Below are 55512 nucleotides of genomic sequence, written 5' to 3'. Positions count from 1 at the left end.
AGGACGGGGACGCGGTGGTCGACGTTTTCCTTCATGGCTCTTCCATGCCCTGTGCGCGGGTCGTTCCCTCGCCCGTTCACCCGCTTGGTACTCCCCTCTCGCGCCGATGGCACTACCGGACCACGATCGGTTCGGGTGGTGCCGCCCCGTGGCGACCGCGATTTGCCGAAGGAGTGTGAACGATGACGACCTTGTCGGAACGGATATCCCAGTCCGCCTTCGACGGCGCGAGGCTTCGGGTCGTACTGCTGCTGGACCTGTACGACGGGGCTCAGAACCAGTTCCTCGAGGTCTACGAGCACATGCGCCGGCGGGTGTCGTCCGTTCCCGGACACATCAGCGACGAGCTGTGCCAGTCGATCGAGAACCCCTCGCAGTGGCTCATCACCAGCGAATGGGAGAGCGCACCGCCCTTCCTGGCCTGGCTGAACAGCGAGGAGCACGTCGCCACGGTCCAGCCGCTGCACGGCTGTGTGCGCGACACCCGCTCGCTGCGGTTCAACGTCCTGCGGGAGACCGGCAAGGCCCCCGCACCGGGCACGGATCCGGCGCCCGCCGCGATGGCCTCCGCCCCCCGCCACGGCGACGGCGTCGTACGCCACGCCCTCACCTTCACGGTCAAGCCGGGCAGGGAGCACACCGTCGCGCAACTGCTGTCCGGGTACGCCTCCCCGCAGGCCCGGGTCGACGACAAGACCCGGCTGCGGCGCACTTCCCTCTTCATGCACGGCAACCGCGTGGTGCGGTCCGTCGAGGTGGAGGGCGATCTCCTGGCGGCGCTGCGCCACGTGGCCCGGCAGCCGGGTGTCAGGGCGCTGGAGGAAGCGCTCAACCCGCACCTGGAGCAGGACCGGGACCTCGACGACCCCGGCTCCGCCCGCATGTTCTTCACCCGGGCCGCGCTCCCCGCCGTCCACCACGTGGCGTCGGGCGGACCCGAACCCGCGGACGTCGGGCGGCACGCGCTCTTCTATCCCGCCAAGAACGGGTGCGGCACGGCGCTGGCGCGGCTGCTGGCCCGGCAGGACGAGGCCGCCGTGGACGACCCCACGAGCCCCGTGCGGAGCAGCACGGTCTTCCAGCGCGACGACATCGTCGTCCGGCTCCTGGACGTGCGCGGCCCGCTCGACGCCCGGCCCGCGCTGGCGCTGGGCGTGGAGGGCAGCCACAAGGCGGCCGTACTGGCCCGGCTGCTCGACAGCGCCAAGGACGGCGTCCCCACGACCGACGACGAGCTGACGCGCTTCCTGTGGCGTTCCGAAATGCGTCTGATCACCGACCGGCGTCTGCCGGCGCAAGCCTGAGGAGAGGTCGTCATGACCGCTGGACCGACTCGACTGACCATGGACGAACTGGCCGCTCTCATGCAGAAGGGCGCGGGGGTGAGCGTCGACCCCGCGGCCATGGCCGCCCGCCCCGACGCGGACTTCGAGGAGTGGGGGCTCGATTCGCTCGGGCTGCTGGGGATCGTGGGGGAGCTGGAGAACCGCAGCGGCCGGCCCCTGCCCCCCGACGCGGACAAGTGCAAGTCACCGCGCCAGTTCCTGGACCTCGTCAACAGTGCGCTCATGACCGAGGTATGACGCGCTCAGGCGGCACGGCGCCCCCGGGCCGGCTCCCTGCCGGTCCCGGGGGCGCCGTTCGCGCGCCCGCGGCCGTCACCCGCGGAGCGGGACGGTGCACTCGAACGCGTGCAGGTACGCGTTGACCGGACGGACCTCGCCGACCACCAGACCGGCGTCCGCCATACGGGTCAGCAGGCTGCCCTTGGTGTGCTTCGCGCCGCCCACGTTGAGCAGCAGCATCAGGTCCATGGCGGTGGTGAACCGCATCGACGGGGTGTCGTCCACCAGGTTCTCGATGACGACGACCCTGGCACCGGGGCGGGCCGCCTCGATCACGTTCCGCAGGGTCCTGCGGGTGCTGTCGTCGTCCCACTCCAGGATGTTCTTGATGATGTAGAGGTCGGCCCTGACCGGGATGGAGTGGCGGCAGTCGCCGGGAACGATGTCGGTCCGCGCGGCGAGCGGTCCGCCGTCGCGCAGCCGCCGGTCGGCCTTGGCCACCACTCCCGGCAGGTCGAGCAGGACGCCCCGTACGGCCGGGTGCTTCTCCAGCAGGCTCGCCAGGACGTGTCCCTGGCCGCCGCCGATGTCCGCGACCACCGAGACCCCGGTGAGGTCGAGGAGTTCCGCCACGTCGAGTGCCGACTGGGTGCTGGAGGTGGTCATGGCCTGGTTGAAGACGTGGGCGGACTCGTGCGCGTCCTGGTGCAGGTAGTCGAAGAACCCCTTGCCGTACAGGTCGTGGAACACGCTGCCGCCGGAGCGCACCGCCTCGTCGAGCCGGGGCCAGGCCTGCCAGGTCCAGGGCTCGGTGCACCACAGGGAGATGTAGCGCAGGCTGTGCGGATCGTCCTCGCGCAGCAGCCGTGACATCTCGGTGTGCACGAACGCCCCGTCCGGTGTCTCCGCGAAGATGCCGTAGCAGGAGAGGGCGCGGAGCAGCCGGTGCAGCGGCTGCGGAGCGGCGTTCACCGCCGCCGCGAGGTCGTCCGCGGTGGCGGGCGACTCGCCGAGGGCGTCGGCGACGCCGAGGCGGGCGGCCGCCCGTACGGCGGCGGCGATCGCCGCGCCGAAGACGAGCTCGCGCAGGCGCATCGCCGGCTGGGGGGCGGACGCGTCGGCGGACACGCCGGCGGGGGCGGGGGCGGGCACGCCGGCGGGGGCCGGGGCGGGAGGGGGACTTGCCGTGGTCATGCGGCCTCGATTCTCCTGATGCGGGGGAACACCGGTCAGCACATCCCCGCGGGCTGGGAGGTCTCGCACCGGTTGCCGACGAAACGGTTGCCGGTACCCGTCCCCTGGTTGGCCAGGTCCGCCGGCTCGTTGCCCCGCACCTCGTTGTCCTGGATGACGTTGTCGGTGTTCGTTGCGCCCACGAAGCTCTTGAAGAGCAGGATTCCGCCCGACAGCGGCGAGGCGCCCACATTGCCGCGGATCGAGTTCGCGCGGATGCGCGTGTCCTCGGCGCCGGTGAGGACGATGCCGACGCCCTGGATGTCGGGCAGGCGGGTGTTGCCGCGGCAGAACTTGTTGTTCTCGTGGATCCGGTTGCCGCGGATGGTCATGTCACCGGCACCCGGATCGCCCTCGTCGCCCACGACGAAGATCCCGCCGCAGTTGCGTGTGAGGACGTTGTCGTTGACGGACAGGTTCCGTACCCGCCTGACCGTGACCCCGATGCGGTTCCCGGTCAGCGTGTTGTCGCGGACGACGGCGCCGAGGGTGTCCGTGGCCCCGCCCTCGCGGTCGATGGTGTTGGCGACGAAGATGCCGGACTCCGCATTGTCGCGGGCGGTGTTGTGGCGGAACGCACCCCGCGTGGACCTCTCCTGGGCGATGCCCCAGGTGCCGTTCTTCTCGGCGGTCACCTGCTCGACGGTCATCCGGTCGGTGCGCGAGGCCCAGATGCCGCTCTTCCTGAAGCCCGTCAGCGTCAGCGAGCGGATGCTCACCCGGCCCACGGTCTTCTCCACCGCTCCTATGACGCAGATGCCGTTGCCGGTCTGTGCGCAGGGGTTCTCGGCGCGGGCGGGCCGGGGCGCGGCCGGCGGGGTGAGCACGGTGGTCGGCCCGGAACCCCGCAGGGTCAGGGACTTCGTGATGTGCACGCTCTCGTGGTAGGTGCCGGGGAGCACGACGATGGTGTCTCCCGGCCGTGCGGCGTCCACCGCTTCCTGGATCGATTCTCCCGGATGCACCGTGTGTCGGGCCGCGCCGGCCGAGGGCGCTGCCGCGCCGAGGCCCGTGGCCATGACGACGGAGATGCATGCGAGGACCGTGAGCTGTCGGTTCGTCACGATGCCGAAGTTATGGGTGATCAGGGCCGCCCGCCACACCGGGTGAGCGGATGGATACATGCCGCTGGCAAACGGGCTCATTTGGAGGTCCGGACGGGTGGCCGCCCGCGCGCCGCCCCGGCGGCCGCCCGCCGGACCCGGGCGCGCCTCCCGGCGGCGGCCCGGCCGGCGCCCCCGCCCCCTGCGCGCGGCCCGGCCGGTCGCCGCGGCACTGCGGCGGTGCGACCGCAAATCCGCGCCCCGGTGCCCGCCCCGGCTCCGCACGTTCCTGTTCTCTTCATACGAAGCCGAAGGCCCGCCCGGCCGTCCGACCCCCGCTGTAGCCTGGGAACCACCGTCTCGGTGCCTGGGCGCGCATTGCCATGGGGGATGTCTTGGGGGATCCGGACGGCCGGCGGAACACCGGCCACCAGCACGAGTCCGACGACACCGGCATCCTGCCGTTTCCCGCGCAGCTGAGACGTCTGCGGTTGCAACGGGGCATGTCGCTGGCCGACCTGGCCCGGCGCACGCACTACAGCAAGGGCTACCTGAGCAAGATCGAGACCGGCTCGAAGCGCGTGACCGTGGACGTCGCCCGGCGCTGCGACGACGTCCTGCGGGCGGGCGGCGAACTGCTGCGGATGGTCCCTCAGGCGGCCCCTCCCGACCCGGGGCCCGGCCCGGCGGGACCAGAGGCCGGCGAGTGCCCGTACCGGGGTCTGCCGGCCTTCACCGCGCAGGACGCGGGATGGTACTTCGGGCGGGAGCGGGCCACGGCCGAGCTGGTCGAGCGGGTCTTCGAACGGATCGGGAACGGGCCGCTCGTGCTGGTAGCCCCCTCCGGTGCGGGCAAGTCCTCCCTGCTGAACGCCGGTCTCGTCCCCGCCCTGCGGCGCGGCGGCTTCCCGATGCCCGGCGCCGAGGCGTGGCCGGTGGTGCGCTTCACCCCCACGGCCCATCCGCTCCAGGAACTGCTCGACTGCACGGCGAAGGTGCTGGGCAGCGATCCGGGCTTCGGTGCCCAGGAGTTACGGGAGCGGCCCCTGAGGCTGCTGGAAGCCTTCCGGCGGCTGTCGGACACCGCCCCGCTCCTGTCCCCCGGCCCGGACCCGGACGAGGACCCGGGCCGGGACCGCCGGCCCCCGCCGGTACGGCCCGTGCTGATCGTCGACCAGTTCGAGGAGCTGTTCACGCTCTGCTCCGAGGAGGACGAGCGACACGCCTTCGCCCGGGTCCTCTCGGCCGTGTCCACGTCCCGGCCGGACGGTGACGGACCCGACCCCGCCGTCGTGGTCCTGGGCGTACGGGCGGACTTCACCGGCAGCGCTCTGGAGCTGCCGGACCTGGCACCGGCCTTCGCCCCGGGGCTCTTCGTCCTGCCCCCGATGACCCTGGCGGAGCTGCGCGCCTCGATCACGCGCCCGGCGGAACTCGCCGGAGTCACCCTCGAGCCGGGCCTGGTCCCCCTGCTGCTGCGCGACGCCGGGCTGCGCGAGGACAGCCCCGGACACACGCCCTCCGGTGTGCTGCCGCTGGTCTCGCACGCCCTCATGGCCACCTGGCAGCAGCGCACCGGATCCACCCTGACGGTCGCCGGGTACGAGCGGACCGGCGGCATTCAGGGTGCGATCGCGCGGACCGCCGAGACCGTGTTCGCCCGTCTCTACCCGGCCGAACAGCGGACGGTCCGCCGCGTCCTGGTCCGGCTGGTCCACGTCGCCGACGGCGCGGGGGCGACCCGCCGCCGGATGGACCGGACCGCCCTGATGGAACAACTGCCCGGCCCGGACCGGGCCGCGGCGGCGCTCGACACCTTCGTCCGGGCCCGGCTGGTGACCGTGGACAGCGACACCGTCGAGATCACCCACGAGGCGCTGCTGCACGCCTGGCCGCGGCTGCGCGGCTGGATCCACGCCGACCGGGCCGGCCTGCTGGTCCACCAGCAGCTGGCGCACGCCGCCGCCGAATGGGAGCGCGAGGACCGCGATCCCTCGGCCCTCTACCGGGGGAACCGGCTGGAGACCGCCCGGGCGTGGGCCGCCGAGCTGGACGACAGGAGCCGGCTCGGCCCGCGCGAGGAGGCCTTCCTGCGGGCCGGCGAGGCCGCGCAGGAAGCCCGGCAGCGGCAGGCCCGGCGTCAGGTGCGCCTGCGGCAGCGGATGCTGGCCACGCTCGTGGTCCTGCTCGTGCTGGCCGTGGGCGCGGGCGGGCTGGCCTACGAGCAGCGCGCGGGCGCGCTCGGCCAGGAGCGTGTCGCCCGCTCGCGGGCGCTGGCCCTGCAGTCCGCCTCGCTGGCGGCCGGCCAGCCCGAGAGGTCCATGCGGCTCGCCGCCGAGGCCTACCGGACCTCGGCCACGACCGAGGCGCGCGGGGCGGTGCTGAGCACCCAGTCCCAGCCGTTCATCGCCCGGCTCGCCGGCCACGGCGGCGCCGTGAACGCGGTGGCCTTCGCCCCGGGGAACGGCGAGCTGGCGACGGCCGGTTCGGACGGCAGGGTGATCCTGCGGCGGATGTCCGACCGCCGCACGACGGCGTCCTTCACCCTGCCCGGGCGGGTACGTGCCCTCGCCTTCAGCCCCGACGGCCGCACGCTCGCGGCGACCTCCACGGACGGTCCCGCGCAGCTGTGGGACGTCGCGGCCCACCGCACGGCCGCGGTCCTGGCGCCGGACACCACCGGCGCCCGGGCCGTGGCCTTCGCACCCGACGGGCGGACCCTGGCCGTCGCGTCCCCCGACGGAACGGTCCGGCTGTGGGAGGCCGCCGGGGAGCACCGGGTGGTGGCCGCCCTCGAAGGCCACGTCGGGACGGTCAACGCCCTGGCGTACGCGGCGGACGGCCGCACGCTCGTGTCGGCCGGCGCCGACCGCACCGTACGGCTGTGGGATCCGGGGACCGCCCGTCGGCTGGCCGTCCTGGACGGGCACACGGACGAGGTGCTGGGGGCCGCGTTCGCGCCGGACGGGCAGAGCGTCGCCACCGGGGGCGTGGACCGGACCGTGCGGCTGTGGGACGTGGCCGGGCGCCGTCCCACCGCAACGCTGACGGGACACAGCGACGACGTCAACGGCGTGGCCTACACCCCGGACGGGACGACGGTCGTCAGCGCGGGCGGCGACGGCACGACCCGGCTGTGGGACGTGCGCGCCGGACGCCTGACGGCGACGCTGGCCGGACACACCGACTACGTGCTCGGGGTGGCGGTGGACCCGGCCGGGACGGTGCTGGCCACCGCCGGGTTCGACCAGTCGGTGGTGCTGTGGGACCTGCGCGGCCCGGTGCTGACCTCGCGTCCCTTCACCGAGGTCTGGCACGCCGCGTACAGCCCCGACGGAAGACTGCTGGCCACCGCGGAGGCGGACCACGCGGTGCGCCTGTGGGACGTGGCGGGGCGCCGGGTGGTGGCCACGTTCGCGGGGCACACCGAGACCGTGTTCTCGGTGGCCTTCTCCCCCGACGGGCGGACGCTGGCCTCGGCGGGCTCCGACGGCACGGTCCGGCTGTGGGACGTCGCGGCGCGCGGGCCGTCCGCCACCCTCCCCGGCCAGGGCGGCACCGTGTTCTCCGTGGCCTTCGCACCGGACGGCCGGACCCTGGCCGCGGCGGGCTCCGACGGCGCGGTGCGGCTGTGGGACGTGGCCGCGCGCCGCAGGCTCGCCGTGCTCGCCGGCCACACGGACTTCGCCAACGACGTGGTGTTCAGCCCCGACGGGCGCACCCTGGCGAGCGCCGGCGACGATCTGACCGTACGGCTCTGGGACGTGGCCGCGCACCGGCAGCTGGCCGCGCTGACCGGCCATACGGGGGCGGTACGGGGCGTGGCCTTCAGCCCCGACGGCCGGACCCTGGCCAGCAGCGGCAACGACGGGACCGTCCGGCTGTGGGACGCCCGCCGCCGGCGCTTCGAGGCGGCGCTTACCGGTCACACCGGCTCCGCGCGGGGCATCGCGTTCTCCCCCGACGGGCGGACCCTCGCCAGCAGCGGCAACGACCGTACGGTGCGGTTGTGGGAGGTGGCGGGCCGCCGCCCGGTGGCCGCGCTGTCCGGTCACACGAGCGCGGTGTGGGGGGTCTCCTTCTCCCCCGACGGGCGCACGGTGGCGAGCAGCAGCACCGACGGCACGGTACGGCTGTGGAGCGTGGACGTCGGGGCGCGACTGGCGGAGATCTGCCGGCTCTCCCCCGGGCCGGGGTGCCCGCGCCGCTGAGGTGGGGGCGGCGGGTGCCGCAGCCCGGCGGGGGTGCGCCGGGTGGCGGTGTGCCGCCTGCGCAGCCGGCGGACCCCGGTCTAGGAGCCGCCGTCGCGGACCGCGACGATGCCGTTGAAGACGCCGACGTACGCGGTCCCGTCGGGTCCGAGGGTGATCGGGGCCCAGTTGTTGTCGTACAGCGGGCCGGTGCCGGTCAGCCGGCGCCAGCGGCGCTCACCGGTGCGGAAGTCCACCGCGGTGAGGTACCAGGCGTCGATCCCCCAGGAGTTGGGTTCCTTCTCATAGAAGTAGAGCAGCCCGTTCGCGGTGGAGAGCTTGGGGACGACCGAGGGCGCCCGGACCGGGCTTCGCCACACCGTGTCGCAGCCGCTGCCGTCGGCGCGCACGTCGATGCGGGTCGCGCCGCCGACGACGGACTTGCCCAGCAGCAGCGAGGTGACGTTCTCGTAGCCGTAGTTGTTCTCGACGACGATGCTGTTGCCCCAGGTGATCAGGGAGTTGTCGGTGGTCGAGGCACCGGAGCCGAACACCGGCACCTTGCAGACCAGCCGACGGTCGGCCGGGACGTCCGCGCCCCGCCGGTAGACCAGGACGTTCATCCGGTCGTCGGCGTTGTCGGTGATGGCGACGTAGCCCTCGCCGAAGAGGTCCGGGGTGGTGCCCGAACCCTGGTTCACGGACCCGGGCTTGGCGCCGGTGCCGCGGTCGTAGGTCTGGCGCCACTGCACTTCGGGGGTGCCGTCGGCGGCGGCGCGGAAGCTGTAGAGGGCGTGGTCGGAGACGATGGAGACGCCGTCCTCGGCGACGGAGAAGGAGTTCTGGATCTCCTCGCCGTCCAGCCGCAGGGAACGGATCCGGGAGGTGTGCGGGTCCACGGTGCCGACGCGGCCCTGACGGGTGACCCACCAGATGAGGCCGTTCCAGTCGGGCATGACGGAGGTGACGGGGTCGCAGGTGCCGCTGGGCCGCAGGTTGGTCCAGGTGACGCAGTCGTGCGGCACGTGGCCGGTGAGGTCCCAGTCGCTCTCGACGGCGAACTGCCAGCTGCCGTCGGGCCGCTGGGAGTGCGCGAGGCGCAGGACGTGCTGACGGGAGTCGGCCAGCACGGCCCGGTCCTGGTGGTCCAGGTAGAAGTAGGCGCCGCCCGAGGTGTCCTTGAAGATCTTCGCGAAGTCGAGGGAGGTGATCGCCTCGACCGTCGAGGAACGCTGCGGGAGCTGGTACTCCGCGAGCGTGGCGAGCGTACGGGGCTCCAGCAGCTTGACCTTGAACCCCGTGAAGGTGCCGCACACCGTGACGAGCCGGCCGCCCGCGTCGAAGGTGGCGGTGGCGCATTCGCCGCCGAGGGCGGCGATCTTCTCGCTGGTCACCTCCGGGTCCTTGCCGAGCGGCCCGGACCAGGGGGAGGTGGCGCTTCCGGAGGCGTCGGAGTGCATGCCGCTGCGGCCGTTGGGCGCGAGGAAGGGGTGCTGCGGCGGCGCCTGGCCGGGCAGCGGTGCGGGGGCCGCGGCGGCGCCTTCGTAGTGGCTGACCAGGCGGTAGCCGGGGGCCTTGGGTATGTCGTCGGCCTGGGCCGGCGTGACGCCGTACACCACCGTGAATGCGGCGACGACCGGTGCCACGGCGCAGTTCAGCGCTCTTCGGAACATCCGGGCTTCCTCCGTGTCTCTTCCGTGCTGTTGACATTGCGTCTGACATCGCGCCGCCGCCAGACGCTAGATCGCGGCGCTCGAAAAGTCCATGGAGGATCCGGATGATTCACGTGCGCGCAACAGTCGGTCGCCGCTTGAGGGTTCAGGGCTTGAGGCTGGACACCACGTTCGCGGTGGCCGTCAGGCCGTCGTGGATCGTCGCCGCCATGCTGCTGCTCGCGAGGTAGAAGCCGAGCAGCACGCAGACGAGGGCGTGGGAGAACTTGAGACCGCCGCTGCGCAGGAAGATCCAGGCGAGGATGACGAGCAGGACGACCACGGAGAGGGAAATCACCATCGAGACCTCCTTGAGTCGCCGCCATGGTGGCGCAGCCGGCAGCGCCGTCGGGCAAAATATGTGTCCGCCGTACGGGTGTTGACCGTCCGTGATGGGCGGTCGGTCCTTGACGATCTCGCTCCCACCGGTCGCACGGCTGCTCCAGCGCTCCAGCGCTCCAGCGCTCCAGCAGCGCCTGATCGCAGCCGACGGCGAGGAGCCCCGCCAGGCGGCCCCCGCCGCACGGGTCTTGCCGCACCGGCGTCCCGCGTGCCATATATGTCTAGACCTTTACGCGGAAGCGGAGGAAGGCATCCCGTGCGACGCACCGCGCCCCTGCTCGTCCTGTGCCTGTCCCTCGGCGGCCCGGCGGCGTCCGCCGGGTGCACCGCGCCCGACACCGAGCCGCCGCCCGCCCCCGCGGGGGTCACCGCGCAGGCCTCCAGCTCCACCACCGTGCACGTCATGTGGGACGCGGCCGCACAGGGCGACGGGGTGAGCGGCTACCAGGTCCTCGAAGCCGGCCGCCCGGTCCGCGAACTCCCGGCCGGGAAGACGATGGTGGACATCACCGGCCTCACCCCGCAGACCGGCTACGCCTTCACGGTCCGCGCCAAGGACGCCGCCGGGAACCTCTCCGGGACCGGCCCGGCCGTCCGCGCGACCACTCCGGCGGCCCGGGCCGAGGACCTGCGGCCGCCGACCGCCCCCGCGTCCGCCACGGGCCGGGCGACGGGGCCCCGCACCGCCCGGGTGTCCTGGTCCGCCGCGACGGACGACACGGGCGTGACGGCGTACGACGTCTACCAGGGCGGCGTCCGGATCCACACCGCGGGCCCCGGCGAGAGCGGCACGGCGTTGAGCGGCCTCCAGCCGGACACCGTGTACACCTTCACCGTGCGGGCCCGGGACGGGGCGGACCGCTCCTCCCCCGACTCCCCCGCGGTGGACGTGACCACCCCGCCCGCCGCGGGCGGCGGACCGGGCACCGCGCCCGAGGGCCTCACCGCGACCGCCTCGCCGGGTACCGTCACCCTCTCCTGGACCGCGCCGGACACCGGCCGGCAGACGAGCGAGTACGAGCTGTACGTCAACGGACGGCCCACCACCGTCATCCAGTTCGGCACGGGTGCGGTGCCCAGCGGACGGGTGGAACACCGGATCGCGGTGACCGAGCCGGCCGGTACCGTGTGGGCCGTGAAGCTGCGCGCCCGGCTGCCCGACGGGAACTGGGGCGCCTTCTCCGCGGAGCGGACCGTCACCCTCGCGCCGTGAGATCGGGCAGCGATCCGCCTGAACGGCACTGCGGCGAAAGAAGATCACGCACAATACATCCGTGTTCGGTGAGTACTCGGTCAACAACAATCAGGCAGCATCCGCGGGCGGCGACGCCGAGCCAGACTCGGTCGCCGTGCCGGGAAACCTGCCGCCGGAATCGGCGAGCTTCGTCGGCCGGGAGCCCGAACTCGGTCTCCTCGACCGCCTGTTGAGCGAACGAAGACTGGTCACCCTCACCGGGGTGGGCGGCGTCGGCAAGTCCCGGCTCGCCCTGCGGGCCGCCAGCGCGACCCGCCCGGCGCGGCACGACGGCGTGTGGTGGGTGGACCTGTCACCGCTGCGCGACCCCGCGCTGCTCACCACGACCGTCGCCCACGTCGTCGGCCTCGCCGACCACACCGCCCGCCCCCTCGACGAGGAGTTGTGCGCGTGGATGGCCGACAAGGAACTCCTGCTCGTGCTCGACACCTGTGAGCACCTGGTGGCCCACTGCCGCCATCTGGTGGGCGAACTCCTGCAGTCCGCACCCGGGCTGACGGTCCTGACCACCTCGCGGGAGCCGCTCGGCTCCCCCGGCGAGGAGGTCGTCGAGGTCCGGCCGCTGCCCTGCGCGGGCCCCGACAGCGACGCCCTCGCCCTGTTCCGCGCCCGCGCCGTCGCCGCGACCCCTCGGGCGGCGGCCGCCTTCGAGGACGCGGGCCGGACCGCGGTCGCGGCCGACCTGTGCCGCCGCCTCGACGGGATCCCGCTCGCCCTGGAACTGGCCGGCGCCCGGATGCGGGCGTGGACCCTGGAGCAGATGGCCGAACGCATCGGCGAGCGCTTCGACGTGCTCGCCGACACCCGGGCCGCGCTGCCGCACCGGCACCGGACCCTGCGGACCGCGATCGGCTGGAGCCACGAGCTGTGCGAGCCGCTGGAACGGCTCCTGTGGGCCCGGCTCTCGGTCTTCACCGGGGACTTCGACGTCGCCGCGGCCCGCGCCGTGTGCGCGGGCGGCCCGCTGGCCGCCTCCCGGGTGGAGCGGGTACTGGCGGGCCTGGTCGCCAAATCGGTGGTCCGGTGCACTGCGGAGCGCGGCGCGGGCGCCCGCTACCGGATGCTGGACACGATCCGCGAGTACGGGCACGACTGGCTGGGCGAGCTCGGCGAGGCACGGATCGTCGCCGACCGGCACGCCCACTGGTACGCGGCGCTCTCCCGCGCCGCCGACCGGGGCTGGCTGGGCCCGGGCCAGGTGGACTGGTACCGCAGGATGACCGCCGAGCACGCACAGCTGCGGACGGCGCTGGAGCACCTGCTCGGCTCCGACCCCCTGACGGCGCTGGAGATGGCCGGCGCCCTGTGGTTCTACTGGTTCGCGTGCGGGCACGTGCACGAGGGCCGGGGCTTCCTGGAGCGGGCCCTGGCCGCCGCCCTGCCCACGGGAGCCGCGTACAACCAGGCCCTGTGGGCCCTCGGCCTCACCGCGCTGCTCCAAGGCGACCTGGAGACCGCCCGGCGGATCGGCGAGGAGTGCACGAAGGGCGCGGCCCGCCTCGCGGACCCCGAGCGGGAACTGCGCGCGGCCTATCTGCACGCCGTGTCCGTCATGATGCCGGGCGACCCCGTACGGGCCCTCGCGCTGGCCGGCCCGCGGGCGCGGGCGGGCCACGGCGGGCGGACCAGCGCCGCGGGCTGGCTGCTGTGCAAGCTGGCCACCAGCTACGCGCTCTGCGACCTGCGGCGCTTCGAGGAGGCGGCCCAGGAGGCCCTGGCCCTGCGGGAGACCTGCGCGGAGCTGGGCGAGCGCTGGCTGCGGGCGTACGCCGACTACGTCCTTGCGGTGGCCGCGCTGGGCGTGGGCGACCACGGGGAGGCGGCCCGGCACGTGCGGGCGATGCTGTCGGGCAAACGGCTGCTCGGCGACCGCTTCGGGATCGCGCTGGGCCTGGACCTGCTGGCCGCGGCGGTGGCGGGGCTCGGCGACGGCGAGCTGGCGGCGCGGCTGCTGGGCACCGGGCACGCCTGGTGGCGCACGGTCGGGCGGCCGCAGATGGGCTCGCCCTCGCTGACGGCCTTGCGCGACGAGGGCGAGCGGCAGGCCAGGGCGGCGATCGGCGACGCCGCGTACGAGACGGCGTTCCGGGGCGGGGCCACGGGGCCCACCGGCTGATCTACAGCCGGTGGACGGCCGGGCGGCGCGGTAACGCGGTCGGAGCTCCCGTCAGTACGGGAGGGGTCTGCCCGACGGTGTGCGCAGGTCCAGGTCTCGGGGGGCGGGCTTGGGGACGGGCTTGCGGATCAGCTGCTGGCGCATGCTGCCTCCTGGCTCAGACCAGGGCCGGGCGGCGGGGTTCCACCGTCTGGCCGTCGGGGAGCAGTTCACCGGTGTCGTCGAAGACCATGACGCCGTTGCAGAGCAGGCTCCAGCCCTGTTCGGGGTGGAAGGCCACGGTCCGGGCGGCGTCGCGGTCGGCGCTGTCGGCGGGCGGGCAGGGGGGCTGGTGGGAGCACATGGCGCACCTCCTCGCAGAGTGGGGCGGGAGGGCCGGTGGTCACCCGGTCGAATCCGCGATCCACGGTGGCGGTGAGTATTACCGATCGCCACCCCCGGACGGAACCCATATCGGCCGTCCAGTTCAGGGTGTGTATGCCCGATTACCATGCGCTCATGCCCGGTATCCGGATCGTTCACCGCACGCCGCTCGCGCCGACCGAGGCATGGTCGCGACTCACGGACTGGGAACGCCACGGGGAACGGGTCCCCCTCACCCGGACGATCATCGAAACGGAGCCGCCGACGGCGGTCGGAACGGTCTTCACGGCGCGCACCGGGGTGGGCAGGATCACATGCGACGACCCGATGGAAGTCGTCGTCTGGCGGCCTCCCGCGGAGGGTACGGGCGGGTTCGTCCGATTGGTGAAGCGCGGACGGACCGTGACGGGGTGGGCGGAGATCGAGATCCGCCCCCTGCCGGACGGGGGCAGCGAGATCCACTGGCGCGAGGACCTGCGTCTGCGCGGCCTGCCCCGCGCACTGGACCCGGCGGTCGCCCTGGCCGGCCGCTGGATCTTCTCCCGGGCCCTGCGGGGGCTGGTGCGCGGCGGGGGTTCCCCCCGCCGCGACCGGTGACCTCCGCCACCGCCCCGCGACCCCGCCCCTGCCCGTCCTCGTCCGGCGCCCTAGCGGATCGGCATGTCCGAGATCGTGCGGGCGATCACCAGCCGCTGGATCTCGCTGGTCCCCTCGAAGATGGTGTAGATGGCACTGTCGCGGTGCATGCGCTCCACCGGGTACTCGCGGGTGAAGCCGTTGCCGCCGAGGATCTGGACCGCCTGGGCCGTCACCTTCTTGGCGACCTCGCTCGCGAAGAGCTTCGACATCGAGCCTTCCGCCGAGGTGAACGGACGGCCCGCGACCGCCATCCAGGACGCCCGCCACACGAGCAGCCGGGCCGCGTCGATCTGGGTGCGCATGTCGGCGAGCTGGAAGGCGACGCCCTGGTTGTCGATGATCGGGCGGCCGAACTGCGTGCGGGTCCTGGCGTAGTCCAGGGCCACCTCGTACGCCGCACGCGCGGTGCCCACGGCCATCGCGCCGACCGCCGGGCGCGAGGCCTCGAAGGTGGCCATCGCGGCGTTCTTCACGCGCTCGCCCCCGCCGCTGCGCGCCCGCTCCCGGGCCCGCGCGAGCCGCTCGTCCAGCTTCTCCTTGCCGCCGAGGAGGCAGGAGCCGGGGATCCGTACGTCCTCGAGGACCACTTCGGCGGTGTGCGAGGCGCGGATGCCGTGCTTCTTGAACTTCTGGCCCTGGGACAGCCCCGGCGTGTTCGGCGGGACGATGAAGGAGGCGTGCCCCTTGGTGCCGAGCTCCGGGTCGACGACGGCCACGACGATGTGGACGTTGGCGATGCCGCCGTTGGTCGCCCAGGTCTTGGTGCCGTTGAGCACCCACTCGTCCTTGGCCTGGTCGTAGACCGCTCGGGTCCGCATGGAGCCGACGTCCGATCCGGCGTCCGGCTCGGAGGAGCAGAACGCGGCCACCTTCACGTCGTCCGGGGTCCCGTACATCTGGGGGATCCAGGTGCCGATCTGCTCCTCGGTGCCGTTCGCGACGACGCCGATGGCCGCGAGCCCGGTGCCGACGATGGACAGGGCGATGCCCGCGTCGCCCCAGAAGAGCTCCTCCATCGCCATCGGGATGCCGAGGCCCGTCGGGTCGAAGAACTGCTGGGCGTAGAAGTCCAGCGAGTAGATGCCGACCTTGGCGGCCTCCTGGATGACGGGCCAGGGAGTCTCTTCGCGCTCGTCCCATTCCGCGGCCGCGGGGCGGATCACGTCGGCGGCGAAGCCGTGGATCCAGTCCCGGACCTGCTTTTGGTCGTCGTTGAGCTCCATGGTGAACTCCGCCATGTCCCCTCCACCTGTCCGCGCTCGTCCATGTATGTGTTACTAGCGGTAACCCACACGTGGGCACAGTCTGTTACCGGTGAGTAAGCAGTGTCAAGCGCGGACGGTGCCCCACGGCCGCGACCACCACCGATTCGATCGCCAGGGTGTGCGGGGTGTTACGTTGCGTGGGCGTCACGCACATCGCAAGGGCGGGGAGAGAAACACATCATGGAGACCACGCAGCACGCAGGCGAGCCGGGATCGGGCGAACGCCGGCGCCGGGAGCTGCTCGAAGCCGCCGACCGGGTGGTGCTCAGGGACGGCCCCAAGGCCTCCATGAACGCCATCGCCGCCGAGGCCGGCATCACCAAGCCGATCCTCTATCGGCACTTCGGCGACAAGGCGGGCCTCTACCAGGCCCTCGCGGTCCGGCACACCGACGCGCTCCTCGACTCCCTGCGGGCCGCCCTCGACGCCCCGGCCGAGCGCCGCCGCCGGGTGGAGTCCACCCTCGACACCTACCTCGCCGCCATCGAGGCCCGCCCGCAGGTCTACCGCTTCCTGATGCATCCGGCCGAGGACTCCCAGAGCGCCGAACGCGGCTTCGACGTGGGCCTGCACTCGGCCCCGCTGCTGCGCCGCCTCGGCGAGGAGCTGGCCGAGGTGATCGGCGAACGCGTGGACCTCGGCCCGGGCGGCGAACGCCTCGCCCGGGTCTGGGGCCACGGCATCGTCGGCATGATGCACGCGGCGGGCGACTGGTGGCTGGGCGAACGCCCCTGCGACCGCGCGGACCTGGTCACCGGCCTCACGGACCTCCTCTGGGGCCGCCTGGCCACAGCCGGCAACCGCGAAGACGGCCCCGGCTTCTGACTGTCCCGGGCCGCCGCCTGCCGGGACCGCGGCCGAACCGGGCTCCGCCGGCGTCGCGAGCGCGGGGTCCGGGCGGCGCCTCCGGTCCCGGCGCAGCCGGGCTGCGTTCAGGCGCGCAGCGCCTGCGCGCCCCAGGTGGTCTTCCGGATCGCCCGCCTCAGCCTGCGCGCCCGCAGCCCGGTGACCCGGTCCGCGTACACCGTGCCCGCCAGGTGATCGCACTCGTGCTGCAGGCACCGGGCGAAGAACCCGGTCCCCTCGATCCGCACGGGCTCCCCGCCCGAGGTGACCCCCTCGACCACGGCGTGGTCGAACCGCGCCGTCCCCGCCTCCAGCCCCGGCAGCGACAGACAGCCCTCGGGACCGAGGAACTCGTCCCCGTCGGCGGCGAACAGCCGCGGGTTGACGACGTGTCCGACATGGCGGACGTCCTCGTCGTCGGGGCAGTCATAGACGAACACCCGCTGCCCGACCCCGATCTGGTTCGCGGCGAGGCCGACGCCCTGGGCGGCGTACATCGTCGCGAACATGTCCTCGACGAGCCGGTCGAGGACCGGTCCGAACTCGGTGACCTCCGCGCAAGCGGAATGGAGCACCGGATCGCCCAGCAGGCTCACGGTGCGGACGATGCCGGTGGTACCGGGGATGGGGCGCTGTCGCATGGCCGTAAGGGTACGACGGGCGAATATATGAGGAGATCTGCCGCGGTGCGGGGGCGCCGCGGTCAAGGCCCCGGCCGGTACTGGATAGGCTGGGCCCGACCGACGCAAGGAGGACAAGGGACGATGGCAGGCAACACGGAGCCGCTTTCGCCGCGGGCCAAGCTGGCCGTGACGGCGGGCAAGGCCGCGGCGGCGGTGTCGCGGGCCGCGGGACGCGGAAGCGGATCGGTGATCGGCGGCAAGGTCGCACTCAGGCTCGACCCCGATCTCCTCGGCGCGCTGGCGCAGCATCTCGACGTCGTCCTCGTCTCCGCGACGAACGGCAAGACCACGACGACCCGGCTGATCGCGGAGGCCCTGCGGGCCAGCGGTCCGGTCGTCTCCAACGCGCTGGGCGCCAACATGCCGGCCGGCATCACCTCGGCGCTGGCCGGCGGCTCGGACGCCAAGTACGGCGTCATCGAGGTCGACGAGAAGTACCTGGCCGGAGTGGCCCGGGACGTCACCCCCAAGGTGATCGCCCTGCTGAACCTCTCGCGCGACCAGCTGGACCGCGCCGCCGAGACCCGCATGCTCGCGGAGAAGTGGCGCGAGGGCCTGTCCGGCTCCAAGGCGGTCATCGTCGCCAACTGCGACGACCCGCTCATCGTCTGGTCCGCCTCCTCCTCGCAGAACGTGGTGTGGGTCGCGGCCGGCCAGGAGTGGAAGGACGACGCCTGGTCGTGCCCCTCCTGCGGCGGTGTCATGCAGCGCCCGGGCGACGACTGGTTCTGCGGCGAGTGCGGTTTCCGCCGCCCCACGCCGACCTGGGTGCTCTCCGGCGACCACGTCCTGGACCCGCACGGTTCGGCCTGGCCCATCCACCTCCAGCTGCCGGGCCGCGCGAACAAGGCCAACGCCGCCACCTCGGCCGCCGTCGCCGCCGTCTTCGGTGTGCCGCCCCAGGTCGCGCTGGAGCGCATGTACCAGGTGCAGGCCGTCGCCGGCCGCTACGACGTGGTGCAGTTCCAGGGCCGTGAGCTGCGGCTGCTGCTCGCGAAGAACCCGGCGGGCTGGCTCGAAACGTTTTCGCTGATCGATCCGCCGCCCACCCCGGTGATCCTCTCGGTGAACGCGCGCGGCGCCGACGGCACCGACACCTCCTGGCTGTGGGACGTGGACTACCCGCGCCTGGCCGGCCACCCGATCTTCGTGATCGGCGACCGCAAGCTGGACCTCGCGGTGCGTCTGGAGGTCGCGGGCCTGGACTTCCGCGTGTGCGAAACCCTCGACGAGGCCGTGCAGCTGGCGCCGCCCGGGCAGATCGAGCTGATCGCCAACTACACCGCCTTCCAGGACGTGCGCCGCCGCGTCGGCAACTAGCCCCCTCAGAACCGCAGAGGACAAGAGCATGAGCGACAACAGCCTGCGTCTGGTGTGGGTCTACCCCGACCTGCTCAGCACGTACGGAGACCAGGGCAACGCCCTCGTGGTGGAGCGCCGGGCGCGCCAGCGCGGCCTGGACGTGCAGCGCGTGGACGTGCGCAGCGACCAGCCGATCCCCACCTCGGGCGACATCTACCTGATCGGCGGCGGCGAGGACCGGCCGCAGCGCCTGGCCGCCGAGCGCCTGCTGCGCGACGGCGGTCTGGAGCGGGCCGTCTCGAACGGGGCCATCGTCTTCTCCGTCTGCGCCGGGTACCAGATCCTCGGCAAGGAGTTCGTCAACGACCAGGGACAGCGTCAGGAGGGCCTCGGCCTGCTGGACGTGGTCACCCTGCGCGGTGAGGGCGAGCGGTGCGTCGGCGACGTCCTGGCCGACATCGACCCGCGGCTCGGCCTGCCGCAGCTGACGGGCTTCGAGAACCACCAGGGGGTCACCCACCTCGGGCCGACGGCGCGGCCGTTCGCCCGCGTGACCATGGGCCGCGGCAACGGCACCGGCGACGGCACCGAAGGCGCGTACAACGACACGGTGTTCGGCACGTACATGCACGGCCCCGTGATGGCCCGCAACCCGCAGGTCGCGGACCTGCTGCTGAAGCTGGCCCTCGACGTCAACGCGCTGCCGGCCATAGACGACCGGTGGTACGAGGCGCTGCGCGCCGAGCGCATCGCGGCGGCGACGCAGCCCGCCTGAGGCGGCGCCGGGACCGCCCGGCACGCGCCGTCCGGCCCGGATCCCCTGGTGGGGACCGGGCCGGCGTGCGTTCACACCACGGGTACGACCAGGATGTGGAGGATGGTTCAGCCCACCGGCCATCCGCTTGTAGGGTGACATGTAGTTCCAACCGGACGACGTGGTCCGGTCGTCGGCCCACGTTGCAAAGGTCTCTTCCTGCCATGCGCATTGGTGTGCTCACTTCCGGTGGCGACTGCCCCGGCCTGAATGCCGTCATCCGCTCCGTCGTGCACCGCGCGGTCGTCGACCACGGCGACGAGGTGATCGGCTTCCACGACGGCTGGAAGGGCCTGCTGGAGGCGGACTACCGCAAGCTCGACCTCGACGCCGTCGCCGGCATCCTCGCCCGCGGCGGCACCATCCTCGGCTCCTCCCGGGTGCAGCCCGCACACCTGCGCGACGGTGTGGAGCGCGCCCGCGGCCACGTCGCGGACCTCGGCCTCGACGCGATCATCCCGATCGGCGGCGAGGGCACCCTGAAGGCCGCGAACCTGCTCTCCCAGGCGGGCCTGCCGATCGTCGGCGTCCCCAAGACCATCGACAACGACATCGCGTCCACCGACGTCACCTTCGGCTTCGACACCGCCGTCGGGGTCGCCACCGAGGCGCTGGACCGGCTGAAGACCACCGCCGAGTCCCACCAGCGCGTGATGGTCGTCGAGGTCATGGGCCGCCACACCGGCTGGATCGCCCTGCATTCGGGCATGGCGGCCGGCGCGCACGCGATCGTCGTACCGGAACGCCCCTTCGACATCGAGGAGCTGACGGCGATCGTCGGCGAGCGGTTCTCGGCGGGCAAGCGGTTCGCGATCGTGGTGGTCGCCGAGGGCGCCAAGCCCCGCCCCGGCTCGATGGAGCTCGAGGACGGCGGCACCGACATGTACGGCCACGAGCGGTTCGCCGGCATCGGCAACCGGCTCGCGGTGGAGCTGGAGCACCGCCTGGGCAAGGAGGCCCGTCCGGTGATCCTGGGCCACGTCCAGCGTGGCGGCACGCCCACCGCGTACGACCGCGTCCTGGCGACGCGTTTCGGCTGGCACGCCGTGGAGGCCGCGCACCGCGGCGAGTTCGGCATGCTGACGGCGCTGCGCGGCACGGACATCGAGATGGTCCCGCTCGCCGAGGCGACCTCGACCCTCAAGACGGTCCCGACCGAGCGCTACGACGAGGCCCAGACGGTTCTGTAACCGTATGCCCGTTACGGCCGCCCCCGCGCGCAGGAGCGTGCGGGGGCGGCATTACTGTGGTGGGGCGCCACAGTCAAGGGAGTGAAGAGATGGACCACAGCGGGCACGGCATGGGCATGAACATGGACCTGCCGCCGTTCACTCTCGGGCGCGGGCTGGAGCTCTCCTTCGACCCCTTCTTCCTCTTCGGATCCCTGCTGGGGCTCGCGCTGTACGGCTGGGGCGTGCTGCGGCTGCGCCGGCGCGGGGACTCCTGGCCGCTGGGCCGGACCATCGCCTTCACCCTGGGCGTGCTGACCGTGGTGCTGGTGATGTGCACCAAGCTGAACGACTACGGCATGGTCATGTTCAGCGTGCACATGGTCCAGCACATGGTGATCAGCATGATCACGCCGATCCTGCTGCTGCTGGGCGCTCCGGTGACGCTGGCGCTGCGCGCGCTGCCGCCCGCCGCGCGCGGCCACAAGGGCCCCCGCGAGCTGCTGCTCACGCTGCTGCACAGCCGCTACATGCGGATCGTCACCCACCCGGCGTTCACGATCCCCCTGTTCATCGCCAGCCTCTACGGCCTCTACTTCACCCCGCTCTTCGACTTCCTGATGGAGTCCCGGCCCGGGCACATCGCGATGATGGTGCACTTCCTCGCTGTCGGCCTGATCTTCTTCTGGCCGATCATGGGCATCGACCCGGGGCCGCACCGCCCCGGCTACGTGATGCGGATGCTCGAGCTGTTCGCCGGCATGCCGTTCCACGCCTTCTTCGGCATCGCCCTGATGATGGCCAGCGAGCCGATGATCAAGACCTATGCGAACCCGCCGGCCTCCCTCGGCATCGACGCGCTGCTCGACCAGCAGTGGGGCGGCGGCATCGCGTGGGCCTTCAGCGAGATCCCCTCGGTGCTGGTGCTGATCGCGCTGGTCTACCAGTGGTACCACTCGGAGCAGCGGGCGGCGAAGCGCTCCGACCGGGCCGCGGACCGCGACGGCGACCAGGAGCTGGAGGCGTACAACTCGTATCTGGCCTCGCTCCGGGCGCGTGGCCAGTAGCGCAGGACGGCCTTCGCGCGCCACCATGGAGCATGACCGGATCCGTGAAGGCGATGGCAGTGATGACCTTCGCCGCCCTGGTGGCCGTCGCCACGTATTCCGTGGCCCTCGGCAGCAACGGCTGGCTGTGGTTCGGCTGGGTGGTGCTGGGACTGCTGACCGCGGGAATGGCCGCTTCGCGCGGCGCATGAGCGCCGGGGGCACCTGCCGCTGAACCGTCGTGGCCGACGGTGCGTGCCAGGTCGTGACGGTGCGTGCGACCGCACCTAGACTGGTTCCTTTCGCCATGTCCGGCGGCGGCCGGCACTGCGCCGCCCCAGGAATCGGGAGCGGCCCGGTGTTCTACCACTTGCTCAAGCACGTGTTGCTCGGTCCGCTGCTGCGGCTGCTGTTCAGGCCGCGGATCGAGGGCCTGGAGAACATCCCCGAGGAGGGGGCCGCGATCATCGCGGGCAACCACCTGTCGTTCTCCGACCACTTCCTGATGCCCGCGATCCTCAAGCGGCGGATCACCTTCCTCGCGAAGGCCGAGTACTTCACCGGTCCCGGGGTCAAGGGGCGGCTCACGGCCGCCTTCTTCCGCAGCGCCGGGCAGATCCCCGTGGACCGCTCGGGCAAGAACGCCGGCCAGGCGGCGCTGCGCGAGGGGCTGGGGGTGCTGGCCAAGGACGAACTGCTGGGCATCTACCCCGAGGGCACGCGCTCGCACGACGGGCGCCTCTACAAGGGCAAGGTGGGCGTGGCGGCGATGGCCCTGGGCGCCGGGGTGCCCGTCGTGCCGTGCGCGATGGTCGGCACCTTCGAGATCCAGCCGCCCGGGAAGAAGATCCCGAAGATCCGGCGGGTGACGATCCGCTTCGGCGCTCCGATGGACTTCTCCCGGTACGCCGGGCTGGAGGGCGAGCGGACCGTCCTGCGCGCCGTCACCGACGAGATCATGTACGCCATCCTCGAGCTGTCCGGCCAGGAGTACGTGGACCGGTACGCGGCCGAGGTCAAGGCCGAGGTAGAGGAGGAACGGAAGAAGGCCCGGCGCCGATCGCGCTGAGCCTCCTCCCGTTCGCGGACCCCGGCCGGCTAGCGGACCGCCGGGAGCTCCTCACGCGCCGGCCACTCGGCGCCCGGACCGTGCTCGAGCGACAGCGCGGCGACCGGGGCCGGGGCGACCGGAGCGGCGTGCGGGGCGCACGTCACGTCCTTGGCGTCGACCTTGCCGGTGAGCAGGTAGGTGTCGACCCGCGTGTTGATGCAGGGGTTCACCAGGCTGGTGACGCCGTGCGAGCCGGCGTTCTGCTCGGTGATCAGGCGGGAGCCGGCGAGGCGGCGGTGCAGCTCGACCGCGCCCTCGTACGGCGTGGCCGCGTCCCGCTCGGACTGGACGATCAGCACCGGCGCCAGACCGCGCTTGGCACCGACCTCGATCGGGGTGCTCTGCTTGGACTTCCAGGTCGCGCAGGGCAGGTTCATCCAGGCGTTCGACCAGGTCAGGAACGGGTACTTCTGGTGCAGCCGGGTGTTGTCGCGGTCCCACTTGGCCCAGCTGGTGGGCCACTTGGCGTCGGCGCACTCGACCGCGGTGTAGACGGCGTTGCCGTTCTCGGACGCGGCGTTGCCCTTGGTGTCCGACATGTCCGGGGCGATGGCGTCGACGAGCGCGTGCTCGTCACCCGCCTCGTACGCGGCCCAGGTCTGGGCGACGGGCACCCAGGAGGAGTCGTAGTACGGGGCGCCCTGGAAGAAGCCGATCAGCTCGGCCGGGCCGACGACCCCGCCGAGCGGGTTGGCCTTGGCCTTGGCGCGCAGCTCCTGGTACTTGGCCTCGACCTTGGCGCGGGTGTCGCCGAGGTGGAAGACCGCGTCGTTCTTGGCGACCCAGTCCTGCCAGTCGTTCCAGCGCATCTGGAAGGCCACGTCCTGGCCGAGGTTGGCCTCGTACCAGATGTTGTCCGTGTCCGGGTTGACCACGCTGTCGACGATCATGCGGCGCACGTGGGTCGGGAACAGGGTCGCGTAGACCCCGCCGATGTAGGTGCCGTAGGAGACGCCGAGGAAGTTCAGCTTCTGCTCGCCGAGGGCGGCGCGGATCACGTCGAGGTCGCGGGCGGTGTTCGGCGTGGTCATGTGCGGCAGCATCTCGCCGCTGCGCTCCTTGCAGCCGTCCGCGTACTCGGCGGCGAGCTTGCGCTGGGCGCGCTTGTCGGCCTCGGTGTCCGGGACCGGGTCGGCCTTGGGGGCCTTGACGAACTCCTGCGGGTCGATGCAGGAGATGGGCGCGGAGTGGCCGACGCCGCGGGGGTCGAAGCCCACGAAGTCGTACGCCTTGGAAGCGTTGACCCACAGCGGGCTCTTGGTGGTGACCCGGCGCGGGAAGCGCATGCCGGAACCGCCGGGGCCGCCGGGGTTGTAGATGAGCGCGCCCTGGCGCTCCTCCTTGGTGCCCGTGTTGCCGATCCGGTCGACGGCGATGTCGATGGTCTTGCCGAACGGCTTGGTGTAGTCGAGCGGGACCTTCACCCAGCCGCACTGGATCGGCTTCTCGAAGCCCCAGTCGGCGGGACAGTCCTTCCAGTCGATCCCGGTGCGGGCGGCGCGGGCGGCGGCGATCTGGACGCCCACCGCCTCCGCGGCCCCGTTGTCACGGCCGGCCGAGGCCGCCGAGGCCGACGGCGCGAGCATCAGGCCCGCCGCCAGCGTGCCGGTGATCAGTGTGGCGGCGCTCCCCAGCGCCGCGTTGCGTATCACGTACGTGTTCCCCCTGCGTCAGTCGCCGCCGTGGGCGGCCGGATTGGTCGTTTCGGTCGTCGGCGTGCAGGGGGATCCTCGCGCCTTACCGCGACCCGGCAACAGAGCAGGCTCCGGTTCTTTGCCAACCCGATAACCGGAGAGATGAGTACCGCTGAGCGGTGCCCGTTTCGTTCCCGGTCAGAGCACTACGGCGTCCCGTAGGTGCGGACGGCCGCGTCGAGCAGTTCCCGCAGCCGCAGGGCGTCCGGGGCCAGGGCGGTCACCAGGACGGCCGGACCCGCCAGCGGCGTGACCGCGGCGAACTCGCCCAGCACCGCCGCCTCGGGCGGCGCCTGGGCGAAGGCCGGGTCCACGACGAGGAGTTGGCCGAGCGCCCGGTGGCCCGCCAGTCCCGCGGGACCGTCCCAGCCACCGGGCGCGCCGGGTCCGCAGGTCAGCTCCTGGTCCAGCAGCGGGCAGCCGCCCCGGGCGGCGGTGAGCCGGCTGCGCAGCAGGCCGGGGTCCTCCCCGCAGCGGCCCAGCACCTGTTCCTCGCGCAGCAGCAGCCGGGCCGTGGGGGCCAGTTCGACCCGCGTGTGCACCCGCAGGTCGCTGCCGCGCACGGAGACCAGCGGTTCGGGCAGCCACCGCACCGACGCGCCGTCCTCCACGGTCAGGCGTACGTCGTAGCGCGCGGGCTCGCCGCCCCGGCCGGGCAGGGCCAAGGTGGCCGCCGCCGAGGCGAGGGCCAGCCGCGCCCCGGGGCCCGCGGTCGCCTCGACGGTGAGGTGGTCGCCGCCGAGCGGGGCGCTCATGGCGCCGACCAGCATGACCCCCGCCTCGGCTGCGGTGCCCCGGGTGCGGCGCAGCGCGAGCGGCCCTTGCCCGGCCAGCAGCGGCAGGGCGGTGCCGCCGCGGCCGTCTGCGGTGGCGTGGATCCGGGCGGTGGCCCGCAGGCCGGTCGCGGGGACCGCGCTGGTCACCGTACGGCCCAGGCGGCGATCTGCTCGCGGACCCAGGCGGCCACCGGAGCCACGCCTTCCGGACCGCGCAGCGACTGGAAGGCGACGGGGAGTCCGCCGCGCTGCTCGGCGGCGTCGCGGGCCATCCGCTCGAGGTCGGAGCCGACGTGGGGGGCGAGGTCGGTCTTGTTGACGACGAGGAGGTCGGCGGTGGTGACGCCGGGGCCGCCCTTGCGCGGGATGTCGTCCCCGCCGGCCACGTCGATGACGAAGATCTGGGCGTCGACGAGCCCGCGGGAGAAGGTGGCGGTGAGGTTGTCCCCGCCGGACTCGACGAGGATCAGGTCGAGCGGGCCGGTCTCGCGGAAGGCCTCCTCCAGCTCCTCGACGGCCTCCAGGTTGGCGGAGATGTCGTCGCGGATGGCGGTGTGCGGGCAGGCACCGGTCTCCACGGCGCTGATCCGCTCGGGCGGCAGGACGGCCTCGCGCAGCAGGAACTCCGCGTCCTCGCGCGTGTAGATGTCGTTGGTGACGACGGCCATGGACAGTTCGGCGCGCAGGGCGCGGCACAGGGCCGCGACGGTGGCGGTCTTGCCCGAGCCGACGGGTCCGCCGAGTCCGATGCGCAGGGCGCGCCGGGTGCCGTCGGCCCGGAGCGGGGCAGCGCCGTGCGTGTGGCGCTGGGGGTAGGTCACCGCGTGGTCGAGGTGCATGGGGGGTCTCCTTCGGGGTGGTCAGGAAGCGAAGAGGCGTACCGGCCAGTCGGCATGGGCCTCTGCCGCGATCTCCAGCAGGGGCGAGGAGGCCGCGGGCAGGGCGTCCGTGCCCTCGGTGCGGGCCCGCTGCGCGGCCTCGGCCGCCCGGGCGGCGACGGCGTCGAGGGAGGGAGCGAGCCGGGCCAGCACCCCGCTCGCCTCGAAGGGGTCCAGGCCCAGCAGCCGCACGGTCGCGGTCGCGGGCCCGCCGATGCTCTCGTACGCCGCCACGTGCGCGGCGTCCAGCGGCCCGAGTCCGGCTGCCCGGGCCGTGAGCCCGAGCACGACGGGCTGGTGGGCTCCGCGCGGGAACGCCGCTGCCAGCGCGTCCAGTTCGGCGGCGGGCCAGGTGGCCCGGGCGGCCCGCAGCAGCTGGCGGCCGAGCCGGCGTGCGGCGGCGCGCAGGGCGGGCGAGGGAGTGCGGGCGTCGGCGGCGGCGTCGAGCTGCGCCGGGTCGAGTCCGAGCGCCGCCGCCGCGGCGAGGGCGGCGGCCGTGAGCCCGGCGGTGTGCAGCCGGCCCCGGCAGAAGTCCTCCAGGGTGGCGGCGTCGTGGATCCGGCCCGCCTTGCAGGCGGCTTCGGCCCCGCCGGAGTGGGCGTGGCCCCCGGCGGGGAAGCGGCCGTCGGCGAGGACGAGCAGCGTGGCGAGGCTCATCGGGCCGTGCCCATCGCGAGGGCCCCTTTCAAAACAGGAAGTATCTCTGTGCCATGGGCAGTTCCGCGGCGGGCGCCGGTTCCACCGCCTCCCCGTCGATGGTGACGGTGAAGGTGTCGGCGTCGACCTCGACCCGGGGCATGGCGTCGTTGTTGCGCATGTCCGCCTTGCCGACCTTGCGGGTGCTCTCGATGGCCACGAAGGCCTTGCCGAGGCCGAGGCGGTCGGGCAGCCCGTCGTCGAGCGCGGCCTGCGCCGTGAAGTTGAGCGAGTTCAGGCCGGGCGCCCTCCCGTGGCTGCCGAACATCGGCCGGGGCAGTACGGGCTGGGGGGTGGGGATGGAGGCGTTGGCGTCGCCCATCTGCGCGTAGGCGATCTGGCCGCCCTTGATGACCAGTTCGGGTTTGACCCCGAAGAAGGCGGGGTTCCACAGGACGAGGTCGGCGAGCTTGCCCGTCTCGACCGAGCCGATCTCGCGGGCGAGCCCCTGCGCGACGGCGGGGTTGATCGTGTACTTGGCGACGTAGCGGCGGGCGCGCTGGTTGTCGGCCGGTCCGTCACCCGGGAGGAAGCCGCGGCGCTTCTTCATCACGTGGGCGGTCTGCCAGGTGCGCAGGACGACCTCGCCGACCCGGCCCATGGCCTGGGAGTCGGAGGAGATGATGGAAATGGCCCCGAGGTCGTGCAGGACGTCCTCGGCGGCGATGGTCGAGGGCCGGATCCGGGATTCGGCGAAGGCGAGGTCCTCGGGGACGGCCGGGTTCAGGTGGTGGCAGACCATCAGCATGTCGAGGTGTTCCTCGACGGTGTTGAGGGTGTGCGGCCGGGTCGGATTGGTGGAGCTGGGCAGGATGTTGGGCTCGGAGACCACGGTGATGATGTCGGGGGCGTGCCCCCCGCCCGCGCCCTCGGTGTGGTACGAGTGGATGGTCCGCCCGGCGATGGCCGCGAGGGTGTCGGCGACGAACCCGGCCTCGTTGAGCGTGTCCGTGTGGATGGCGGCCTGGACCCCGGTCTCCTCGCAGACCCCCAGGCAGGCGTCGATGACGGCGGGGGTGGACCCCCAGTCCTCGTGGAGCTTGAAGCCGAGTGCGCCGCCGCGCAGCTGGGAGTGCATGGCCTCGGTGGACATGGTGTTGCCCTTGCCCAGCAGGCCGATGTTGACGGGGTAGGCCTCCAGCGCCGCGAACATCCGGGCCAGGTGCCAGGGCCCGGGGGTGACGGTGGTGGCCTTGGAGCCCTCGGCCGGTCCGGTGCCGCCGCCGACGAGGGTGGTGATGCCGGAGGCGAGGGCTTCCTCGATCACGGTCGGGGAGATGAAGTGGACGTGGGCGTCGACGGCTCCGGCGGTGACGATCTTCCCGTTGCCCGCGATGATCTCGGTCTCGGGGCCGATGACGAGTGCGGGCGCCACCCCGTCCATGGTGTCGGGGTTGCCGGCCTTGCCGATGCCGCAGATGCGGCCGTCGCGGATGCCGAGGTCGGCTTTGACGATGCCCCAGTGGTCGAGGATCACCACGCCGGTGATCACGGTGTCGGGTGCGCCTTCGGCCCGGGTGGTGCGGGCCTGTCCCATCGACTCGCGGATCACCTTGCCGCCGCCGAAGACGGCCTCGTCGCCGGCCAGGCCGGGGCCGCCGGCGAGGTCCTGCTCGATCTCGACGAAGAGGTCGGTGTCGGCCAGCCGGATCCGGTCACCCGCCGTTGGCCCGAAGAGGTCGGCGTACTCCTGGCGGGAGATCTCAGCCATCGAGCGGCCCTCCGGTCTCCGCGCGCAGCCCCGGTACCGTGCGCAGCCCGGCCAGGGGGACGAGCTCCACCGCGACCGGGATGCCGGGCTCGAACCGCACGGCGGTGCCGGCGGCGATGTCGAGCCGCAGTCCTCGGGCGGCGGAACGGTCGAATTCGAGGCCGGGGTTGGCTTCGGCGAAGTGGTAGTGGGAGCCGACCTGGACGGGCCGGTCGGCGGCGTTGAGCACGGTGAGACGGGTGACGGGGCGGCCCTCGTTGAGGCGCACCGTACCGTCCCCGTAGGCGATTTCGCCGGGGATCATGGCGGGTACTCCCCCTCAGACGATCGGGTCGTGGACGGTGACGAGTTTGGTTCCGTCCGGGAAGGTGGCCTCGACCTGCACGTCGTGGACCATCTCCGGGATCCCCTCCATGACCTCGTCGCGCCGCAGGACGGTACGGCCGGAGGCCATCAGCTCGGCCACGGTCCGCCCGTCGCGGGCCCCTTCGAGGATGTGCGACGTGATCAGCGCGATCGCCTCGGGATGGTTCAGGCGCACCCCGCGGGCCCGGCGCTTCGCGGCCACGTCGGCAGCCACGTGGATGAGCAGTCTCTCCTGCTCGTGCGGAGTCAGTTGCACACGTATCACCAAGCTTCCGGGACAAGATCAACATCGCGCCGGGGCGACCCTACCGGCCGTCAACACTCTGTTGACCTGGGGATATCCGAACCAAGCGAGTCTTGCCCCACACAGGGAAAGGCTTTCCGTCCCGACCACCGCCGCTTTGCCGGATCATGGGTGATCTTTGGCGGACGAACGTGGAGCCACGGTAGGCGCCGCGCTTTTCCGTTGCGTAAACCCACGTTTCGGGAAGGCACCCGGTTCAACGCACGGGCCCCTGAAAGGTGATTCCGTATACGGCCGGGCGGGAACGCCCGGCGTCAGCAGCCGCTGACGGTCCTCGTCGCGGCGCCGGCCGTCCACGGCAGCGCGATCCAGACCGTCTTGCCCCCGTCCTCGGTGGGGCTGACCGAGAGGCGGCCGCCCGCTTCCGCGGTGAGCCACCGGATGATGACCAGGCCCCGGCCGTTGTCCTGCTGGACGGCTGCCGGCAGCCGCTTGGGCCAGCGGGGGTGGCTGTCGGTCACCCCGATGCGCAGCCACTCCTCGCGCTCCAGCCGCATGTCGACGGTGAAGGTGGGCGACTGGCCGAAGGTGTGCTGCACGGCGTTGGTGGCGAGTTCCGAGACGATGAGCCGGACACTGTCGGCGGTGGTGTCCTCATCGGGCAGTCCCCATTCGCCCAGCACCTCCGCCACATAGCGTCGGGCGGTGGCGACCGAGGCGGGATCGCTCGGCAGAGTGACGGATGCTTCCTGGTGATCTGCCATGACGACGGTCCCTTTCCCACCGGGGCCGAGCCACCCCGGATCTGTGCTGGACGCCAGAGTGCCACCCATCGTCCCGCCGTTTCTCCCGTTCCCCCAAGATATGCATATATCTGTCGCTCAATGCGGTGAACTCTGCTACGGAAGAGCGTATTTGGACGGCAGACTGGTGCGAGCTGTGCCGGTGGAAGGAGGCGGGTATGCAGCACGGTCCCGCGGTGCGTCGGCGCAAGCTCGGCGAGGAACTGCGAGCCCTGCGCGACCGGTCCGGTCTCACGAGCGGTGAGGCGGCCCGGATCGCGGGATGGCACCAGTCGAAGATCAGCCGCATCGAGACGGGACGCAGCGGGGTCAAACCGGAGGACATCCGCCTGCTCCTCGACGTCTACGGGGCGATTGTGAGCCCCGAACAGCGCGCCCTGCTAGAAGCCCTGTCGGCCTCCGCGGCCGGTCCGGGCCCGGGGGGCGACACCGGGCGGGGCCGCCAGTGGTGGCACGACTACCGGGGGCTGCTGCCCCAGGAGTACCGGGACTTCATCAGCCTGGAGGCGGGTGCCCGGTCGGCCCGCACGGTGGAACTGTCCGTGGTGCCGGGGCTGCTGCAGACCGCCGGGTACGCGCGGGCGGTGACCCGGGCCGCGCTGGGCGGGCTGCCGGAGCCGAAGGTGGACGCGCTGGTCGAGGTGCGGCTGGCGCGCCAGAAGGTGCTGCGGGCCGACCCGCCGCTGGAGCTGAGCGCCGTCCTGGACGAGGCGGTACTGCGCCGGCAGATCGGCGGGCCGGGGGTGATGGCGGGGCAGTTGCGACACCTGGTGGAGGTGGGGCGATTGCCTCATGTCAGGTTGCAGGTACTGCCGTTCAGCGTGGGGGGGCATCTCGGCCTCACCGGGCCGTTCGTCATTTTCTCATTTCCGAACATCGCCGATCTGGATGTGGTGGTACTCGACCATTTGACGAGTAGCCTCTATCTGGAGCGGAAGGAAGACCTTGAGGCGTACAGCGCCGCGTTCCGCACCATCCAGGCGCACGCCCTCCCGCCCCAGGACTCGTCGGATCTCATCAGCTCACTTGCTGACGACGCGTAAGGAGGCACCCCCGTGTCCGCAAGCCCCTTATCCACCAGCGGACTTCTGATCAGCGCGCGGTGGCGGCGGAGCAGCCGCAGCACCGGAATGAACAACTGCGTGGAAGCGGCCGTCCTCGGCGGCGGCCTGCTGGCCGTCCGCGACTCCAAGCGGACGGACGGCCCGGCCGTGCTCTTCACCGGCCCGGCCTGGACCGGCTTCCTCGCGAGCGTACGAACGGACGTGCCCGCCTGACGTCCTAGCGGTCCGTGGCTCCGGCCGGGGCGGTCAGCAGAATCGTTCCGACGGCCCGCTCGATCTCCTCCCCCGTGAGATCGGCCCGGGCGGTCAGCCGCAGCCGGGAGATGCCGTCCGGCACCGACGGCGGCCGGAAGCACCCCACGGACAGTCCTGCCTCGCGGCAGTCGGCGGCCCAGCGCAGTGCCGCCGGAGCCGACGGGGCCCGTACCGACACCACGGCCGCGTCCGGCCGGGCCGCGGTCAGGCCGGACGCGGTGAGCCGCCCGTACAGCCGGTCGGCCACCTCGCGGGCCCGGGCGGCGCGTTCCGGTTCCCGCCGGAGCAGGCGCAGGCTCGCCAGCGCCGCGCCCGCGGCGGCCGGGGCCAGCCCGGTGTCGAAGATGAAGGTGCGCGCGGTGTTGACCAGGTGCCGGATGACTTTGGCCGGCCCCAGCACGGCGCCGCCCTGGCTGCCCAGCGACTTCGACAGGGTCAGCGTGGCCACCACCCCCGGGGCGCCCGCGAGTCCGGCGGCGTCCAGCGCGCCGCGGCCGCCCTCGCCCAGTACGCCCAGGCCGTGCGCGTCGTCCACCAGCAGGGCCGCGCCCTGCTCGCGGCAGGCCGCGGCGTAGCCGGAGAGCGGGGCCGCGTCCCCGTCGACGGAGAACACCGAGTCGGTGACCAGCAGCGCCCGGCCCCCGTGCGCGGCGAGCGTCTTGCGCGCGGCGTCCGGGTCCGAGTGCGCGATCACGGCGGTCTCGGCCCGTGCGAGGCGGCAGCCGTCGACGATCGAGGCGTGGTTCCCGGCGTCGGAGACGACCAGGGTTCCCCGGCCGCCGAGCGCGGTCACGGCGGCGAGGTTGGCCGCGTACCCGGAGGAGAGGACCAGCGCGGCCTCGAATCCGCAGAAGGCGGCGAGTTCCCGCTCGAGCTCCGCGTGGAGCTCGGTCGTGCCCGTCACCAGCCGGGAGCCGGTGGCTCCGCCGCCCCACCGCTCGGCGGCCTCCTGCGCACCGCGGACGGTCTGCGGATGCCGCGACAGCCCGAGGTAGTCGTTGCTCGCCAGGTCCAGCAGCGGGGAGTCCGCCGGCCGCGGCCGCAGGGTGCGGACGAGCCCCGCCGCTTCCCGGTCGCGTTCCGCGGCATCGATCCAGGCGAAGACGTCCACCGGATCGGGAGTGTGCTGGGGCATCGGCAGGTCCTCGTGTTTTGTCGGCAGTCCACAGACCTGCCCGACCCTAGCGGCCGTGACTTGAGTGCCAGGTGTGGCGATACACACACTCCCATCCGGCCATGTTGTGCGATCTCTCCTTGGCCGGGAGTGGTGGTGTGGTCCAGGATCGGCGTCATGGACCTGCTGAACACCCTGGTGGACAAGGGGCTGCGGCGCGAGCTGCCGACCCGCGAAGAGGCGCTCGCCGTACTGGCGACTTCCGACGACGAACTGCTCGACGTGGTGGCCGCGGCCGGCAAGGTGCGCCGCCAGTGGTTCGGCCGCCGGGTCAAGCTCAACTACCTGGTCAACCTGAAGTCGGGCCTGTGCCCGGAGGACTGCTCCTACTGCTCGCAGCGCCTCGGCTCGAAGGCCGAGATCCTCAAGTACACCTGGCTGAAGCCGGAGGAGGCCTCGCAGGCCGCGGCGGCCGGTGTCGCAGGCGGCGCCAAGCGCGTCTGCCTGGTCGCGAGCGGCCGCGGACCGACGGACCGGGACGTGGAGCGCGTCGGCAAGACGATCGCCGCGATCAAGGAGCAGAACGAGGGCGTCGAGGTCTGCGCCTGCCTGGGCCTGCTCTCCGACGGCCAGGCCGAACGGCTGCGCGACGCGGGCGCGGACGCCTACAACCACAACCTCAACACCTCCGAGGCCACGTACGGGCAGATCACCAAGACCCACACCTACGCGGACCGCGTGGACACGGTGCAGAAGGCGCACGCCGCCGGCCTGTCCGCCTGCTCCGGTCTGATCGCCGGCATGGGCGAGAGCGACGAGGACCTCGTCGACGTCGTCTACTCGCTGCGCGAGCTGGACCCGGACTCGGTACCGGTGAACTTCCTGATCCCGTTCGAGGGCACCCCGCTCGCCAAGGAGTGGAACCTCACCCCCCAGCGCGCCCTGCGGATCCTCGCGATGGTGCGCTTCGTCTGCCCCGACGTCGAGGTCCGGCTCGCGGGCGGCCGCGAGGTGCACCTGCGCTCCATGCAGCCGCTGGCCCTGCACCTGGTGAACTCGATCTTCCTGGGCGACTACCTGACCAGCGAGGGCCAGGCCGGCCAGGCGGACCTCGACATGATCGCGGACGCCGGTTTCGAGGTGGAGGGCGCCGGTACGACGACCCTCCCGGCCCACCGCGCGGACGTGGCCGCCTCGGCCACGCCGGGCGGCTGCGGTTCGCACGGCGGCGGCGCCTCCGTCTGCGGTTCGGCGGCCTCCGCCGACGCCGCCGGCTCTGCCGCGGAAGCCGGCTGCGGCTCGGCCTGCGGTGGCTGCTCCGGACACGCGCACGCGGCGCCCGCAGCGGCTCAGGCGGAAGCGGGCGAGGTCCGTCCGGACCTCGTGGCGGTCCGCCGCCGCGGCGCGGGAACGGACCTCGCCCCCAATGCGTGACCCGCTCGATCCGCTCGGTCCGCACGATCCGCTCGGTCCGCACGATCCGCTCGGTCCGCCGCTCTCCGGCGCCGAGCTGCTCGCCCTGGACCGGCAGCACGTCTGGCACCCGTACGGCCCCATGCCCGGCCGGCAGGAGCCGCTGGTCATCGCCTCCGCCTCGGGGGTGCGGCTGCGGCTCGCCGACCCGGCCCAGGGGCACGGGCACGAGGAGCTGGTCGACGGCATGTCCTCCTGGTGGTCGGCCATCCACGGCTACAACCACCCGGTGCTGAACGAGGCCGCCACCACCCAGCTGGGCCGGATGTCGCACGTGATGTTCGGCGGGCTCACCCATGAGCCCGCCGTCCGGCTCGCCGCGAAGCTCGTCGAGATCACCCCGCCGGGGCTGGAGCACGTCTTCCTCAGCGACTCGGGCTCGGTGTCCGTCGAGGTCGCGGTCAAGATGTGCCTGCAGTACTGGCGTTCGCTCGGCCGGACGGGCAAGACCCGGCTGCTGACCTGGCGCGGCGGCTACCACGGGGACACCTGGCAGCCGATGGCCGTGTGCGACCCCCAGGGCGGCATGCACGAGCTGTGGCAGGGCCATCTGCCGCGGCAGGTCTTCGCGGACGCGCCGCGCGGTGACTTCGACACGCCCCTGGACCCGGCGTACACGGACCACCTGCGCTCCCTGATCGCCGCCCACGCGGACGAGCTGGCAGCGGTGATCGTGGAGCCGGTGGTGCAGGGCGCGGGCGGCATGCGTTTCCACAACCCCGCCCACCTGCGGGTGCTGCGCGAGCTGTGCGACGAGTACGGCGTGCTCCTCATCCTGGACGAGATCGCGACCGGCTTCGGCCGCACCGGGGCGCTCTTCGCCGCGGACCACGCCGGGATCACGCCGGACGTGATGTGCCTGGGCAAATCGCTGACGGGCGGTTACCTCACGCTCGCGGCGACCCTGTGCACGGAGCGGGTCGCCGACGGGATCTCCCGGGGCGAGGTCCCGGTGCTCGCGCACGGGCCGACCTTCATGGGCAACCCCCTCGCGACGGCCGTGGCGCTCGCCTCGATCGAGCTGCTGCTCGGCCAGGACTGGGCGACCGAGGTCAAGCGGATCGAAGCGGGGCTGCGCGAGGGCCTGGCGGCGGCGGCCGGGCTGCCCGGTGTCCGGGACGTGCGGGTGCTGGGCGCCATCGGCGTGGTCCAGTTGGACCACGAGGTCGACATGGCGGCCGCGACCGCGGCCGCGGTCCGGGAAGGGGTCTGGCTGCGCCCGTTCCGGGACCTGATCTACACCATGCCGCCGTTCGTCACCGGTGACACCGATGTCGCCCGGATCTGCCGCGCGGTGTGCGCGGCGGCGCAGGAAGGCTGAGATGTCCGTTCTGGTCGTGTCCGGTACCGGCACGGAGGTCGGAAAGACCGTGGTCACATCGGCGATCGCGGCGGCGGCGGTGGCCGCCGGCCGCTCGGTGGCGGTGCTCAAGCCCGCCCAGACGGGCGTCGGCCCGGACGAACCCGGTGACGCGGCGGAGGTGGTCCGGCTGGCCGGACCCACCGTCACGGCGATGGAACTGGCCCGCTACCCCGAGCCGTTGGCCCCGGACACGGCGGCGCGGCGGGCCGGGCTGGCGACGCTCTCCCCGGCCGACATCGCCGACGCCGCCCGGGAGCTGTCCCTCCACCACGACCTGGTCCTGGTGGAGGGCGCGGGCGGGCTGCTGGTCCGCTTCGACGAGGCGGGCCACACCCTGGCCGACGCCGCCGTCCTGCTCGGCGCCCCGGTCCTGGTGGTGGCCGCGGCGGGCCTCGGCACCCTCAACTCCACCACCCTGACGACGGAGGCCCTGCGGGCGCGGGAGCTGACTCCGCTCGGCGTGGTCGTCGGCAGCTGGCCCGCGTCCCCGGACCTGGCCTGCCGCTGCAACCTGGCGGACCTGCCCGCATCCTCCGGCACCCCCCTGCTGGGCGCGGTCCCGGAAGGCTCGGCCGCCCTGCCCCCGTCGCGGTTCCGCACCGAGGCCGCGGCCTGGCTCGCCCCGGCACTGGCGGGCACCTGGTCACAGGAGTCCTTCCTGACGGCGTGGGCGCCGCCCGGTCCCGTCGGCGTGTGACGGCCGGGGGTCCGGGGCGCGCCGTCCCGGACCCGGACAGGCTCGTCCCAGGCCCGTCGGCGGTGGGGTACGGGCCTGCGGGCGGGGTCCCGCACGGGCACCGCGGTCCCACCAGGGATGAGGCCGCGCCGAGGGGGGCACCCTGGGAGTACGGGTACGTACACCCCCATCGTCCGGGAGGTCCGCAATGCCACCGCGCCGCGACCCGGTCCACCACCCCCTCTTCGGCCGCTTCTACGCCCGCGCCGCCAAAGCAGCCGAGACCCGCGGCGGTCTCGCCGCCCTCCGCCGCGAGCTCCTCCACGGAGTGTCCGGCCGCGTCATCGAGATCGGCGCCGGGAACGGCCTGAACTTCCCGCACTACCCCCGCGCCGTCTCCGAGGTCGTCGCCGTGGAACCGGACCGCACCCTGCGCCGCCTCGCCACCCAGGCGGCCCTGCGCGTCGAGGTCCCGGTGGACGTCGTACCCGCCGCCGCCGAAGCCCTCCCGGTCAAGAGCGAGGCCTTCGACGCCGCCGTCGCCTCGCTGGTGCTGTGTTCCGTACGGGATCTGCCCCGCTCCCTCGCCGAACTGCACCGCGTGCTGCGTCCCGACGCCGAGCTGCGCTTCTTCGAGCACGGCCTGGCGCCCGGTCCCGGCATGGCCGCCGTCCAGCGCGCCCTGGACCGCACCGTCTGGCCGTTCCTCTTCGGCGGCTGCCACACCTCCCGCGACCCGCTGGCCGCGGTGGAGGCGGCCGGTTTCCGGATCGTCTCGCACCGCAGCTTCAGGCTCCCCGAGCGCGGACCGGCCTTCCCCACGTCCTACTGCGTCATCGGGTCGGCGCGCCGAGTGGCTTGACCCAGCGCGTCCACTGCTCCTCCGGGTGGTAGCCGGCCGCGTCCCACGCCCGGTGCGCAGAGGTGTTCCGGTCGAGGACCATGGCGTCCCCGCGCCGTCCCCCGAGCGCCTCGAAGCGCTCCTCGGCCGCGGCGAGCAGGGCGGTCGCGATGCCCTGCCTGCGGTGCGCGGGGTGCACGGCGAGCCGGTACAGGTGGCAGCGCCAGCCGTCGAAGCCTGCGATCACGGTGCCGACGAGCTCCCCGTCCCGCCGGGCGAGCAGCAGGGCCCGCGGGTCGCGCGCGTACAACCGCTCGACCCCGGCGAGGTCGTCGCTGATACTCGTCCCCTCGGCGGCGGCCTTCCAGAAGTCCAGTACGGCGCCGAGATCGGTCGCCGCGGCAGGGCCGATGTGAAGATCAGTCATGTCCGGATCCCATCATCCGGGTCCGTTCGGCCAAAAGAATGATCCGCCTCCTTTGCCCGTCCTTTACCATGGGGGCAAAGTCCTCCTGATTGAAAGGTGTGAGCGTCCGCCCATGGGCGAGCCTCCCAGTCCACGACATTCCCCCTCCCCCCGTTCGCGACGTCGCGCGACACCCCGCCTCCTGGCCGATCATGGGACGGAGGTGATCGAGCGATGACCGAAGTGCTCCTGCTCGTCGTGGCACTGCTGCTCTGCCTTGCCTGCGGGGTCTTCGTCGCGGCCGAGTTCTCGCTGACCACCGTGGAGCGCAGCGAGCTCGACCAGGCCGTGGAGCGGGGTGAGCGCGGGGCCGACAGTGCGCTGGCCGCCGTCCGCACCCTGACGTTCCAGCTCTCCGGCGCCCAGCTCGGCATCACCGTGACCGGCCTGGTCATCGGCATGATCTCGAAGCCGTCGATCGCCGCCCTCCTCGAGGGCCCGTTCAAGGCCGTGGGGCTGTCGGCCGGTACCGCTTCCTCCACCGCGCTGGTCCTCAGCACGGTTTTGTCGACCGTCATCCTGATGGTCGTCGGCGAGCTGGTCCCCAAGAACTGGGCCATCTCCTCCCCCCTGGCGATCGCCAAACGCGTGGCGACGTTCCAGCGGGTGTTCAGCCGGGCCTTCAAACCGCTGATCAGCCATCTCAACACCACCGCCAACCACATGGTGCGCCGCCTCGGGCTGGAGCCCGCCGAGGAGCTGGCCTCCGCACGCACCCCGCAGGAGCTGGTCGCCCTGGCTCGGCACTCGGCCAAGGCGGGCGCGCTGGAGAAGGACACCGCCGAGCTGTTCGTGCGGACCCTGAACCTCGCCGACCTGACCGCGGAGAACGTGATGACCCCGCGCGTGCAGGTCACCGCCCTCGACGTGCAGACAACGGCCGAGGACGTCGCGAACGCGACGCTGGCCACCGGCCTGTCCCGCTTCCCGGTGTACCGGGGCAGCCTCGACACGGTCGTCGGCACCGTGCACATCAAGGACGTGCTCGCCCTGCCCGCCGAGGAGCGCCACCGCCGGCCCGTGTCGCAGCTGCTGCGCGAGCCGCTCCTGGTACCGGAGTCCCTCACCGTGGACCGGCTGCTGGACCGGCTGTCCGGCAAGCAGACGATGGCCGTGGTCATCGACGAGTACGGCGGCACGGCCGGCGTGGCGACCCTGGAGGACATCGTCGAGGAAGTCGTCGGCGAGGTCCGCGACGAGCACGACCCGCACGAGACCCCGGACCTGGCCCCGGCCGGCACGGACGAGGACGGGCGCCGGCTCTACTCCGCCGACGGCGCGGTCCGCACGGACCAGCTCCAGCGGATCGGACTGCGTGTGCCGGAAGGACCGTACGAGACCCTGGCCGGGCTGATAGCGACCGAGCTGGGCCGCATCCCGTCGGTCGGCGACAGCCTCGAGCTGGGCGGCTGGCAACTGGACGTGGTCGACGCCGGCGGGCGACGGGCCGCGCGGGTGCTGGTGCACGTGCCGGCCGAACCGGACGGCGAAGAGACCGCACGGGACGGGGGGAAGGGCCGATGACCGCGATCCAGCTGCTGATCGGCCTGGCGACCCTGGTCGTCAACGCCTTCTTCGTCGGCGCGGAGTTCGCGCTGATCTCGGTGCGGCGCAGCCAGATCGAGCCGTACGCCGAGCAGGACGACCGGCGGGGCCGCGCGGTCCTGTGGGGCCTGGAGCACGTCTCGGCCCTGATGGCGGCGGCCCAGCTCGGCATCACCCTGTGCACCCTGGTGCTGGGCGTGGTGGCCGAGCCGGCCATCGCCCACCTGCTGACACCCCTGTTCGACCTCGTCGGCGTACCGGGCGGCCTCACGCACGCGATCTCCTTCGTGGTGGCGCTGGCGCTGGCGACGTACCTGCACATGCTCTTCGGCGAGATGGTGCCGAAGAACGTGGCGCTGGCCGAGCCGGTGCGCACCGCGCTGCTGCTGGGACCGCCGCTGGTGGCCCTGACCCGGGCGCTGCGGCCGGTGATCTTCGCGATCAACGCCTTCGCCAACGCCCTGTTGCGCCTGCTGCGGGTCGAGGTGAAGGACGAGGTCGCGGCGACCTTCTCGGACGACGAGCTCGCGCGGATGGTCAAGGACTCGAGCAACGCGGGGCTCCTGGACGACCGGGCGAGCGAGCGCCTGCACGACGCCCTGGAGCTGGGCCGGCGGCCCGTCACGGATGTGGTGCTGCCGGCGGACCGGGTGGTGTCCGCACGGGAGGGAATCACTCCGGCGGGCCTGGAGCGGCTGTCGGCCCGGACCGGGTACTCCCGGTTCCCGGTGATCGACGCCCGGCAGCGGACCCTGGGCTACCTGCACGTCAAGGACGCCCTGGACGCCGACCCGGACGCGCGCGACGAGCCGTTCCCGGTGGCGGCGCTGCGCCAGATCGCGCAGGTCCGGGCCGAGACCCCGCTGGACGACGTACTGACCGCCATGCGGCGCGGCCGTACGCACCTGGCCGCCGTCCTGGGGCCGAACGGCACCATGGCGGGCCTGGTGACCATGGAGGACGTGCTGCGGGAGCTGTTCGGCAGGCCGGCGTCCGGCTGACGAGTGCGGTACCCCGGCCCTGCCGGGCCGGGGTACCGCGCGGTAACATCACTCCGCCATGGAGATGAATGCCTCGTACACCAGTTTCGTCGCGGTCGGCGACTCCTTCACCGAGGGCATGTCCGACCTGCTCCCGGACGGCTCCTACCGGGGCTGGGCCGACCTGCTGGCAGCCCGCCTCGCGGCGCGCCAGGCGGACTTCCGCTACGCGAACCTCGCGGTCCGCGGCAAACTGATCGGGCAGATCGCCGAGGAGCAGGCCCCGGTCGCCGCCGCCATGGGCGCCGACGTGGTCACGCTGGTGGGCGGGCTGAACGACACCCTGCGCCCCAAAGTGGACATGGGCCGGGTCCGGGGCCACCTGGAGGCGGCCGTGGCGATGCTCGCCCCCTCCTGCAAGCATCTCGTCCTCATGCGCTCCCCGGGGCGCAACGGGCCGGTCATGGAGCGCTTCCGCCCGCGCATGGAGGAGCTCTTCGCCATCATCGAGGAGCTCGCCGCACGGCACGGCGCCCTGGTGGTCGACCTGTACGGGGCGCCCGCGCTCGGCGACCCCCGCATGTGGGACGTCGACCGGCTGCACCTGACGGCCGAGGGCCACCGCCGGGTGGCGGAGGCCGTCTGGCAGGCCCTGGGCCTGCCCGCGGAGCAGGACTGGCGCGCCGAACTGCCCGCCTCGGCGCCCCCCGGCTGGGCGGTGCGCCGCTCCCAGGACCTGAGCTTCGCCCGGCAGCACCTGCTGCCGTGGGTCGGCCGCCGTCTGACGGGCCGCTCCTCCGGGGACGGCCGTCCCGCCAAGCGCCCGGAACTGCTCGCGTACGAGCCCGTGGCGCAGGATCGTCCCTCGTAGCAAGGCACAATCCGGGCCGGGGTCCTTACCTGCGTAAACACACAGCGGCGGCCCAAGTAGAATCCCTCTACGTGACTGCCAAGCCCCGCATCCCCAATGTCCTGGCCGGCCGCTACGCCTCTGCGGAGCTCGCCGTCCTGTGGTCCCCCGAGTACAAGGTGACGCTGGAGCGGCGGCTGTGGCTCGCCGTGCTGCGCGCCCAGAAGGACCTCGGCATCGAGGTCCCCGACGCGGCCCTCGCCGACTACGAGCGCGTCCTGGAGACGGTCGACCTCGCCTCCATCGCCGAGCGCGAGAAGGTCACCCGGCACGACGTGAAGGCACGCATCGAGGAGTTCAACGCCCTCGCCGGTCACGAGCACGTGCACAAGGGCATGACCTCCCGCGACCTCACCGAGAACGTCGAGCAGCTCCAGATCCGGCTGTCGTTGGAACTGGCCCGCGACCGTACGGTCGCCGTCCTGGCGCGCCTGGGCAAGCTGGCCGGCGAGCACGCCGAACTGGTCATGGCCGGCCGCTCCCACAACGTCGCCGCGCAGGCGACCACCCTGGGCAAGCGCTTCGCGACGGCCGCCGACGAGCTGCTGGTCGCCTACGACCGCCTGGAGAACCTCCTGGAGCGCTACCCGCTGCGCGGGATCAAGGGCCCGGTGGGCACCGCCCAGGACATGCTCGATCTGCTCGGCGGCGACGCGGCCAAGCTCGCCGACCTCGAGCAGCGGATCGCCGCGCACCTCGGCTTCGCCCAGGCCTTCACCTCGGTCGGCCAGGTCTACCCGCGCTCGCTCGACTACGACGTGGTCACCGCCCTGGTGCAGCTGGCCGCCGCTCCGTCGTCGATCGCCAAGACGATCCGCCTGATGGCCGGCCACGAGCTGGTCACCGAGGGCTTCAAGCCGGGCCAGGTCGGCTCGTCCGCGATGCCGCACAAGATGAACACCCGCTCCTGCGAGCGTGTGAACGGCCTCATGGTCATCCTGCGCGGCTACGCCTCGATGACCGGCGAACTCGCAGGCGACCAGTGGAACGAGGGCGACGTCTCCTGCTCCGTGGTCCGCCGCGTGGCCCTGCCGGACGCGTTCTTCGCCTTCGACGGCCTGCTGGAGACCTTCCTGACGGTCCTGGACGAGTTCGGCGCCTTCCCGGCGGTCGTCGCCCGTGAGCTGGACCGCTACCTGCCGTTCCTCGCGACCACCAAGGTCCTGATGGGCGCGGTGCGGGCCGGGGTCGGCCGCGAGGCCGCCCACGAGGTCATCAAGGAGCACGCGGTCGCCTCCGCGCTGGCCATGCGCGAGCAGGGCGCCGAGCGCAACGAGCTGCTCGACAAGCTGGCCGCCGACGAGCGGATGCCGCTGGACCGGGCCCAGCTCGACGCCCTGATGGCCGACAAGCTGTCCTTCACCGGCGCGGCGGGTGACCAGGTCGCGGCGGTGGTCTCGCGCATCGAGGCGATCGCCAAGCAGCACCCGGAGGCCGCCGGATACGCGCCGGGGTCGATCCTCTGACCCCCGACGAGCTGAACGCCGCCCGTGACCGCGTCGTCCCGGACGTGGTCGCGGGCGGTCTGCGCGTGCTCTTCTGCGGCATCAACCCCGGTCTCCTTTCGGCCGCGACGGGCCACCACTTCGCCCGTCCCGGCAACCGCTTCTGGCCCGTCCTGCACCTGTCCGGCTTCACCCCCCGCCGCCTGGACCCCGCGGAGCAGGAGGAACTGCTGACCTACCGCCTCGGCATCACGAACGTGGTGGCCCGCGCCACGGCCCGCGCGGACGAGCTCACCCCCGAGGAGTTCCGCGAGGGCGGCCGCATCCTGACGGCCAAGGTGGAACTGCTCCGCCCCCAGTGGCTCGCCGTGGTCGGCGTCACCGCATACCGCACCGCCTTCGACGAGCGGAAGGCCCGGATCGGCCCCCAGGAGCGGACCATCGGCTCCACCCGCATCTGGGCCCTGCCCAACCCCAGCGGCCTCAACGCCCACTGGACCGCCGAGTCCATGGCGCAGGAGTACGCCCGCCTCCGCGCGGCCGCCGAAGCCCCCGGCGACCAGGCGCCCGTCCACCGGGTCTCCTGAGTTCCTCGACGAGGTCCTGCTCGGCCTCCTCGCCCAGGGCTGGAAGCCGGAGCCGAAGGCCTGAGTCCTCGCCCGGCGTCGCACATCCGCCGGACACAGACCTAGGGCGGGTCCACGACCGTGACCCCTGCCATCAGCAGGTAGGGGTCGCCCTCGTCCCACTGCGCGACGTAGACCACCAGCCAGTGGTCGCCGGCCCGCCACAGGTGCACGTGGTCGGTGCTGTTGCTCAGCTCGTCCCACGGCTCCGGTATCTCCTCGCCGTCGAACCCGCGGTCCCTCAGCGATCCCAGGCCGAAGACCTGCGGCTCTCCCCACCGGTCGCTCAGGGCCTGGGTGAGTGCCCCGTATTCGGCGCCGATCTGGTCGGCCGCTTCCGTGCGGCCCGCACCGCCGTCCTCCCAGAAGTCCGCGGTCCGTCCGACCGGGACGAGGTGGTAACCCGGGCCGCTGCTCTGCCCGCCGGACCAGACCGGCTGGGTGGGGAACTCCCGCACCCGGAGCCGGTCGATCGTGTCGAGATGCTCTGCCGTGGTCATGCCGTCAGTATCCCGACCCCCACTGACAACTGGCCCGGCGTCACGCGTCCCGCCGCCGCACGGCCAGCCAGCCGGCGAACAGCGCGGCGCCCGCCCACAGCGCCATCACACCCAAGCCGCTCCACGGACCGAGAGCGTCCTGCCCCTGCGTGTGCATCACCACCTGCCCGGCACGGTCCGGAAGGAACTGGGCCACGCCGCCCGATGCCTCGCCGACGATGAACGAGACCATCAAGACGAAGGGTATGAGCAGGCTCAACACGGCCGCTGCGCTGCGCAGTACGGCGGCCAGTCCGGCCGCGAACAGGGCCATCAGCGCCAGGTAGAGGCCGCTGCCGACGATGGCGCGGTAGGTACCCGGGTCGCCGAGCGCGAGGGCGTAGGGGCCCATGAACGCCTGTCCCCCGACGAAGGTGACCAGCCCCGCGATCTCCCCCACCAGCAGGGCCAGTCCGCCCACCACCGCCATCTTCGACAGGTAGAACCGGGTGCGGTTCGGCACGGCGGCCAGCGAGGTGCGCAGAGCACCGTTTCGGAACTCGCCGGACAAGGCGCCGGCGCCGAAGGTCATGGCGGCGATCTGACCGAAGAGGAGTCCGTAGTAGGCCGCGAAGAGCGGGTCCTGTCCCATGCTGCCGGCCTCGGCCGTGCCTATCGCCGCTGCCGTCAGCATCTGGATGCCTGCGGTGGCGGCGAAGACCGCTATCAGCGCTCCGAAGCTGCCGCGCAGGGACCGTATCTTGATCCATTCCGAGTGCAGGGAGGGGACGGTGGGCAGAGCGGCGCGCATGGCGGTGCCTCCTTGAAGTGGGGAAAGTCAGCGGGTAGCGGTGAACTGCGCGTGGTCGGCGGTGAGATCGAGGTATGCCTGCTCCAGCGAGGCGCGCTCGTCGGAGAGTTCCAGCAGGGGGATGCCCTCGCGGGCGGCCATGGCACCGAGCTGTTCCGCGCGCAGGCCTTCGACGGTCCATCGGCCGTCGTCCGCGGTCACCAGCTCGAAGCCGTCCCGGGCCAGGGCGGCCCGCAGGCGGATCGGGTCGGAGGTGCGCAGGCGCACCCTCTGGGTGCTGCGGGCGTCGATGAACTCCTCCATCGAGGTATCGGCCAGCAGTTTGCCGTTGCCGAGGACGACAAGGTGGTCGGCGAGCGCCGCGGTTTCCGCCATCAGGTGGCTGGAGACGAGGACGGTGCGTCCCTCGGCGGCGCACGCACGCATCAGCTCGCGGATCCAGATGATGCCCTCGGGGTCGAGGCCGTTGGTCGGCTCGTCCAGCAGGAGCACGCCCGGGTCGCCCAGCAATGCGGCGGCTATGCCCAGGCGCTGGCGCATGCCCAGTGAGAAGGACTTGATCCGCCGCTTGGCCACGGAGGCCAGGCCGGTCTGCTCCAGCACCTCGTCCACCCGGCGCATCGGCACACGGCCGGCGGCGGCGAGGAAGCGGAGGTGGTCCCGGGCGGTGCGGCCGCCGTGGGCCGCCTGCGCATCCAGGAGCGCACCGACCCGGTGCAGCGGGTCGGGGAAGTCGAGGTAACTCCGCCCGCCGATGGTGGCCGTGCCCGATGTGGCCCGGTCCAGGCCGAGCAGGAGGCGCAGCGTGGTGGACTTCCCGGCGCCGTTGGGGCCGAGGAAGCCCGTCACCCGCCCGGGCATGACATCGAAGGTGAGGCCGTCCACCGCACGGTGGGTGCCGTACTCCTTGGTGAGTTCTCGGATCTGGATCGTGTTCATGCCTCAAGATTCGCCGCCGGCCCCGCCCCCTGCCCTCCCCCGCCCGGGGGGACGCTCTCCCCCGCGCGGGGGAGACGTCGCCCGACCGTCGACTGCCAGGATGAGGACATGTACCGATTGCTCCGTGCCCCCCTCCGCGGGGTCACGTACACCCGCTGGCTGCACCTGCTCGTGCCCATCCTCATCGTGTCCATCTGGATGTTCATAGAGCCGGCGTGGCCATGGATGCCTGCCCTGATCGTCGCGCCGTTCGGGCTGCTTCCGTGGGTACGGCTGGCGGAGGGCCTGCAGGCCCAGTTCCTGCTGACCCCGCACGAGCGCGGCCGCCCCGACCCTTCCATCGGCACGGCTCCGTCCGCGCGGTGGGGGGACCGCTGGCGGACGGTCGCGTGGCTGGAGATACGCCTGGTGCTCGCGGCGGTGGTGATCACGGCCACCGTGTGGCTCCCGGTCATGACGCTGGAGCTCATTCTCACGGGCGCGGGGCAGCCCCTCACCGGGGACGACGTGCTCCTGCCGGTCATCCCCTCCCGCTGGGCGGCCATCCTCCTGGTGCCGGTGCCGGTGGTCCTGCTGCTGTGCGTGGTGGTCCTGCTCGGCGAGGCCGTCACGGCCATCGCCGCCGGGCTGCTGGGGCCTTCGGCCGCCGAGCGGCTCAGCGCCCTGGAGGCGCGTACCGAACAGCTGCTGGAACGGACGCGGATCGCCAGGGAGTTGCACGACTCCATCGGGCACGCCCTGACCGTGGCGGTCGTCCAGGCGGGCGCGGCCCGGGCCGCGGGGAACCCCGAGTTCACCGAGCGGGCGCTGTGCGCGATCGAGGAGACCGGCCGGGCGGCCATGGACGACCTGGAACGGGTGCTGCTGGTGCTGCGGGAGTCCGCGCAGCCGCCCTCGCAACGGCCCACGCTGGCCGACGCGGACCGGCTGCTGGAGTCTGCGCGGGCTTCCGGCTCCGCGGTGGACGCCGAACTGTCGGGGCCGCTCGAGACGTTGCCCGGGCCGGTCACCCGTGAGGGGTACCGGATCCTGCAGGAGTCGCTGACCAATGTGCTGCGGCACTGCGGTCCGGTGCCGGTCCGGGTCCGGATCGAGGCAGCGGTCGGGCGGCTGGACCTGGAGGTGCTCAATCCCCTGCCGGACGGTCCCGCACTGATGACGGGGAGGGGCAGCGGACTGCGCGGGATGCGGGAGCGCGCCGCACTGCTGGGAGGGGAGGCCGAGACCGGGCCGTACGAGGGCAACTGGAGGGTGCGCGCCCGGCTTCCGCTGGAGCGAATACGCTGACGGGATGCCGGTTACCGTACTGCTCGTCGATGACGAACCCCTGGTGCGCGCGGGTCTGCGCGCCGTCCTGGAAGCCCAGCCCGACATCGAGGTGGTGGGTGAGGCGGCCGACGGCGCCTCGGTCGTTCCGCTCGTACGGCAGCTGCGGCCCCAGGTGGTGGCGATGGACGTGCGGATGCCGCTGCTCGACGGGATCGAGGCGACCCGGGCGGTCCTGCGGACGGTGGATTGCCCACCGAAGATCCTCGTGGTCACGACCTTCGAGAACGACGAGTACGTCTACCAGGCGCTGCGCGCGGGCGCGGACGGGTTCCTGCTCAAGCGGGCGCGGCCCGCGGAGATCGTGCACGCGGTGCGGCTGGTGGCGGAGGGCGAGACGCTGCTCTTCCCGGCCGCGGTGCGGGCGCTGGCCGCGGAGTACGGCAACCGACAGGCCCGGACCGTGCTGGAGCGGGCGGCCCTGACCGAGCGGGAGGAGTCGGTGCTGCGGCTCATGGCGCGGGGGCTGACCAACGTCGAGATCGCGCGCGAGCTGATCATCGGCGCGGAGACGGTCAAGTCGCACGTCAGTGCGATCCTGGCGAAGCTGGGGGCGCGGGACCGGACCCAGGCGGTGATCACGGCGTACGAATCGGGGTTCGTCGCCCCGGCCTGAAGGGAGGGGCACGTTCCGGCCGATGGGGGGCGCTTCTCGCTGCCGGGAGGGGTGCGCAGTACCATCCGGCTGACAGGCTCACCGGCTGGGAGGACACACGTTGGGGCAGCTGACCGGCGGGGACCCCTCCCTGCTCCGGCGGATCAACTCGGCCGTGGTGCTCCGCGCACTGCGGGCGGCCGAATCGCCGACCCTGACCGATCTGACCCGGGTGACCGGGCTCTCCCGGCCGACCGTCGAGGGAGTCGTCGAAGGGCTGATCGGGACCGGGCTCGTCGTGGAGGCCGAGGCCGAAGAGGGCGCGCGGCGGCAGGGCCGTCCCGCGCGAAGGTTCCGGTTCCGGGCCGAGGCGGGGCACCTGCTCGGCATCGAGATCGGCTCGCACCGGGTCGCGGTGCTGCTGTCCGGGCTGGACGGGCGGGTCATCGGCGCCGGCACCAAGGAGGTCGCGGAGGCGGCTTCGGCCGACGAACGGCTGGAGCGGGTACGGGCGGCGGTCGCGGACCTGCTGCGCCGGGCCGGGGTCCCGCGCGACTCGCTGCGGGCGGTCGGCGTCGGCAGCCCCGGGATCGTGGAGGCGGACGGCACGGTCCGCCTCGGCACCGCGCTGCCCGGCTGGACCGGCCTTCCGCTCGGGGACCGGCTGCGGCGCTCGTTCCGCTGCCCGGTGCAAGTGGAGAACGACGCCAATGCTGCGGCGGTCGCCGAGCACTGGAAGGGGGCCGCGCGGGACACCGACGACATGGTGTTCGTGATGGCGGGGCTCAGCCCGGGCGCGGGCTCGCTGATCGGCGGCCGGCTGCACCGGGGCTTCGGCGGGGCCGCCGGTGAGATCGGAGCCCTGCACCTGCTGGGCCGGGAGGTCACTCCCGAGAAGCTGCTGTCGACGACCGGCGAACCGCTGCACCCGCTGGACGAAACGGCCGTCGCCGAGGTCTTCGCGATGGCCCGGCGGGGCGACGAGCGCGCGGTGGCCGCCGTACAGCGGTTCATCCAGCGGCTGGTCCACGACGTGGCGGCGCTGGTCCTGGCGATGGATCCGGAGCTCGTCGTCGTCGGCGGCTGGGCGGCCGGCCTGGACGGGGTACTGGACCCCCTGCGCCAGGAGCTGGCGCGCTACTGCCTGCGTCCGCCGCGGGTGACCCTCTCGCTGCTCGGCGAGGCCGCGGTGGCCACCGGGGCGCTGCGGCTCGCGCTCGACCACGTCGAGGAAGAGCTCTTCGCCGTGGAGAAGACGGTCACCGCCCGCCGACGCTGACGGCCCGTCGGCCGTCATGCCCGACGGCCGACAACCGGACCCGCCTACACCAACCCGCCTACGCCAACCCGCGGGCGCGCCGACCCGCCGACCCGCCGACCCGCCGACCGAACAGGGTCCGGCGTCGGCGGGCGTCTTCGTCGGGGCGGGTTCGGGCCGATACGGACGGATGGCGGCTCGGGCCGTGTCAGGAGGCGACGCGCGGCTCGTGGGTGATCTCGACGTCGCCCGAGTCGCCGAAGGTCAGGCGGCAGGTGTCGGCGCGGTAGGTGGCCACCGAGACGGCGGCCGTGCCCGCCGCGGTGAAGTACCGCGTGGTGACCACGAGCACGGGGGCGCCGGGCAGGCGGTCCAGTTCCTTGGCGTCGTCGGCCCGGGCGGAGCCGAGCTCCACCGAGCGGTCCTGACCCTCCAGGACCAGCCGCTGGAGTTCGCGCAGGACGGCACGCGCGCGGGCGGGCCCGCTGGGCGCCTCGATGGCGGTGAGTCCGGGCACGGAGGCGGCCGGGACGTAGAGGAGTTCGGCGGCGACGACCTGGCCCTGGGTGACCCGGGTGCGGCGGACCGTGTGGACGGGCTGGTCGGCGGCGAAGGCCGAGCCCGCATCCGCCCCGGCACCCGCGGCCCCGCCCGCACCGAGCAGCTTGAGGACCGCGGCCGACGGCAGGCCCTCGCCCGCGTCCACCGGCTCCCAGCCGTCGACGCCCTCGCCGGGCCAGCCCTGCTGCGTGCTGCCGACGGCCACACCCACGCGCGGCGGGGCGACCGTGGTGCCGACACCGCGGCGGCGCTGCAGGCGTCCTTCGAGCTCGAGCTGCTCCAGCGCCTGACGCAGGGTCGCGCGGGCCACTCCGAAACGGGCTGCGAGTTCACGCTCGTTGGGCAGTACCTCGCCCACGGCGAAGTCCTGGTCGAGCGCCTCGCTGAGGACGGTCTTGAGGTGCCAGTACTTCGGCTCCGGCACCGTTTCGAGCTGCGTGGTCCCCACCCTGAATCCTCCTGCCATCGCTGCACTCGCCGTGTGTTCCAGCGGCAGTTCCGCGCCCTTGTTTATTAAAGGTTCCTGCACTATCCCTGCGACGATAGGACGGTGCACCCCCTTGGTCAAGACCAATGCTCGGGCCTGTGCCGGGCAGATCGGGCACGGGTATCAAGCCGTTCACGGGATGTTCTCGTGCAGCCGGATAGCCCCAAAGGCTTGTAGTCAAGGGCTACCGGACGGTAATCATGGCGGTGGCTACTACTGACAGCCCGTCTCGTACGCGTCCACCCCACCCGACGAGGAGCAGCATGACCGCCACGGTCTCGTTCACCATCGATTCGCCGCTGGGCCCGCGCACTGCCACCGCCGCCTATGAACGCAAGGGCGCGGGCGAACCGCTCCTCCTCCTGCACGGCATCGGCCACCACCTCCAGGCCTGGCACCCGGTGACCGACATCCTGGCCGCCGAGCACGACGTGATCGCCGTCGACCTGCCCGGCTTCGGCGTCTCGGAGCCGCTGCCCGAGGGGGTCCCGTACGACCTGAACACCGTCGCCCCCGCCCTCGGGGCGCTCTGCGCCGCGCTCGGCGTCGAGCGCCCGCACGTCGCGGGCAACTCGCTCGGCGGCCTGCTCGCGCTCGAAATGGGCCGGATCGGCCTGGCCCGGTCGGTCACCGCGCTCTCCCCCGCCGGGTTCTGGACCGAGGGCGAGCGCCGCTACGCCTTCGCCACCCTCCTCGCGATGCGCGCCGGCGCACGGGCGCTGCCCCGCCCCGCACTGGAGCGCCTCGCGCACGCCGCCGCCGGCCGCGCCGCGCTCACCGGCACCATCTACGCCCGCCCGGCCCGCCGTTCGCCGGACGCCGTGGTCGCCGAGACCCTCGCCCTGCGCCATGCCACCGGGTTCGAGAAGACCCTGGCCGCGGGCGGTTCGGTACGGTTCACCGACGACGTGCCCGGTCTGCCGGTCACCATCGCCTGGGGCACCCGCGACCGGCTGCTCCTGCGCCGCCAGGGCGTGCGCGCCAAGCACACCGTCCCCGGCGCCCGGCTGGTGCGGCTCCCCGGCTGCGGCCACGTACCGATGAGCGACGATCCCGCCCTGGTCGCCCGGGTGGTCCTGGACACGGCCCGCAGCGCGGCGACGCCTCTGCGCGCGTGAGCTGCTGACGGCTGTTCATCCCGGGTTCGCGTGGCGGTCGCGGCCGGGCCGGGGTGTGGCGGCACGCTGGTCCGGCCCGATCCCGCCGGCCCTGGAGACCCACCGATGGCATCGAACCCGCACACCCGACGCACCCTGCTCGGCGGTTCCCTCGCCCTGTCCTCCGCGCTGCTCGCCGCCCCTGCCCTCGCTTCCCCTGCGCTCGCCGCCCCTGCCCTCGCCGCCCCCGCGCTCGCCGCCCCCGCCTTCGCCCGATCGGGGCGCCCGCAGGCACGGTGGGGCGTGCAGTCCGGCGAGATCACCGCCCACTCGGCCACAGTCTGGACCCGCTCCGACCGCCCCGCACGGATGTATGTCGACACCTCCCCGAGCAAGGCGTTCCGCTACGCCGTACGCCGCCACCGCGGGCCGCTGCTCGGCCCGTCCGGTGATTTCACCGGCACCACCGTCCTGCGCGACCTGCCGCCCGGCCGGCAGATCCACTACCGGGTGGTGCTGGCCGACCCCGACGACCCGCGCCGCACGGGCGAGCCGGTCTGCGGCACGTTCCGCACCACCCCCGTCTCCCGCCGCCACGACGTGCGCTTCCTGTGGTCGGGTGACCTGGCGGGCCAGGGCTGGGGCATCAACCCCGACCTCGGGGGGTACCGCGTCTTCGAGGAGATGCGGCTGCGCGACCCCGATTTCTTCCTCTTCAGCGGGGACACGATCTACGCCGACGGGCCGATCCAGCCCGCCGTCCCCCTGCGCGACGGCAGCGTGTGGCGCAACGTCACCACCGAGGAGAAGTCGAAGGTCGCCGAGACCCTCGCCGAGTTCCGCGGGAACTTCCGCTACAACCTGCTCGATCGCAACCTGCGCGCCTTCAACGCCCAGGTCCCGGTCCTGGCCCAGTGGGACGACCACGAGGTGCGCAACAACTGGTACCCGGGCCAGCTGATCGAGGATCCCCGCTACACCGTCAGGGAGGCCGACGTCCTCGTCGCCCGGGCCCGTCAGGCCTTCGGCGAGTACTTCCCCGTCACCGACCTGCGCGGCGGCCGCGCCGAGGGCCGGATGTACCGCGTGATGCGCTACGGCCCGCTGCTCGACGTCTTCGTGCTCGACATGCGCACCTACCGGGGCGCCAACACCCCCGGCACCCAGACCGAGGACCCCATCGGCATCCTCGGCCCCGAGCAGCTGGCGTGGGTCAAGCGCGAGCTGTCGCGGTCCCGCGCCACGTGGAAGGTCATCGCCGCGGACATGCCGCTGGGCATCGTCGTCCCCGACGGCGCGGCTGACTTCGAGGCCGTGGCCCAGGGCGACCCCGGAGCCCCGCTGGGCCGTGAGCTCCAGATCGCCGAACTCCTGCGCCACATCAAGCACCAGCGCATCACCGGCACCCTGTGGCTCACCGCCGACGTCCATTACACGGCCGCGAACCACTACGCGCCCGAGCGGGCGGCCTTCACCGACTTCGCGCCGTTCTGGGAGTTCGTCTCCGGCCCGATCGGGGCCGGCGGTTTCCCGGCCGGGCGGCTCGACGCCACCTTCGGCCCGCAGACGGCCTTCGTCCAGTCGGCTCCGCTCGCCAACATGTCCCCGTCGGAGAACCCTCCGTACTACGGCGAAGTCGACATCGACGGTGGCAGCGGGGAACTCACCGTCCGGCTGCGGCGCGAGGGCGGCGGCGTCCTGTTCAGCAGGACGCTCCAGCCCGGCCACGTGGGCCAATAAGCACGAACCGTGCCCACTAACCGGGAAAACCATGTGAAATCAACCAGATGGACACTTAACCAGTCGGTCACAGACCGTTCGTGATCACGCAACACCCTTGCGCCACAGTGGTCTGCATGACTGACCGTAGTGTTGCCTCTGCCCACCGTCTCCACCGCCACCACTGGCGCCGCGACGTCGTCGAACTCGCCGCGCTCTTCTGCGCCGTCGCGGTCGCCGACGCCATCGCCAATCTGGTCGTGCACGGCCCGAGGGGCCCGATCCTGCTGGTCGCCTCGGCCGTCGCACTGCTGGTGACCGCGGCCTTCCACACCTGGTGGGCGCGGCGACACAGCCATGCGCCGCCGCCAGACGGCACAGCGCCCGGCGATCCGAGCCCGTCCGGGCCCGCCACCCCCGACGCGGAGGCGGCCGCCTCCGCCCTGTGGCGGATGCGCACCACCGTCCGTGACGAGCCCGGCTCCCTGGCCGCGCTCTGCACCGCCCTCGCCCGCAGCGGCGTGGACATCCTCACCCTGCAGACGCACCCGCTCCCCGAGGGCGGCACCGTCGACGAGTTCCTGCTGCGCGCCCCGCACCGGCTGCCCTCCACCGATCTCACCCGCGCCATCGCCCGGGCCGGCGGCCACAGCACCTGGATCGAGCGCGCCGACGCCCACGACCTGGTGGACACCCCGACCCGGGTCCTGGGCCTGGCCACCCGGACCGCCCTGGACGCCGCCGAACTCCCCCTGGCACTGCGCCAGCTCCTGGGCCGCTGCACGATCCACTCCATCCCGGCGACCACCCTCTCCGGCCGCCCCAACTCCGGCGCCGACGCCCCGGTCGAGGGTGTCCTGGAAGCCACGGTCATGCGGCTGCGCGACCCGTCCGGCGGCGCGATCACCGTGGAGCGGCCCTACCTGCCGTTCACCCCGACCGAGTTCGCCCGCGCCCGCGCCCTCGTCGAGCTCGACGCCCGCCTCGGCCCCCGCGTGCCCCGCAGCCAGGACGTGCTGACCCTGCCTGAGGGCAACGAGATCACCGTGCGCCGCGCCGACGGTTCCGACCAGGCGGCGGCCCGCGCCATGCACGACCGCTGCTCCGAACGCACGCTCGGCCTGCGCTACCACGGCCCGGTCGCCGACGCCGACGCCTACCTCGGCCACCTGCTGAGCCCCCGCTTCGGCCGCACCCTCGCCGCGACCACCGCGTCCGGCAAGCTCGTCGCCCTCGGCCACCTGCTGTGGGACGGGGACGAGACCGAGGTCGCCCTGCTGATCGAGGACGACTGGCAGCGACGCGGCATCGGCTCCGAACTGCTGCGCCGGCTCATCTCCATGGCCGTCGAGGCCGGCTGCGACAGCGTGTACGCCGTCACCCGCGCCTCCAACACCGGCATGGTCGCCGCCATGCGCGGCCTGGGCCTGCCCCTGGACTACCAAATCGAGGAGGGCACCCTGGTGATCACCGCCCGGCTGGACGCCGCCGCGGTCGTCCCGCAGCTCCCGTACGAGCTCCCGTACGAGCTCCCGCGCGAGCAGCAGGGCCAGATCCCCCACCACCGGCGCTGACACTCCGGCCACGACCGGGCCGCCCCCGGGCGGCACCCCCGGCCCCCTCTCCGTCACCGGCGGGGCGGGCCGGGGCCGCACGACGCCGCCCCGGCCCGCAGACCGGGCCGCGCACGCCAGCAGGTGCTCGTACGCCAGCGGGCCCGCGCACACCAGCAGATCCGCGCACGCCAGCGGGCCCGCATGCGCCAGCAGGCCCGCTTACGTCAGCAGGTCCGCGCCAAACGGTGATGACGCGACCGCGTCTCGCGTACGAAGATGTCCCCATGTCAGAGACCCTCCACCACGGCAGCGACACCAGGCTGCCCCGCCAGGTGGCCGACGCGTACGTCGACGACCTGATCGCCCTCGACCCGATCACCGGGACCTACCTCGGTGTCGCCGCCAGCTCCGGCAAGCTCCCGGACTTCTCCCCGGCCGGCCGCGCCGCCGTCGCCGCACTCGCCCGGACCACCCTCGCCCGCCTCGACGCCGCAGAGCAGCGGCCCGGCGCCGACAGCGACGCCGAGCGCCGCTGCGCCCGCCTGCTGCGCGAGCGCCTCACGGCCGAACTCGCCGTCCACGAGGCCGACGAGGACCTGTGCGCGGTCAGCAACATCCACAGCCCCGTGCACGCCGTCCGCGAGGTCTTCACGCTGACCCCCGCCGACACCGACGAGGACTGGGCGGCGATCGCCGAGCGGCTGCGCGCCGTACCGGCCGCGCTCGCCGGCTACCGCGAGAGCCTCGCCCTCGGTCTGGAGCGCGGCCTGTACGGCGGTCCGCGCCCCACCGCCACCATGATCGGCCAGCTCGCCGCCTGGGCCGGCCAGGACGGCGACGAGCCCGCCTTCTTCGAGGACTTCGCCTCCGCGGGCCCGGACGCCTTGCGCGCCGAGCTGGACGCGGCGGCGGCCGCCGCGACCGCGTCCGTCGCCGAACTGCGCGACTGGATGGAGTCGGTGTACGCACCGGCCGTCGAGGGCAGGCCGGACACCGTCGGCCGCGAGCGGTACAAGCGCTGGTCGCGCTACTTCAACGGCACGGACCTGGACCTGGACGAGGCGTACGCCTACGGCTGGTCCGAGTACCACCGGCTGCTGGCCGAGATGAAGACCGAGGCGGCCAAGATCCTGCCCGGCGCCGGTCCCTGGGACGCGCTGCGCCACCTCGACGAGCACGGCACCCACATCGAGGGCGTGGACGAGGTCCGGGCCTGGCTGCAGGGCATCATGGACGAGGCCATCGAGAACCTCGACGGCACGCACTTCGAACTCGCCGAGCGCGTACGCAAGGTGGAGTCCCGCATCGCCCCGCCCGGCGGCGCCGCGGCCCCCTACTACACCGCCCCCTCGGAGGACTTCTCCCGTCCGGGCCGCACCTGGCTGCCCACCATGGGCCAGACCCGGTTCCCGGTGTACGACCTGGTCTCCACCTGGTACCACGAGGGCGTGCCGGGCCACCACCTCCAGCTCGCGCAGTGGACCCACGTCGCGGACCAGCTCTCGCGCTACCAGGCCACGGTCGGCATGGTCAGCGCCAACGCCGAGGGCTGGGCGCTGTACGCGGAGCGCCTGATGGACGAGCTGGGCTACCTCAAGGACGCGGAGCAGCGCCTGGGCTACCTGGACTGCCAGATGATGCGCGCGGCGCGGGTCATCGTGGACATCGGCATGCACCTGGGCCTGCGGATCCCGGCGGACTCGCCGTTCCGCCCGGGCGAGACCTGGACCCCCGACCTCGCGCAGGAGTTCTTCGGCCTGCACAGCGGCCGGCCCGCGGACTTCGTCGAGAGCGAGCTGACCCGGTACCTGTCGATGCCCGGTCAGGCGATCGGCTACAAGCTCGGCGAGCGTGCCTGGCTGCTGGGCCGGGACAACGCCCGGGCCGCGCACGGTGACTCCTTCGACCTGAAGGCCTGGCACATGGCGGCCCTGTCGCAGGGTTCGCTGGGGCTGGACGACCTGGTGGACGAGCTCTCGAAGCTCTGATCCCGGCACGCCGCGAAGGGCCGCACCCCCGGGGGTGCGGCCCTTCGCGGGGCGGGGGGGCGGGTGCGCCGCCGCC

At 73.0% G+C, this 55512-nt stretch carries 53 protein-coding genes (1 of these 53 only partly in view); 31 read left to right on the top strand and 22 right to left on the bottom strand.

Features of this window, described 5'->3' with window-relative positions:
• Positions 1-35 carry the 5' portion of an FAD-dependent monooxygenase gene (locus tag AB0D44_RS23335; RefSeq protein WP_362594255.1) on the bottom strand. Its footprint begins 1612 nt before the window's first position, so 35 of the gene's 1647 nt are visible here — the first part of the coding sequence; the start codon lies at positions 33-35; the stop codon falls past the left edge of the window.
• A 147-nt stretch (positions 36-182) separates the two neighbouring features.
• Between AB0D44_RS23335 and AB0D44_RS23330 the strand changes: the two genes are divergently transcribed.
• Positions 183-1304, top strand: coding sequence for a SchA/CurD-like domain-containing protein (locus AB0D44_RS23330; protein ID WP_362594253.1), 1122 nt, complete (start codon positions 183-185; stop codon positions 1302-1304).
• A 12-nt stretch (positions 1305-1316) separates the two neighbouring features.
• Complete coding sequence (locus AB0D44_RS23325) at positions 1317-1583, top strand: acyl carrier protein (RefSeq protein WP_362594252.1); 267 nt, start codon at positions 1317-1319, stop codon at positions 1581-1583.
• 75 nt (positions 1584-1658) lie between these two features.
• On the opposite strand, the gene AB0D44_RS23320 is transcribed toward AB0D44_RS23325, so the two are convergent.
• Both AB0D44_RS23320 and AB0D44_RS23315 read right to left on the bottom strand, forming a co-directional pair.
• Entirely contained in the window at positions 1659-2759 is a 1101-nt protein-coding gene (locus tag AB0D44_RS23320; RefSeq protein ID WP_362594250.1) for a methyltransferase, read from the bottom strand.
• Positions 2760-2794: 35 nt separating this feature from the next.
• Positions 2795-3817 (bottom strand): right-handed parallel beta-helix repeat-containing protein, encoded by a 1023-nt coding sequence (locus AB0D44_RS23315; protein ID WP_362594273.1) that lies wholly within the window; start codon positions 3815-3817, stop codon positions 2795-2797.
• A 407-nt stretch (positions 3818-4224) separates the two neighbouring features.
• Between AB0D44_RS23315 and AB0D44_RS23310 the strand changes: the two genes are divergently transcribed.
• Complete coding sequence (locus AB0D44_RS23310) at positions 4225-8052, top strand: helix-turn-helix domain-containing protein (RefSeq protein WP_362594248.1); 3828 nt, start codon at positions 4225-4227, stop codon at positions 8050-8052.
• Positions 8053-8132: 80 nt separating this feature from the next.
• Here AB0D44_RS23310 and AB0D44_RS23305 read toward each other — a convergent pair whose 3' ends face one another.
• A complete protein-coding gene (locus AB0D44_RS23305) occupies positions 8133-9704 on the bottom strand; it encodes a hypothetical protein (RefSeq protein WP_362594246.1) in 1572 nt (523 codons plus the stop codon).
• Positions 9705-9849: 145 nt separating this feature from the next.
• Positions 9850-10044, bottom strand: a complete 195-nt coding sequence (locus AB0D44_RS23300; RefSeq protein ID WP_362594244.1) for a hypothetical protein — start codon at positions 10042-10044, stop codon at positions 9850-9852.
• 297 nt (positions 10045-10341) lie between these two features.
• Here AB0D44_RS23300 and AB0D44_RS23295 point away from each other — a divergent pair, with 297 nt between their 5' ends.
• Together AB0D44_RS23295 and AB0D44_RS23290 are read left to right on the top strand one after the other, a co-directional pair.
• Positions 10342-11298, top strand: a complete 957-nt coding sequence (locus tag AB0D44_RS23295) for a fibronectin type III domain-containing protein (RefSeq protein ID WP_362594242.1) — start codon at positions 10342-10344, stop codon at positions 11296-11298.
• Positions 11299-11359: 61 nt separating this feature from the next.
• Complete coding sequence (locus tag AB0D44_RS23290) at positions 11360-13456, top strand: NB-ARC domain-containing protein (RefSeq protein WP_362594240.1); 2097 nt, start codon at positions 11360-11362, stop codon at positions 13454-13456.
• Positions 13457-13613: 157 nt separating this feature from the next.
• On the opposite strand, the gene AB0D44_RS23285 is transcribed toward AB0D44_RS23290, so the two are convergent.
• The gene (locus tag AB0D44_RS23285) at positions 13614-13799 is read right to left on the bottom strand and encodes a DUF5999 family protein (RefSeq protein WP_361765487.1); all 186 of its coding nucleotides are present in this window, start codon (positions 13797-13799) and stop codon (positions 13614-13616) included.
• A gap of 155 nt (positions 13800-13954) precedes the next feature.
• Here AB0D44_RS23285 and AB0D44_RS23280 point away from each other — a divergent pair, with 155 nt between their 5' ends.
• Positions 13955-14416, top strand: a complete 462-nt coding sequence (locus tag AB0D44_RS23280) for an SRPBCC family protein (protein WP_362594238.1) — start codon at positions 13955-13957, stop codon at positions 14414-14416.
• Positions 14417-14466: 50 nt separating this feature from the next.
• Here the strand turns inward: AB0D44_RS23280 and AB0D44_RS23275 are convergent, their stop codons facing one another.
• Positions 14467-15696: an acyl-CoA dehydrogenase family protein gene (locus AB0D44_RS23275; RefSeq protein WP_362594236.1), complete on the bottom strand. Its 1230-nt coding sequence runs from the start codon at positions 15694-15696 to the stop codon at positions 14467-14469.
• Between the two features lie 207 nt (positions 15697-15903).
• Between AB0D44_RS23275 and AB0D44_RS23270 the strand changes: the two genes are divergently transcribed.
• Positions 15904-16548 carry a TetR family transcriptional regulator gene (locus tag AB0D44_RS23270; RefSeq protein ID WP_362594234.1) on the top strand — a complete coding sequence of 215 codons (645 nt, stop codon included), beginning with the start codon at positions 15904-15906 and terminating at the stop codon, positions 16546-16548.
• Positions 16549-16655: 107 nt separating this feature from the next.
• Here the strand turns inward: AB0D44_RS23270 and def are convergent, their stop codons facing one another.
• Positions 16656-17210, bottom strand: a complete 555-nt coding sequence (def, locus tag AB0D44_RS23265; RefSeq protein ID WP_362594232.1) for a peptide deformylase — start codon at positions 17208-17210, stop codon at positions 16656-16658.
• Positions 17211-17333: 123 nt separating this feature from the next.
• Between def and AB0D44_RS23260 the strand changes: the two genes are divergently transcribed.
• The 6 genes from AB0D44_RS23260 to AB0D44_RS23235 all read left to right on the top strand — a co-directional run bounded on the left by AB0D44_RS23260 (position 17334) and on the right by AB0D44_RS23235 (position 22652).
• A complete protein-coding gene (locus AB0D44_RS23260; protein ID WP_362594230.1) occupies positions 17334-18572 on the top strand; it encodes a MurT ligase domain-containing protein in 1239 nt (412 codons plus the stop codon).
• Positions 18573-18600: 28 nt separating this feature from the next.
• The gene (locus AB0D44_RS23255) at positions 18601-19329 is read left to right on the top strand and encodes a glutamine amidotransferase (protein ID WP_362594228.1); all 729 of its coding nucleotides are present in this window, start codon (positions 18601-18603) and stop codon (positions 19327-19329) included.
• A gap of 203 nt (positions 19330-19532) precedes the next feature.
• Entirely contained in the window at positions 19533-20558 is a 1026-nt protein-coding gene (locus AB0D44_RS23250) for a 6-phosphofructokinase (protein ID WP_362594226.1), read from the top strand.
• Positions 20559-20647: 89 nt separating this feature from the next.
• Positions 20648-21604 carry a cytochrome c oxidase assembly protein gene (locus AB0D44_RS23245; RefSeq protein ID WP_362594224.1) on the top strand — a complete coding sequence of 319 codons (957 nt, stop codon included), beginning with the start codon at positions 20648-20650 and terminating at the stop codon, positions 21602-21604.
• A gap of 32 nt (positions 21605-21636) precedes the next feature.
• Positions 21637-21795, top strand: coding sequence for a hypothetical protein (locus AB0D44_RS23240; RefSeq protein WP_361765462.1), 159 nt, complete (start codon positions 21637-21639; stop codon positions 21793-21795).
• A 146-nt stretch (positions 21796-21941) separates the two neighbouring features.
• Positions 21942-22652: a lysophospholipid acyltransferase family protein gene (locus AB0D44_RS23235; RefSeq protein ID WP_362594222.1), complete on the top strand. Its 711-nt coding sequence runs from the start codon at positions 21942-21944 to the stop codon at positions 22650-22652.
• Positions 22653-22681: 29 nt separating this feature from the next.
• Here the strand turns inward: AB0D44_RS23235 and AB0D44_RS23230 are convergent, their stop codons facing one another.
• The 8 genes from AB0D44_RS23230 to AB0D44_RS23195 all read right to left on the bottom strand — a co-directional run bounded on the left by AB0D44_RS23230 (position 22682) and on the right by AB0D44_RS23195 (position 29823).
• Entirely contained in the window at positions 22682-24280 is a 1599-nt protein-coding gene (locus AB0D44_RS23230; RefSeq protein ID WP_362594271.1) for an alpha/beta hydrolase, read from the bottom strand.
• A 254-nt stretch (positions 24281-24534) separates the two neighbouring features.
• Positions 24535-25311, bottom strand: a complete 777-nt coding sequence (locus tag AB0D44_RS23225) for an urease accessory protein UreD (RefSeq protein WP_362594220.1) — start codon at positions 25309-25311, stop codon at positions 24535-24537.
• On the bottom strand, positions 25308-26003 hold the full coding sequence (gene ureG / locus AB0D44_RS23220) for an urease accessory protein UreG (RefSeq protein WP_362594218.1): 696 nt from the start codon (positions 26001-26003) through the stop codon (positions 25308-25310). Before ureG ends, AB0D44_RS23225 begins: the two co-directional genes overlap by 4 nt.
• Positions 26004-26024: 21 nt before the next feature.
• On the bottom strand, positions 26025-26699 hold the full coding sequence (locus AB0D44_RS23215; protein WP_362594216.1) for an urease accessory UreF family protein: 675 nt from the start codon (positions 26697-26699) through the stop codon (positions 26025-26027).
• A 28-nt stretch (positions 26700-26727) separates the two neighbouring features.
• Positions 26728-28449, bottom strand: a complete 1722-nt coding sequence (locus tag AB0D44_RS23210; RefSeq protein ID WP_362594214.1) for an urease subunit alpha — start codon at positions 28447-28449, stop codon at positions 26728-26730.
• Positions 28442-28753, bottom strand: a complete 312-nt coding sequence (locus tag AB0D44_RS23205; protein ID WP_362594212.1) for an urease subunit beta — start codon at positions 28751-28753, stop codon at positions 28442-28444. The genes AB0D44_RS23210 and AB0D44_RS23205 overlap by 8 nt, the downstream gene beginning before the upstream one ends.
• A 15-nt stretch (positions 28754-28768) precedes the next feature.
• Complete coding sequence (locus AB0D44_RS23200; RefSeq protein ID WP_362594210.1) at positions 28769-29071, bottom strand: urease subunit gamma; 303 nt, start codon at positions 29069-29071, stop codon at positions 28769-28771.
• A gap of 302 nt (positions 29072-29373) precedes the next feature.
• Positions 29374-29823: an ATP-binding protein gene (locus AB0D44_RS23195; protein WP_362594207.1), complete on the bottom strand. Its 450-nt coding sequence runs from the start codon at positions 29821-29823 to the stop codon at positions 29374-29376.
• Between the two features lie 197 nt (positions 29824-30020).
• On the opposite strand from AB0D44_RS23195, the gene AB0D44_RS23190 reads away from it, so the two are divergent.
• Positions 30021-30905, top strand: coding sequence for a helix-turn-helix transcriptional regulator (locus AB0D44_RS23190; protein ID WP_362594204.1), 885 nt, complete (start codon positions 30021-30023; stop codon positions 30903-30905).
• A gap of 12 nt (positions 30906-30917) precedes the next feature.
• Positions 30918-31139, top strand: a complete 222-nt coding sequence (locus tag AB0D44_RS23185; RefSeq protein WP_362594201.1) for a DUF397 domain-containing protein — start codon at positions 30918-30920, stop codon at positions 31137-31139.
• Between the two features lie 4 nt (positions 31140-31143).
• On the opposite strand, the gene AB0D44_RS23180 is transcribed toward AB0D44_RS23185, so the two are convergent.
• A complete protein-coding gene (locus AB0D44_RS23180; protein WP_362594198.1) occupies positions 31144-32316 on the bottom strand; it encodes an 8-amino-7-oxononanoate synthase in 1173 nt (390 codons plus the stop codon).
• Between the two features lie 156 nt (positions 32317-32472).
• On the opposite strand from AB0D44_RS23180, the gene bioB reads away from it, so the two are divergent.
• The 4 genes from bioB to AB0D44_RS23160 all read left to right on the top strand — a co-directional run bounded on the left by bioB (position 32473) and on the right by AB0D44_RS23160 (position 36669).
• Positions 32473-33729, top strand: a complete 1257-nt coding sequence (bioB, locus tag AB0D44_RS23175) for a biotin synthase BioB (RefSeq protein WP_362594195.1) — start codon at positions 32473-32475, stop codon at positions 33727-33729.
• A 121-nt stretch (positions 33730-33850) separates the two neighbouring features.
• A complete protein-coding gene (locus AB0D44_RS23170; RefSeq protein WP_362594269.1) occupies positions 33851-35089 on the top strand; it encodes an adenosylmethionine--8-amino-7-oxononanoate transaminase in 1239 nt (412 codons plus the stop codon).
• A 1-nt stretch (position 35090) separates the two neighbouring features.
• Positions 35091-35828 carry a dethiobiotin synthase gene (gene bioD, locus AB0D44_RS23165; RefSeq protein WP_362594192.1) on the top strand — a complete coding sequence of 246 codons (738 nt, stop codon included), beginning with the start codon at positions 35091-35093 and terminating at the stop codon, positions 35826-35828.
• Between the two features lie 187 nt (positions 35829-36015).
• A complete protein-coding gene (locus AB0D44_RS23160; protein ID WP_362594189.1) occupies positions 36016-36669 on the top strand; it encodes a class I SAM-dependent methyltransferase in 654 nt (217 codons plus the stop codon).
• On the opposite strand, the gene AB0D44_RS23155 is transcribed toward AB0D44_RS23160, so the two are convergent.
• Positions 36641-37075 carry a GNAT family N-acetyltransferase gene (locus tag AB0D44_RS23155; protein ID WP_362594186.1) on the bottom strand — a complete coding sequence of 145 codons (435 nt, stop codon included), beginning with the start codon at positions 37073-37075 and terminating at the stop codon, positions 36641-36643. The two genes, AB0D44_RS23160 and AB0D44_RS23155, sit on opposite strands and share 29 nt — an antisense overlap.
• Before the next feature lie 213 nt (positions 37076-37288).
• Here AB0D44_RS23155 and AB0D44_RS23150 point away from each other — a divergent pair, with 213 nt between their 5' ends.
• The 5 genes from AB0D44_RS23150 to mug all read left to right on the top strand — a co-directional run bounded on the left by AB0D44_RS23150 (position 37289) and on the right by mug (position 42581).
• Positions 37289-38638, top strand: coding sequence for a hemolysin family protein (locus tag AB0D44_RS23150; RefSeq protein WP_362594183.1), 1350 nt, complete (start codon positions 37289-37291; stop codon positions 38636-38638).
• Complete coding sequence (locus AB0D44_RS23145; RefSeq protein WP_362594180.1) at positions 38635-39660, top strand: hemolysin family protein; 1026 nt, start codon at positions 38635-38637, stop codon at positions 39658-39660. Before AB0D44_RS23150 ends, AB0D44_RS23145 begins: the two co-directional genes overlap by 4 nt.
• 58 nt (positions 39661-39718) lie before the next feature.
• Entirely contained in the window at positions 39719-40510 is a 792-nt protein-coding gene (locus tag AB0D44_RS23140) for an SGNH/GDSL hydrolase family protein (RefSeq protein WP_362594177.1), read from the top strand.
• A 71-nt stretch (positions 40511-40581) separates the two neighbouring features.
• The gene (gene purB / locus AB0D44_RS23135; RefSeq protein ID WP_362594174.1) at positions 40582-42015 is read left to right on the top strand and encodes an adenylosuccinate lyase; all 1434 of its coding nucleotides are present in this window, start codon (positions 40582-40584) and stop codon (positions 42013-42015) included.
• Positions 42012-42581, top strand: coding sequence for a G/U mismatch-specific DNA glycosylase (mug, locus tag AB0D44_RS23130; protein WP_362594267.1), 570 nt, complete (start codon positions 42012-42014; stop codon positions 42579-42581). Before purB ends, mug begins: the two co-directional genes overlap by 4 nt.
• Before the next feature lie 101 nt (positions 42582-42682).
• On the opposite strand, the gene AB0D44_RS23125 is transcribed toward mug, so the two are convergent.
• Genes AB0D44_RS23125 through AB0D44_RS23115 form a run of 3 tightly spaced genes read right to left on the bottom strand, consistent with a single transcriptional unit; the run spans position 42683 to position 44849 of the window.
• Positions 42683-43120, bottom strand: coding sequence for a hypothetical protein (locus AB0D44_RS23125; RefSeq protein WP_362594171.1), 438 nt, complete (start codon positions 43118-43120; stop codon positions 42683-42685).
• Between the two features lie 40 nt (positions 43121-43160).
• Complete coding sequence (locus AB0D44_RS23120) at positions 43161-43910, bottom strand: ABC transporter permease subunit (RefSeq protein WP_362594168.1); 750 nt, start codon at positions 43908-43910, stop codon at positions 43161-43163.
• A gap of 27 nt (positions 43911-43937) precedes the next feature.
• Entirely contained in the window at positions 43938-44849 is a 912-nt protein-coding gene (locus AB0D44_RS23115) for an ATP-binding cassette domain-containing protein (RefSeq protein WP_362594165.1), read from the bottom strand.
• A 108-nt stretch (positions 44850-44957) separates the two neighbouring features.
• On the opposite strand from AB0D44_RS23115, the gene AB0D44_RS23110 reads away from it, so the two are divergent.
• The 3 genes from AB0D44_RS23110 (at position 44958) to AB0D44_RS23100 (ending at position 48049) form a co-directional block, all read left to right on the top strand.
• On the top strand, positions 44958-46136 hold the full coding sequence (locus tag AB0D44_RS23110) for a histidine kinase (protein ID WP_362594162.1): 1179 nt from the start codon (positions 44958-44960) through the stop codon (positions 46134-46136).
• A 4-nt stretch (positions 46137-46140) separates the two neighbouring features.
• Positions 46141-46791, top strand: a complete 651-nt coding sequence (locus tag AB0D44_RS23105) for a response regulator transcription factor (RefSeq protein WP_362594159.1) — start codon at positions 46141-46143, stop codon at positions 46789-46791.
• Between the two features lie 100 nt (positions 46792-46891).
• The gene (locus AB0D44_RS23100) at positions 46892-48049 is read left to right on the top strand and encodes an ROK family transcriptional regulator (protein ID WP_362594156.1); all 1158 of its coding nucleotides are present in this window, start codon (positions 46892-46894) and stop codon (positions 48047-48049) included.
• Positions 48050-48236: 187 nt separating this feature from the next.
• Here the strand turns inward: AB0D44_RS23100 and AB0D44_RS23095 are convergent, their stop codons facing one another.
• Positions 48237-49037: a GntR family transcriptional regulator gene (locus tag AB0D44_RS23095; RefSeq protein ID WP_362594153.1), complete on the bottom strand. Its 801-nt coding sequence runs from the start codon at positions 49035-49037 to the stop codon at positions 48237-48239.
• Positions 49038-49339: 302 nt separating this feature from the next.
• On the opposite strand from AB0D44_RS23095, the gene AB0D44_RS23090 reads away from it, so the two are divergent.
• The 4 genes from AB0D44_RS23090 (at position 49340) to AB0D44_RS23075 (ending at position 55436) form a co-directional block, all read left to right on the top strand.
• Positions 49340-50194: an alpha/beta fold hydrolase gene (locus AB0D44_RS23090; protein ID WP_362594150.1), complete on the top strand. Its 855-nt coding sequence runs from the start codon at positions 49340-49342 to the stop codon at positions 50192-50194.
• Positions 50195-50299: 105 nt separating this feature from the next.
• A complete protein-coding gene (locus AB0D44_RS23085) occupies positions 50300-51913 on the top strand; it encodes an alkaline phosphatase D family protein (RefSeq protein ID WP_362594147.1) in 1614 nt (537 codons plus the stop codon).
• 116 nt (positions 51914-52029) lie between these two features.
• Positions 52030-53466 (top strand): GNAT family N-acetyltransferase, encoded by a 1437-nt coding sequence (locus AB0D44_RS23080; protein WP_362594144.1) that lies wholly within the window; start codon positions 52030-52032, stop codon positions 53464-53466.
• A 266-nt stretch (positions 53467-53732) separates the two neighbouring features.
• Entirely contained in the window at positions 53733-55436 is a 1704-nt protein-coding gene (locus AB0D44_RS23075) for a DUF885 domain-containing protein (RefSeq protein WP_362594141.1), read from the top strand.
• Positions 55437-55512 lie beyond the last annotated feature (76 nt).

Source organism: Streptomyces sp. NPDC048349 (assembly GCF_040651925.1).
GTDB lineage: Bacteria > Actinomycetota > Actinomycetes > Streptomycetales > Streptomycetaceae > Streptomyces.
The sequence above is the reverse complement of the archived record's forward strand: the minus strand, read 5'-3'. Positions and strand labels throughout refer to the sequence as shown.

Bases quoted from the DNA above. Each gene is read 5' to 3' on its own strand.
- AB0D44_RS23310 (WP_362594248.1), top strand. From the start codon at position 4,225: ATGGGGGATGTCTTGGGGGATCCGGACGGCCGGCGGAACACCGGCCAC.
- AB0D44_RS23140 (WP_362594177.1), top strand. From the start codon at position 39,719: ATGGAGATGAATGCCTCGTACACCAGTTTCGTCGCGGTCGGCGACTCC.
- AB0D44_RS23210 (WP_362594214.1), bottom strand. From the start codon at position 28,449: ATGGCTGAGATCTCCCGCCAGGAGTACGCCGACCTCTTCGGGCCAACG.
- ureG (WP_362594218.1), bottom strand. From the start codon at position 26,003: ATGCACCTCGACCACGCGGTGACCTACCCCCAGCGCCACACGCACGGC.
- AB0D44_RS23280 (WP_362594238.1), top strand. From the start codon at position 13,955: ATGCCCGGTATCCGGATCGTTCACCGCACGCCGCTCGCGCCGACCGAG.
- AB0D44_RS23245 (WP_362594224.1), top strand. From the start codon at position 20,648: ATGGACCACAGCGGGCACGGCATGGGCATGAACATGGACCTGCCGCCG.
- AB0D44_RS23330 (WP_362594253.1), top strand. From the start codon at position 183: ATGACGACCTTGTCGGAACGGATATCCCAGTCCGCCTTCGACGGCGCG.
- bioD (WP_362594192.1), top strand. From the start codon at position 35,091: ATGTCCGTTCTGGTCGTGTCCGGTACCGGCACGGAGGTCGGAAAGACC.
- AB0D44_RS23105 (WP_362594159.1), top strand. From the start codon at position 46,141: ATGCCGGTTACCGTACTGCTCGTCGATGACGAACCCCTGGTGCGCGCG.
- AB0D44_RS23125 (WP_362594171.1), bottom strand. From the start codon at position 43,120: ATGACCACGGCAGAGCATCTCGACACGATCGACCGGCTCCGGGTGCGG.
- AB0D44_RS23085 (WP_362594147.1), top strand. From the start codon at position 50,300: ATGGCATCGAACCCGCACACCCGACGCACCCTGCTCGGCGGTTCCCTC.
- AB0D44_RS23080 (WP_362594144.1), top strand. From the start codon at position 52,030: ATGACTGACCGTAGTGTTGCCTCTGCCCACCGTCTCCACCGCCACCAC.
- AB0D44_RS23240 (WP_361765462.1), top strand. From the start codon at position 21,637: ATGACCGGATCCGTGAAGGCGATGGCAGTGATGACCTTCGCCGCCCTG.
- AB0D44_RS23120 (WP_362594168.1), bottom strand. From the start codon at position 43,910: ATGCGCGCCGCTCTGCCCACCGTCCCCTCCCTGCACTCGGAATGGATC.
- AB0D44_RS23075 (WP_362594141.1), top strand. From the start codon at position 53,733: ATGTCAGAGACCCTCCACCACGGCAGCGACACCAGGCTGCCCCGCCAG.
- AB0D44_RS23170 (WP_362594269.1), top strand. From the start codon at position 33,851: ATGCCCGGCCGGCAGGAGCCGCTGGTCATCGCCTCCGCCTCGGGGGTG.
- def (WP_362594232.1), bottom strand. From the start codon at position 17,210: ATGCGACAGCGCCCCATCCCCGGTACCACCGGCATCGTCCGCACCGTG.
- AB0D44_RS23160 (WP_362594189.1), top strand. From the start codon at position 36,016: ATGCCACCGCGCCGCGACCCGGTCCACCACCCCCTCTTCGGCCGCTTC.
- AB0D44_RS23325 (WP_362594252.1), top strand. From the start codon at position 1,317: ATGACCGCTGGACCGACTCGACTGACCATGGACGAACTGGCCGCTCTC.
- AB0D44_RS23145 (WP_362594180.1), top strand. From the start codon at position 38,635: ATGACCGCGATCCAGCTGCTGATCGGCCTGGCGACCCTGGTCGTCAAC.
- AB0D44_RS23230 (WP_362594271.1), bottom strand. From the start codon at position 24,280: ATGCTCGCGCCGTCGGCCTCGGCGGCCTCGGCCGGCCGTGACAACGGG.
- AB0D44_RS23320 (WP_362594250.1), bottom strand. From the start codon at position 2,759: ATGACCACGGCAAGTCCCCCTCCCGCCCCGGCCCCCGCCGGCGTGCCC.
- AB0D44_RS23260 (WP_362594230.1), top strand. From the start codon at position 17,334: ATGGCAGGCAACACGGAGCCGCTTTCGCCGCGGGCCAAGCTGGCCGTG.
- AB0D44_RS23255 (WP_362594228.1), top strand. From the start codon at position 18,601: ATGAGCGACAACAGCCTGCGTCTGGTGTGGGTCTACCCCGACCTGCTC.
- AB0D44_RS23250 (WP_362594226.1), top strand. From the start codon at position 19,533: ATGCGCATTGGTGTGCTCACTTCCGGTGGCGACTGCCCCGGCCTGAAT.
- AB0D44_RS23115 (WP_362594165.1), bottom strand. From the start codon at position 44,849: ATGAACACGATCCAGATCCGAGAACTCACCAAGGAGTACGGCACCCAC.
- AB0D44_RS23150 (WP_362594183.1), top strand. From the start codon at position 37,289: ATGACCGAAGTGCTCCTGCTCGTCGTGGCACTGCTGCTCTGCCTTGCC.
- AB0D44_RS23190 (WP_362594204.1), top strand. From the start codon at position 30,021: ATGCAGCACGGTCCCGCGGTGCGTCGGCGCAAGCTCGGCGAGGAACTG.
- AB0D44_RS23315 (WP_362594273.1), bottom strand. From the start codon at position 3,817: ATGGCCACGGGCCTCGGCGCGGCAGCGCCCTCGGCCGGCGCGGCCCGA.
- AB0D44_RS23270 (WP_362594234.1), top strand. From the start codon at position 15,904: ATGGAGACCACGCAGCACGCAGGCGAGCCGGGATCGGGCGAACGCCGG.
- AB0D44_RS23275 (WP_362594236.1), bottom strand. From the start codon at position 15,696: ATGGCGGAGTTCACCATGGAGCTCAACGACGACCAAAAGCAGGTCCGG.
- bioB (WP_362594195.1), top strand. From the start codon at position 32,473: ATGGACCTGCTGAACACCCTGGTGGACAAGGGGCTGCGGCGCGAGCTG.
- AB0D44_RS23110 (WP_362594162.1), top strand. From the start codon at position 44,958: ATGTACCGATTGCTCCGTGCCCCCCTCCGCGGGGTCACGTACACCCGC.
- AB0D44_RS23155 (WP_362594186.1), bottom strand. From the start codon at position 37,075: ATGACTGATCTTCACATCGGCCCTGCCGCGGCGACCGATCTCGGCGCC.
- AB0D44_RS23090 (WP_362594150.1), top strand. From the start codon at position 49,340: ATGACCGCCACGGTCTCGTTCACCATCGATTCGCCGCTGGGCCCGCGC.
- AB0D44_RS23215 (WP_362594216.1), bottom strand. From the start codon at position 26,699: ATGAGCCTCGCCACGCTGCTCGTCCTCGCCGACGGCCGCTTCCCCGCC.
- AB0D44_RS23205 (WP_362594212.1), bottom strand. From the start codon at position 28,753: ATGATCCCCGGCGAAATCGCCTACGGGGACGGTACGGTGCGCCTCAAC.
- AB0D44_RS23180 (WP_362594198.1), bottom strand. From the start codon at position 32,316: ATGCCCCAGCACACTCCCGATCCGGTGGACGTCTTCGCCTGGATCGAT.
- AB0D44_RS23305 (WP_362594246.1), bottom strand. From the start codon at position 9,704: ATGTTCCGAAGAGCGCTGAACTGCGCCGTGGCACCGGTCGTCGCCGCA.
- AB0D44_RS23285 (WP_361765487.1), bottom strand. From the start codon at position 13,799: ATGTGCTCCCACCAGCCCCCCTGCCCGCCCGCCGACAGCGCCGACCGC.
- AB0D44_RS23195 (WP_362594207.1), bottom strand. From the start codon at position 29,823: ATGGCAGATCACCAGGAAGCATCCGTCACTCTGCCGAGCGATCCCGCC.
- AB0D44_RS23300 (WP_362594244.1), bottom strand. From the start codon at position 10,044: ATGGTGATTTCCCTCTCCGTGGTCGTCCTGCTCGTCATCCTCGCCTGG.